At 71.7% G+C, this 55,595-nt stretch carries 60 protein-coding genes, 1 tRNA gene and 1 pseudogene (1 of these 62 only partly in view); 34 read left to right on the top strand and 28 right to left on the bottom strand.

Features of this window, described 5'->3' with window-relative positions; genetic code table 11:
* Positions 1-142: 142 nt before the first annotated feature.
* The 5 genes from DEI91_RS08715 to DEI91_RS08695 are packed head-to-tail and all read right to left on the bottom strand — an operon-like array spanning position 143 to position 2,928.
* Entirely contained in the window at positions 143-544 is a 402-nt protein-coding gene (locus tag DEI91_RS08715; RefSeq protein ID WP_111051898.1) for a cupin domain-containing protein, read from the bottom strand.
* Entirely contained in the window at positions 541-738 is a 198-nt protein-coding gene (locus DEI91_RS08710) for a carboxymuconolactone decarboxylase family protein (RefSeq protein WP_111051897.1), read from the bottom strand. The genes DEI91_RS08715 and DEI91_RS08710 overlap by 4 nt, the downstream gene beginning before the upstream one ends.
* Entirely contained in the window at positions 735-1,586 is an 852-nt protein-coding gene (locus DEI91_RS08705; protein ID WP_111051896.1) for an SDR family oxidoreductase, read from the bottom strand. The genes DEI91_RS08710 and DEI91_RS08705 overlap by 4 nt, the downstream gene beginning before the upstream one ends.
* Positions 1,587-1,646: 60 nt before the next feature.
* Positions 1,647-2,162 (bottom strand): cyclophilin-like fold protein, encoded by a 516-nt coding sequence (locus tag DEI91_RS08700; RefSeq protein WP_111051895.1) that lies wholly within the window; start codon positions 2,160-2,162, stop codon positions 1,647-1,649.
* The gene (locus DEI91_RS08695; RefSeq protein ID WP_258374362.1) at positions 2,155-2,928 is read right to left on the bottom strand and encodes an SDR family oxidoreductase; all 774 of its coding nucleotides are present in this window, start codon (positions 2,926-2,928) and stop codon (positions 2,155-2,157) included. Before DEI91_RS08695 ends, DEI91_RS08700 begins: the two co-directional genes overlap by 8 nt.
* A gap of 156 nt (positions 2,929-3,084) precedes the next feature.
* On the opposite strand from DEI91_RS08695, the gene DEI91_RS16670 reads away from it, so the two are divergent.
* From DEI91_RS16670 to DEI91_RS08680, 4 genes and pseudogenes are all read left to right on the top strand, one after another.
* A complete protein-coding gene (locus tag DEI91_RS16670; RefSeq protein ID WP_258374361.1) occupies positions 3,085-3,288 on the top strand; it encodes a hypothetical protein in 204 nt (67 codons plus the stop codon).
* Positions 3,289-3,400: 112 nt separating this feature from the next.
* Positions 3,401-4,288, top strand: a pseudogene (locus DEI91_RS08690) (helix-turn-helix transcriptional regulator); the annotation flags it as partial.
* 36 nt (positions 4,289-4,324) lie between these two features.
* Positions 4,325-5,587 carry an MFS transporter gene (locus tag DEI91_RS08685; RefSeq protein ID WP_111051941.1) on the top strand — a complete coding sequence of 421 codons (1,263 nt, stop codon included), beginning with the start codon at positions 4,325-4,327 and terminating at the stop codon, positions 5,585-5,587.
* 577 nt (positions 5,588-6,164) lie between these two features.
* Entirely contained in the window at positions 6,165-6,407 is a 243-nt protein-coding gene (locus DEI91_RS08680) for a hypothetical protein (RefSeq protein WP_146244239.1), read from the top strand.
* 587 nt (positions 6,408-6,994) lie between these two features.
* Here the strand turns inward: DEI91_RS08680 and DEI91_RS08670 are convergent.
* Positions 6,995-8,020, bottom strand: coding sequence for an LLM class flavin-dependent oxidoreductase (locus DEI91_RS08670; protein ID WP_111051892.1), 1,026 nt, complete (start codon positions 8,018-8,020; stop codon positions 6,995-6,997).
* 108 nt (positions 8,021-8,128) lie between these two features.
* Positions 8,129-9,511 carry a serine hydrolase gene (locus tag DEI91_RS08665; protein WP_111051891.1) on the bottom strand — a complete coding sequence of 461 codons (1,383 nt, stop codon included), beginning with the start codon at positions 9,509-9,511 and terminating at the stop codon, positions 8,129-8,131.
* Positions 9,512-9,634: 123 nt separating this feature from the next.
* On the opposite strand from DEI91_RS08665, the gene DEI91_RS08660 reads away from it, so the two are divergent.
* Positions 9,635-9,706: transfer RNA gene (locus tag DEI91_RS08660), tRNA-Gly, on the top strand.
* A gap of 46 nt (positions 9,707-9,752) precedes the next feature.
* Here the strand turns inward: DEI91_RS08660 and DEI91_RS08655 are convergent.
* From DEI91_RS08655 to DEI91_RS08630, 6 genes are all read right to left on the bottom strand, one after another.
* Positions 9,753-10,004 carry a DUF6510 family protein gene (locus DEI91_RS08655; RefSeq protein WP_111051890.1) on the bottom strand — a complete coding sequence of 84 codons (252 nt, stop codon included), beginning with the start codon at positions 10,002-10,004 and terminating at the stop codon, positions 9,753-9,755.
* On the bottom strand, positions 10,004-10,819 hold the full coding sequence (locus DEI91_RS08650) for a ferredoxin reductase (RefSeq protein ID WP_258374360.1): 816 nt from the start codon (positions 10,817-10,819) through the stop codon (positions 10,004-10,006). Before DEI91_RS08650 ends, DEI91_RS08655 begins: the two co-directional genes overlap by 1 nt.
* Positions 10,816-11,409 (bottom strand): molybdopterin-dependent oxidoreductase, encoded by a 594-nt coding sequence (locus DEI91_RS08645; RefSeq protein WP_111051939.1) that lies wholly within the window; start codon positions 11,407-11,409, stop codon positions 10,816-10,818. Before DEI91_RS08645 ends, DEI91_RS08650 begins: the two co-directional genes overlap by 4 nt.
* Positions 11,410-11,525: 116 nt before the next feature.
* A complete protein-coding gene (locus tag DEI91_RS08640; RefSeq protein WP_258374359.1) occupies positions 11,526-12,386 on the bottom strand; it encodes a glycosyltransferase family 2 protein in 861 nt (286 codons plus the stop codon).
* Between the two features lie 53 nt (positions 12,387-12,439).
* Entirely contained in the window at positions 12,440-14,026 is a 1,587-nt protein-coding gene (rfaE2, locus tag DEI91_RS08635; RefSeq protein ID WP_111051888.1) for a D-glycero-beta-D-manno-heptose 1-phosphate adenylyltransferase, read from the bottom strand.
* Positions 14,023-15,534 carry an aldehyde dehydrogenase gene (locus DEI91_RS08630; protein ID WP_111051887.1) on the bottom strand — a complete coding sequence of 504 codons (1,512 nt, stop codon included), beginning with the start codon at positions 15,532-15,534 and terminating at the stop codon, positions 14,023-14,025. Before DEI91_RS08630 ends, rfaE2 begins: the two co-directional genes overlap by 4 nt.
* Before the next feature lie 215 nt (positions 15,535-15,749).
* Here DEI91_RS08630 and DEI91_RS08625 point away from each other — a divergent pair, with 215 nt between their 5' ends.
* Positions 15,750-16,850: a glycosyltransferase family 9 protein gene (locus tag DEI91_RS08625; protein ID WP_111051886.1), complete on the top strand. Its 1,101-nt coding sequence runs from the start codon at positions 15,750-15,752 to the stop codon at positions 16,848-16,850.
* Positions 16,851-16,941: 91 nt separating this feature from the next.
* Here the strand turns inward: DEI91_RS08625 and DEI91_RS08620 are convergent, their stop codons facing one another.
* The 7 genes from DEI91_RS08620 to DEI91_RS08590 all read right to left on the bottom strand — a co-directional run bounded on the left by DEI91_RS08620 (position 16,942) and on the right by DEI91_RS08590 (position 23,753).
* Positions 16,942-17,646, bottom strand: coding sequence for an SDR family oxidoreductase (locus tag DEI91_RS08620; protein WP_111051885.1), 705 nt, complete (start codon positions 17,644-17,646; stop codon positions 16,942-16,944).
* Positions 17,647-17,694: 48 nt separating this feature from the next.
* Positions 17,695-19,086, bottom strand: a complete 1,392-nt coding sequence (locus tag DEI91_RS08615) for a PfkB family carbohydrate kinase (protein WP_111051884.1) — start codon at positions 19,084-19,086, stop codon at positions 17,695-17,697.
* The gene (locus DEI91_RS08610; RefSeq protein WP_111051883.1) at positions 19,083-19,724 is read right to left on the bottom strand and encodes an SIS domain-containing protein; all 642 of its coding nucleotides are present in this window, start codon (positions 19,722-19,724) and stop codon (positions 19,083-19,085) included. Before DEI91_RS08610 ends, DEI91_RS08615 begins: the two co-directional genes overlap by 4 nt.
* The gene (locus tag DEI91_RS08605) at positions 19,721-20,989 is read right to left on the bottom strand and encodes a glycosyltransferase (protein WP_111051882.1); all 1,269 of its coding nucleotides are present in this window, start codon (positions 20,987-20,989) and stop codon (positions 19,721-19,723) included. Before DEI91_RS08605 ends, DEI91_RS08610 begins: the two co-directional genes overlap by 4 nt.
* On the bottom strand, positions 20,989-22,026 hold the full coding sequence (locus DEI91_RS08600; protein ID WP_111051881.1) for a glycosyltransferase: 1,038 nt from the start codon (positions 22,024-22,026) through the stop codon (positions 20,989-20,991). Before DEI91_RS08600 ends, DEI91_RS08605 begins: the two co-directional genes overlap by 1 nt.
* A 66-nt stretch (positions 22,027-22,092) precedes the next feature.
* Complete coding sequence (locus DEI91_RS08595) at positions 22,093-23,208, bottom strand: glycosyltransferase family 9 protein (protein ID WP_111051880.1); 1,116 nt, start codon at positions 23,206-23,208, stop codon at positions 22,093-22,095.
* Positions 23,205-23,753: an HAD-IIIA family hydrolase gene (locus tag DEI91_RS08590; protein ID WP_111051879.1), complete on the bottom strand. Its 549-nt coding sequence runs from the start codon at positions 23,751-23,753 to the stop codon at positions 23,205-23,207. Before DEI91_RS08590 ends, DEI91_RS08595 begins: the two co-directional genes overlap by 4 nt.
* A gap of 119 nt (positions 23,754-23,872) precedes the next feature.
* Here DEI91_RS08590 and DEI91_RS08585 point away from each other — a divergent pair, with 119 nt between their 5' ends.
* From DEI91_RS08585 to DEI91_RS08575, 3 genes are all read left to right on the top strand, one after another.
* A complete protein-coding gene (locus DEI91_RS08585) occupies positions 23,873-24,856 on the top strand; it encodes a glycosyltransferase family 9 protein (RefSeq protein ID WP_111051878.1) in 984 nt (327 codons plus the stop codon).
* A gap of 46 nt (positions 24,857-24,902) precedes the next feature.
* Positions 24,903-25,256 carry a PRC-barrel domain-containing protein gene (locus DEI91_RS08580; protein WP_111051877.1) on the top strand — a complete coding sequence of 118 codons (354 nt, stop codon included), beginning with the start codon at positions 24,903-24,905 and terminating at the stop codon, positions 25,254-25,256.
* Positions 25,257-25,385: 129 nt separating this feature from the next.
* Positions 25,386-26,432, top strand: coding sequence for an SGNH/GDSL hydrolase family protein (locus DEI91_RS08575; RefSeq protein WP_111051876.1), 1,047 nt, complete (start codon positions 25,386-25,388; stop codon positions 26,430-26,432).
* 68 nt (positions 26,433-26,500) lie between these two features.
* Here the strand turns inward: DEI91_RS08575 and DEI91_RS08570 are convergent, their stop codons facing one another.
* Entirely contained in the window at positions 26,501-27,319 is an 819-nt protein-coding gene (locus tag DEI91_RS08570) for an alpha/beta fold hydrolase (protein WP_111051875.1), read from the bottom strand.
* 23 nt (positions 27,320-27,342) lie between these two features.
* Between DEI91_RS08570 and DEI91_RS08565 the strand changes: the two genes are divergently transcribed.
* Positions 27,343-27,801 (top strand): NUDIX domain-containing protein, encoded by a 459-nt coding sequence (locus DEI91_RS08565; RefSeq protein WP_111051874.1) that lies wholly within the window; start codon positions 27,343-27,345, stop codon positions 27,799-27,801.
* A 45-nt stretch (positions 27,802-27,846) separates the two neighbouring features.
* Here DEI91_RS08565 and DEI91_RS08560 read toward each other — a convergent pair whose 3' ends face one another.
* On the bottom strand, positions 27,847-29,259 hold the full coding sequence (locus tag DEI91_RS08560; RefSeq protein WP_111051873.1) for an MFS transporter: 1,413 nt from the start codon (positions 29,257-29,259) through the stop codon (positions 27,847-27,849).
* Between the two features lie 206 nt (positions 29,260-29,465).
* Complete coding sequence (locus DEI91_RS08555; RefSeq protein WP_111051872.1) at positions 29,466-30,548, bottom strand: hypothetical protein; 1,083 nt, start codon at positions 30,546-30,548, stop codon at positions 29,466-29,468.
* 87 nt (positions 30,549-30,635) lie between these two features.
* Here DEI91_RS08555 and DEI91_RS08550 point away from each other — a divergent pair, with 87 nt between their 5' ends.
* Positions 30,636-30,896 (top strand): hypothetical protein, encoded by a 261-nt coding sequence (locus DEI91_RS08550; RefSeq protein ID WP_111051871.1) that lies wholly within the window; start codon positions 30,636-30,638, stop codon positions 30,894-30,896.
* A 31-nt stretch (positions 30,897-30,927) separates the two neighbouring features.
* Here the strand turns inward: DEI91_RS08550 and yidC are convergent, their stop codons facing one another.
* Positions 30,928-31,671: a membrane protein insertase YidC gene (gene yidC, locus DEI91_RS08545; protein WP_111051870.1), complete on the bottom strand. Its 744-nt coding sequence runs from the start codon at positions 31,669-31,671 to the stop codon at positions 30,928-30,930.
* A 57-nt stretch (positions 31,672-31,728) separates the two neighbouring features.
* Positions 31,729-32,064 (bottom strand): DUF6412 domain-containing protein, encoded by a 336-nt coding sequence (locus DEI91_RS08540; protein WP_220038063.1) that lies wholly within the window; start codon positions 32,062-32,064, stop codon positions 31,729-31,731.
* Between the two features lie 67 nt (positions 32,065-32,131).
* Between DEI91_RS08540 and ybaK the strand changes: the two genes are divergently transcribed.
* The 11 genes from ybaK to DEI91_RS08490 all read left to right on the top strand — a co-directional run bounded on the left by ybaK (position 32,132) and on the right by DEI91_RS08490 (position 43,305).
* Entirely contained in the window at positions 32,132-32,617 is a 486-nt protein-coding gene (gene ybaK / locus DEI91_RS08535; RefSeq protein ID WP_111051937.1) for a Cys-tRNA(Pro) deacylase, read from the top strand.
* Positions 32,618-32,713: 96 nt separating this feature from the next.
* On the top strand, positions 32,714-35,302 hold the full coding sequence (locus DEI91_RS08530; RefSeq protein WP_111051869.1) for an ATP-dependent Clp protease ATP-binding subunit: 2,589 nt from the start codon (positions 32,714-32,716) through the stop codon (positions 35,300-35,302).
* 576 nt (positions 35,303-35,878) lie between these two features.
* Positions 35,879-36,115: a hypothetical protein gene (locus DEI91_RS08525; protein ID WP_111051868.1), complete on the top strand. Its 237-nt coding sequence runs from the start codon at positions 35,879-35,881 to the stop codon at positions 36,113-36,115.
* A gap of 249 nt (positions 36,116-36,364) precedes the next feature.
* A complete protein-coding gene (locus DEI91_RS08520; RefSeq protein ID WP_111051867.1) occupies positions 36,365-36,907 on the top strand; it encodes an adenine phosphoribosyltransferase in 543 nt (180 codons plus the stop codon).
* Between the two features lie 101 nt (positions 36,908-37,008).
* Entirely contained in the window at positions 37,009-38,997 is a 1,989-nt protein-coding gene (gene thrS / locus DEI91_RS08515) for a threonine--tRNA ligase (RefSeq protein WP_111051936.1), read from the top strand.
* Complete coding sequence (locus tag DEI91_RS08510) at positions 38,997-39,578, top strand: HIT domain-containing protein (protein WP_111051866.1); 582 nt, start codon at positions 38,997-38,999, stop codon at positions 39,576-39,578. Before thrS ends, DEI91_RS08510 begins: the two co-directional genes overlap by 1 nt.
* A 29-nt stretch (positions 39,579-39,607) precedes the next feature.
* The gene (gene pdxS, locus DEI91_RS08505) at positions 39,608-40,525 is read left to right on the top strand and encodes a pyridoxal 5'-phosphate synthase lyase subunit PdxS (protein WP_111051865.1); all 918 of its coding nucleotides are present in this window, start codon (positions 39,608-39,610) and stop codon (positions 40,523-40,525) included.
* On the top strand, positions 40,522-41,115 hold the full coding sequence (pdxT, locus tag DEI91_RS08500) for a pyridoxal 5'-phosphate synthase glutaminase subunit PdxT (RefSeq protein WP_111051864.1): 594 nt from the start codon (positions 40,522-40,524) through the stop codon (positions 41,113-41,115). The genes pdxS and pdxT overlap by 4 nt, the downstream gene beginning before the upstream one ends.
* A 258-nt stretch (positions 41,116-41,373) precedes the next feature.
* On the top strand, positions 41,374-41,829 hold the full coding sequence (locus DEI91_RS08495) for a hypothetical protein (RefSeq protein ID WP_146244238.1): 456 nt from the start codon (positions 41,374-41,376) through the stop codon (positions 41,827-41,829).
* A 247-nt stretch (positions 41,830-42,076) separates the two neighbouring features.
* On the top strand, positions 42,077-42,679 hold the full coding sequence (locus tag DEI91_RS15955; RefSeq protein WP_146244237.1) for an N-acetyltransferase: 603 nt from the start codon (positions 42,077-42,079) through the stop codon (positions 42,677-42,679).
* A gap of 50 nt (positions 42,680-42,729) precedes the next feature.
* Complete coding sequence (locus tag DEI91_RS08490; protein ID WP_111051862.1) at positions 42,730-43,305, top strand: uridine kinase; 576 nt, start codon at positions 42,730-42,732, stop codon at positions 43,303-43,305.
* A gap of 46 nt (positions 43,306-43,351) precedes the next feature.
* Here the strand turns inward: DEI91_RS08490 and DEI91_RS08485 are convergent, their stop codons facing one another.
* A complete protein-coding gene (locus DEI91_RS08485) occupies positions 43,352-44,038 on the bottom strand; it encodes a chloramphenicol acetyltransferase (protein ID WP_258374358.1) in 687 nt (228 codons plus the stop codon).
* 87 nt (positions 44,039-44,125) lie between these two features.
* On the opposite strand from DEI91_RS08485, the gene DEI91_RS08480 reads away from it, so the two are divergent.
* The 3 genes from DEI91_RS08480 to DEI91_RS16665 are packed head-to-tail and all read left to right on the top strand — an operon-like array spanning position 44,126 to position 45,351.
* Positions 44,126-44,677, top strand: coding sequence for a GNAT family N-acetyltransferase (locus tag DEI91_RS08480; protein WP_220038062.1), 552 nt, complete (start codon positions 44,126-44,128; stop codon positions 44,675-44,677).
* A 34-nt stretch (positions 44,678-44,711) separates the two neighbouring features.
* Positions 44,712-45,191 (top strand): hypothetical protein, encoded by a 480-nt coding sequence (locus DEI91_RS08475; RefSeq protein ID WP_146244236.1) that lies wholly within the window; start codon positions 44,712-44,714, stop codon positions 45,189-45,191.
* 37 nt (positions 45,192-45,228) lie between these two features.
* Positions 45,229-45,351 carry a hypothetical protein gene (locus DEI91_RS16665; RefSeq protein WP_258374357.1) on the top strand — a complete coding sequence of 41 codons (123 nt, stop codon included), beginning with the start codon at positions 45,229-45,231 and terminating at the stop codon, positions 45,349-45,351.
* A 139-nt stretch (positions 45,352-45,490) separates the two neighbouring features.
* Here DEI91_RS16665 and DEI91_RS08470 read toward each other — a convergent pair whose 3' ends face one another.
* Together DEI91_RS08470 and DEI91_RS16250 are read right to left on the bottom strand one after the other, a co-directional pair.
* Positions 45,491-45,928, bottom strand: a complete 438-nt coding sequence (locus DEI91_RS08470) for a GNAT family N-acetyltransferase (protein ID WP_111051860.1) — start codon at positions 45,926-45,928, stop codon at positions 45,491-45,493.
* 142 nt (positions 45,929-46,070) lie between these two features.
* Entirely contained in the window at positions 46,071-46,220 is a 150-nt protein-coding gene (locus DEI91_RS16250) for a hypothetical protein (RefSeq protein WP_181439536.1), read from the bottom strand.
* Positions 46,221-46,793: 573 nt separating this feature from the next.
* Here DEI91_RS16250 and DEI91_RS08465 point away from each other — a divergent pair.
* The 9 genes from DEI91_RS08465 to DEI91_RS08425 all read left to right on the top strand — a co-directional run.
* Positions 46,794-47,558 (top strand): YebC/PmpR family DNA-binding transcriptional regulator, encoded by a 765-nt coding sequence (locus tag DEI91_RS08465; protein WP_110824935.1) that lies wholly within the window; start codon positions 46,794-46,796, stop codon positions 47,556-47,558.
* A gap of 4 nt (positions 47,559-47,562) precedes the next feature.
* Positions 47,563-48,195 carry a crossover junction endodeoxyribonuclease RuvC gene (gene ruvC, locus DEI91_RS08460; RefSeq protein ID WP_111051859.1) on the top strand — a complete coding sequence of 211 codons (633 nt, stop codon included), beginning with the start codon at positions 47,563-47,565 and terminating at the stop codon, positions 48,193-48,195.
* The gene (gene ruvA, locus DEI91_RS08455; protein ID WP_111051858.1) at positions 48,192-48,812 is read left to right on the top strand and encodes a Holliday junction branch migration protein RuvA; all 621 of its coding nucleotides are present in this window, start codon (positions 48,192-48,194) and stop codon (positions 48,810-48,812) included. The genes ruvC and ruvA overlap by 4 nt, the downstream gene beginning before the upstream one ends.
* Complete coding sequence (gene ruvB / locus DEI91_RS08450; RefSeq protein ID WP_111051857.1) at positions 48,809-49,846, top strand: Holliday junction branch migration DNA helicase RuvB; 1,038 nt, start codon at positions 48,809-48,811, stop codon at positions 49,844-49,846. The genes ruvA and ruvB overlap by 4 nt, the downstream gene beginning before the upstream one ends.
* Before the next feature lie 67 nt (positions 49,847-49,913).
* A complete protein-coding gene (yajC, locus tag DEI91_RS08445; protein ID WP_111051856.1) occupies positions 49,914-50,300 on the top strand; it encodes a preprotein translocase subunit YajC in 387 nt (128 codons plus the stop codon).
* 93 nt (positions 50,301-50,393) lie between these two features.
* The gene (secD, locus tag DEI91_RS08440; protein ID WP_111051855.1) at positions 50,394-52,139 is read left to right on the top strand and encodes a protein translocase subunit SecD; all 1,746 of its coding nucleotides are present in this window, start codon (positions 50,394-50,396) and stop codon (positions 52,137-52,139) included.
* Positions 52,139-53,137, top strand: a complete 999-nt coding sequence (gene secF / locus DEI91_RS08435; protein WP_111051854.1) for a protein translocase subunit SecF — start codon at positions 52,139-52,141, stop codon at positions 53,135-53,137. The genes secD and secF overlap by 1 nt, the downstream gene beginning before the upstream one ends.
* On the top strand, positions 53,137-53,496 hold the full coding sequence (locus tag DEI91_RS08430) for a rhodanese-like domain-containing protein (RefSeq protein WP_111051853.1): 360 nt from the start codon (positions 53,137-53,139) through the stop codon (positions 53,494-53,496). The genes secF and DEI91_RS08430 overlap by 1 nt, the downstream gene beginning before the upstream one ends.
* A 45-nt stretch (positions 53,497-53,541) precedes the next feature.
* A protein-coding gene (locus DEI91_RS08425) for a bifunctional (p)ppGpp synthetase/guanosine-3',5'-bis(diphosphate) 3'-pyrophosphohydrolase (RefSeq protein WP_258374356.1) crosses the window boundary here: on the top strand, positions 53,542-55,595 show its 5' portion. 301 nt of this gene lie beyond the right edge of the window; only the first 2,054 of its 2,355 coding nucleotides appear in the window; its start codon is at positions 53,542-53,544; its stop codon lies beyond the right edge, outside the window.

Raw genomic sequence — 55,595 nt, 5'->3', positions numbered from 1 at the left:
CATCCCCTGGCTCGAGACGTGGAAGGTCACCCTGCATTGACCTCGGGCGCCTTCCGGCGCAGACGACCGGTCGCCGATCGTCGAATGAGACGAGCGAGACCTCTGTGTTGCGCAGAGGTCTCGCTCGTTGTGGTGGCGTGGGTCAGTGCCCGTTGAACTCGTCGTCGGTGATGTGTTCGAGCCACGTCGTGGTGGTGGCAGGATCGTCACCGTTCTCGAGCATCGCGATGTGTTCCATGAACACTCCGGGGGCTGCGGCGTGGAAGTGTTCCTGGCCGGGCGGGGTGTAGATCGTCTGGCCGGGGTGCACGTCGATGATCTGACCGTCGCGTGTTCCGAAGCGGCCGACACCGGCTGTGACGCGGAGGTACTGGCCCTTCTCGTGGGAGTGCCACGCTGTGCGGGCGCCGGGGGCGAAGCGAACGGTCGCGACGACCATGTGCTGTCCGTCTTCGTGAGGGAGCGCGATCGGGTCGAGCCAGACGTCTCCGTCGAACTGCTCCGGCGGGTTCTTCGAGGTCGGTGTTGCGGGCTCGATGTTCACTGTTCCTCCGGTGCGAAGAGTCGCTTCGCGACGCCCATCGCTGCCATGCCGTTCGGCCAGCCGGCGTAGAGCGTCACGTGGGTGATCGCTTCGATGAGTTCGTCCTGGGTGACGCCGTTCTCGACGGCGCGGCCGAGGTGGAAGCGGAGCTGTTCGGTGTTCCCGCCGCCGATCTGCTTCGGCTGATCAGTCATGCCGCTGCTCCTTCGTGGTTGAGGTCGTCGGAGAGCTCGGGGAACGCACGGGCCTGCTCGGCGAGCTGCGCACCCTTCTGCACGATCCCGTCGACACTGTCCTCGCCTGCCGGGAGTCGCAACGGCGGCTCGGGCATGGCGGCGAGCTTGATGATCGTCTGTGCGAGCTTCGCGGGGTCGCCGGTCTGCCGGCCTTCCATGCTGCGGAAGAACCCCTTGGCCTGGTCGGACAGGGGCGCGTAGTCATCGACGTGCACGTCGCCCCAGAACGTCGAGTTGCCCTCGGCGAGGAGGTCGGTGCGGAAGAAACCGGGCTCGACGACGGTGGTGTGGATCCCGAACGGCTCGACCTCGCCTCGGAGTGCTTCCATCCAACCTTCGAGCGCGAACTTGGAGGCGGAGTAGGCGCTGCCGCCAGCGTTGGCGACGATGCCCGCGGTCGAGCTGATGCTGATGATCCGGCCGGAACGCTGCTGTCGCATGAACGGCAGGACGGCTCGGGTCACGTTGAGGGCGCCGAAGAAGTTGGTGTCCATCTGCGTGCGGAACTGCTCCGCGCTGAGCTCCTCGAAGAAGCCGGCCTGGAAGCTGCCGGCGTTGTTCACGAGGACATCGATGCGTCCGAACTGCTCGGTCGCGGCGGCGACCGCGGTGGTGGCGGCGCTCTCGTCGGTGACGTCGAGCGCGACGGCGAGGAGGTTGTCGTGCTCGCCGACCGCGTCGCGGACTCGTTGTGCGTCGCGGCCGGTGGCGACGACGTGGTGGCCTGCGGTGAGGGCTGCGCGAGCGAACTCGGTGCCCATGCCGCGGCTTGCTCCGGTGACGAGCCAGACCTGGGTGTCGATCATGAGGTGACGCTTCCTGTTCTGCGAGGAGACGAGATCGTTCCCCGCGAGTGCGGCGCGATGTCAGTTCGCGCGTTGGATGGTGGCGGAGAAGTCGCCGTCGTGGCGTTGGATCGGGGTTGTCTGCTCGAGGGTGCCGATCCGGGCGATGCCGTCGTAGCGGCTGACGTCGCCGTAGTAGAAGACGACGTTGCCCCAGGGGGCGTAGTAACCGATGTCGCCGGGGATCGGGTCGTCGCCGGCCGGCATGCGGGTCATGGGCAGCTCCTGATCGAGGTGCCCGATCTTCTCTTCGCCGTTCAGGTCTCCGAAGTCCAGAGTGAGGGGCAGCCGGGACAGGAGCGCCCGTGCGGGAGCGGTGTCGTTCAGCGAGCCCTTGATCACGGTGTCGCCGATGCGGATCTGGATCGGAGTGTTCGCTGCGCTGCTCGCGGTGGCGGATGCCGTACCCGGTGCGGCCCCTGCGGTGACGGTGTCGGACGACGTGGCAGGGCCCTCACTGGAACAGCCCGTGGCGAGGACGCCGAGCAGGGTGACGATGGGGAGTGTGAGTGCTGCGTGGAGCCGGCGGTCACCCAACGGTCCGCCCGCCGTCGACGATGAGCGTGTGGCCGACGGTGAAGGCACCACCTTCGGAGCACGTCCACAGCACTGCCGACGCGATCTCTTCCGGTCGACCCATCCGTCCGATGGGTTCCTGCGCGGTCATCGTCTGCCGGCCTTCGTCGGTGCCGCCGGTGACGCGGCCCATCATCACGGTGTCGATGACGCCGGGCGCGACGGCGTTGATCCGGACGCACTGGTCGATGTACTCCAGCGCCGCGGACTTCGTCAGGCCGATCAGCCCGTGCTCGGCGGCAGCGTGAGCGGCTTGCCCGGCGATCCCGATGACGCCTGCCCCGGAGGAGGTGTTGACGATGGAGCCGCCCCCCGCGGCGATGATCGCGGGGATCTCCTGCTGGATGCAGAGGAACACTCCTCGCAGGTCGGTCGCGACGATCCGGTCCCACTCCTCGACCGGGAGGTCCGCGGTCGGCGTCTGCTCCTGCTCGATGCCGGCGTTGTCGAACGCGATGTCGAGGCGACCGAACGTGCTGACGGTGTCCGCGACCGCTGCGTGCACGTCGTCGGCATTGGTGACGTCGACGGGGAGGGTGAGAGCTCCTCCACCGTCGTCGCGGATGAGCTGCGCTGTCTCGTCGAGGCTGTCAGCGGACGTGTCGGCGAGGGCGACTCGGGCGCCCTCCGCGGCGAACGCCTGCGCGGTGGCGCGGCCGATGCCGCTGCCGGCGCCGGTGATGAACGCGACCTTGCCGGTGAACAGGTCGGGGCTGGTGCTGGTCATGCTGTCCTCCTGATGGTGGTCAGTTGTCGAGGTCCGCGGCGTAGGTGCGGAAGTCGCCGCGTTCGGTGTGGATGCGCCAGATCGTGTCTGCGAGCACGGTGGGCTCGTGGGAGGGCTCTCCGCCGCCGATGCCGCGCGGGATGAGCCGACGTACTCGTGACCCATCGGGACGGGCTCATCGACCGCGTCGTCACCGCGGTACGGCCAGAGGTCGGATCCGCAGACGCAGGCCGCGACGAGCTTGGTGATCGCGTCGGTGGGCTGCTGGATGGTCGGCTCGTCACGCTCGTCGACGCGGACCTCGCGGGCGGCATGCATGATCGTGGCGAGCATCAGATGCGGATCCGATCGTTCGGGTGATTCGTGGTCATCACCATCGAACGGCTGTCATCGCACGGGTAGTGAGGTTCTGCCTAAACGGGGTCTTGCAGACCCTCTCTGACCCGGAGGATCACCGCCTACCGTGGTGGGTATGGACAACCGAGCTGAAGTGCGTGACTTCCTGGCGTCGCGCCGGGCGCGCATCACGCCGGAGCAGGCCGGCGTCGAGCAGTTCGGCACCCGACGCCGTGTCCCCGGGCTGCGCCGTGAGGAGGTTGCTCGCCTCGCCGGCGTCAGCGTCGACTACTACACCCGCCTCGAACGCGGGAACCTGTCCGGCGCCTCCGACAGCGTCCTCGACGCGATCGCGTCGGCGCTGAGCCTGGACCGTGCCGAGCATGACCACCTGTTCGACCTCGCACGCGACGCGAACGCCACGACGACCCGCGCACGAGCGAAGACCACATCGGCCGCGGCGCAACTGCCCGCAACGGTGCAGTACATGCTCGACGCCATCACCGACGCGCCTGCCATCGTCGGTAACAACCGGATGGACGTCATCGCCGCGAACACCCTCGGGTTCGCGCTGTACTCCGACATGTACCGCGGGACGGCCCGGCCCGCGAACCACTCCCGGTTCATCTTCCTCGACCCCCGCGCGTACGACTTCTACCCCGACTGGGATCGCGCAGCGAACGTCAACGTCGCGATCCTCCGCCGCGACGCCGGCCGGAACCCCCACGACCCAGGTATCGCCGCGCTCGTCGGGGAACTCTCCGTCCGCAGCGACGAGTTCCGCTCCAGGTGGGCGGCGCACGACGTCCGGCGCCACTACTCCGGCGCGAAGAGCTTGAACCACTCCGTCGTCGGCCTGCTCGAGCTGCCCTTCCAAGGCATGGAGCTCGAAGACGTTCCCGGCCACACCCTCACCGTCTACCCCGCTGTGCCCGGCAGCCCCACCGCTGACGCGCTGAGACTGCTCGCGTCGTGGGCGGCCACCGAACAGATCGCCGAGAAGGCGCGAGCCGTCACCCACAGCTGGCAGCGCCCTGCACGAACCCCGTCCGCTCCTGGCGTGCGGGGTTCTCCACCATGCCTTCGGCCGTCCCACAGCCGATCCTGCAACGAAAGCCTCGCCGTGACCACGACAACGTCCAGCCAGCCGACGATCCCCGACACCGGGCGTGACCGCCTGCCCTGGTTCCCGCTCGCCCTCCTCGCTGCGATCGGATTCGTCCTCGTCGCCATGGAGACCATGCCAGCCGGGCTGCTGCCCGTCATCGCGGACAGCATGCACACCAGCGAAGGCACCGTCGGCTTGTTCGTCAGTGCCTACGCCATCGGCACCGTCATCGCCACCGTCCCGGCGATCGCCCTCACCAGAGGGCTTCGCCGGAAGCCGCTGATCATGACCGCGATCGCGGTCCTGATCCTCGCGAACACCCTCACCGCCTTCGCGCCGAACGTCGCCGTGGCCCTCATCACCCGGTTCATCGCCGGTGCGATGTCCGGAACGATCTGGGGCATGTTCGCGACCTACGCCCGCCGCATCAGCCCCGCTCGCTTCGCCGGCATCTCCCTCGCGATCGTCTCCACCGGCGCGCCCGTCGGCTTCGCGCTCGGAACGCCCCTCGGGTCCTTCATCGGCAACGCGTTGAGCTGGCGGTGGTCGTTCACGGGCCTCAGCCTCATCGGCGTCGTGATCCTCGCCCTCATCGCCGTGTTCGTCCCCGACGCCCCCGGCCAGACCAGCGCCGCGAAGCTCTCCGTCGCGAAGGTGTTCCGCATCCGCGGCATCGCGATCATCCTGGCCGTCATCGCCACGTGGATGCTCGCTCACAACACCATCTACACGTACATCTCCCCGTACCTGCGCGCCACCGACACCGGCGTCAGCGCGGGACTGATGCTGCTGGTCTACGGCATCGCCGCGATCGCCGGTGTCGTCATCACCGGCGCACTCCTGGATCGGCACCCGAGGCCCCTGCTGCATGCCAGCGCAGGACTGTTCGTGGTCACCGGCGTGATCCTCCTCGTCGGCCACACCTCAACCGTCGCGATCCTGATCGCAGCGGTGCTGTGGGGCGTCAGCTTCGGTGGAGCGTCCACGCAGCTGCAAGCAGCCCTCACCACAGCAGGCGGCGAGAACGCCGACGTTGCCAGCGCGTTCCTGCCAGTCGCGTTCAACATCGCCATCTTCGCCGCCGGGATCTTCGGTGCCGCACTCCTCACCGTCTTCGACGGCCTCGTCCTCGCCGTGGTGATGGTCGCCTTCGGGGCAGTCGCGGTCTTGCTCACCGTGATCGGACGCCGCTCCGCGTTTCCCGCGAAGCTCTGACGGGCGAGCGATACGTCCGGAGCGCCATCCTCCACCGCGATGGTGCACTCGTGGAATCGGTGCGACGCCAGCGGTTCTGCAACGCCGTCGAAGGTGAACCGACTCGCCTCCGCGCGGATCTCGTCGTGTGGCGGCAGAGGGGTGTCGTCGACGTCCTCGATCTGAAGGTCGGGAACGCTGACGCGCCGGACTGAGTGCTGCAGAAGGACCGGAAGCAACTCGCGCGCTCCGTTCACCTTCGAGCGCCTTCGCCGCATCGTTCAGCTCTTCGAGAGCAGCAGCACGCGGCGGAGGACCTCCGGAGGTCGAGCACACGGTCGATGACGTCGGCATCGGGTCGTGGCAGTGGTACCCGGTCGTCGTCGACCCACACCTGCACCCAGTCCACGTCCACGTGGCGAACGGGAGGCGCGGCGACGTTCGGCACCGCACCTCTGACTCACACCTGGTGCTGTATCCGCGGGTCGAGCCCCGCGGGGGGCAACCGGAAGGACCTCGCCGCGTTCCACCGTTGCGAGCAATGCCTCCTCGGTGCGTGTCCGAACGGCGCGGCGTCCTCGCCGCCTACGCTGTCGCCATGACTGGTCTTCGCACTCTCACCCTCGTCGGAGGCATCATCGCCGCTGTCTCCGGCCTCGTCGCCGTCGCCGGCACGGTGCTGGTCTTCGCCGGTGGCTTCGACGGCGGCGCGAACATCGGCGCGGGCTTCTTGCTCCTGCTGAGCATGCTGGGCGCAGTCGTCGGTGGGGTGGTCCTCGCCGTCGCCGGCGTCCTTCGCCTCGTGACCAGCCGCCGGCCGGGCACGACCACAGTACGATGAGTCCCACACCGGTCGAGGGCGAGACGTATCGGCGGCCTCCTTCGTGATCGGGTCGGGGAGCGCATCAGCGCTCGCGTGGCTGGGGAGGGACGGACCCGTTTCGTCCGTGCGTCCCATCGAAACGGTGGCGTCCATCCGAGCGTCGCGACGGCGAAGCGGTACCTCGGATCGCGCATGAGTGGGTTTCACGCAGTCGGTCACCGGCGCGGACCCGTCGGGCCCGCCTGACGTCCACGCGTCGGACCGGGGTCGACTCCAGCCGCCGGGTCACCGGTCATCGCGCCGCCCACCACGGCGGCGGTGTGGACCGACGCACCGGGGCTTCGGCCGCCGGGGATCGTTGTCCGTGGGACGGTGGAACGGCCCGCTGAGCCACGGCGGACGCGCCGCGCCGGAGAGCGCGCCGTGTGGTTCGGATCCCGTCCCCACCTCCAGTCCGCTCCGGCGGAACCCATCTGGGCGATCGGCACAGCGGTAGCGCGCTTCCTGGACCACAGAGACCGGCCGGGGCGTTCGTCGCTCCCGGAGGCTCGCGCCGTCGGGCGCTCGGCAGGCACGTGACGATCCGGGCCGGGAGCGGCCTCGCGTCAGACCCTGGTGGTCGGTGTCCATCCGAGTTCCGACCCGAGTCGCTCGGCGATGTCCGAGATGATCTGCGCGTACTCGTCGGGCTCGAACGAGAACGGCAGGGCGAACGCGACCTCGGTGGCGACGTGGTACCCCGCGTCCGCACGGAGCCGGTCCGCGATCTCGACCGACGAGCCGACGAGGTCCGCGGCGAACAACAGTCCCGCCGGACCCGTCGGGACGCCGACACGGTCGGCGCGGCGCTCGGCGTAGGCCCGGTACCGCGCCTCCTGTTCCCGGGTCGCGGTGTCCGTCGGGATCACCACGAGTCCCTGGGAGACCCGGGCGGAGGCGGGGTCGGGGTGTGCGTCGAGGTATGCGTCGACCTGGGCGCGCTGGTTCGTGGCGAAGTCCATCCCGATCTCGCTCCGGGTGACGCTCGAGGTGAGCAGGTGGAAGCCGTTGCGGGCCGCCCAGACGGCCGACGCCGTACTGCCCGTCCCGTACCAGAGCCGGTCGACGAGCCCCGGGCTGTGCGGCTGGACTGTGGTGTCGAACTCCTCGGACCCGCGCCGCGCGGCGACGGGCACGACCGCGTCACCGCGCACGAGGTCGCGGAAGCGGAGGAGCCGGGCGGTGCCGAGGTCCTCGTGCTCGGCGGTGTCCGGGTAGATCGCCTCGCGGTAGAGGTCGAAGTGCATCGGGGTCCCGACGGAGAAGCCCGGGTTGAGGCGGCCACCGAGGAGCACGTCCACGGTCGCGAGGTCCTCGGCGAGACGGAACGGGTTCTCGGCGCCGATCGGCGTGACGGCCGTGCCGAGGGCGATGCGCCGGGTGCGCTGCGATGCGGCCGCCATCACGGCGACAGGGGAGGAGACACCGTGCTGCAGGTGCCGGTGGCGGAGCCACGCACTGTCGAGGCCGAGGGCCTCGGCGCGTTCGATGACGCGGAGCGTGTCCTCGTGACCGGCTCCGGGGCGAGCCGGGTCGAAGGTCCCGATGGTCAGGAAGCCGAGGCGCTCGAGGGGTCGTCCGTCGGTGGGCATGGTCCGATCGTCCCAGACGGGCGCTGTCCGCTCCGTCGCGTGCCCCAGCGCACCAGCAGAGCGATGAGGGCCCAGCCACGCTCCGACCGTACCCCGGTGGACGGCCGATCAGTCCGGCCGACGCAGCGTCGCGACGCCGTCGTGCAACGGCTGCGTCTCCCAGACGGCCGTGATCGCTCCGTCGGCCAGGTCGACGCGCACGTGCAGCAGGTGCGGCGTCTCGACGAACCGCACGTCCACCGTCACGACGTCCTCGGTGCGCGCCCCGCTCGTGGCGGTCGCACCCGAGACGAGCCACTCGCCCTCACCGACAGGTGCGGTCACCTCGCCGGACGCATCGACCAGGGTGACCACCCAGCGGCCGGACGGGTCCTGGGTCAGGTGCACGGCCTCCAGTCCGGAGTCGCCGTCCACCGGCGACGGCGAGGACGGCGGGGTGGCGGGCAGGATGCCGAGCGGCTCGCCGACGAGCGGAGGCAGCGCGAGCCCGGCGAGTCGGGCCTGCAGGCTCTCGTTTGCGTCCGCTGCGCCCGCGCGGTCGACGGCGGGCAGCAGGTGCTCCCACACCGCGTCCAGCACGGCCTGCATGTCGGTGCTCTGCCCGGTCATCGCGACGACCACGTCCTGCTCCGGCAGCACGACGCAGAACTGGCCGTAGGCACCGTCGCCACGGAACCCGTGCCGGGCCATCCAGAACTGGAAGCCGTACCCCTGCGACCAGTCGGGATTCCCCTCGTCCGGGTTCGCGACCTGTGCGCTGGTCGCCTGATCGACCCAGTCCTCGTCGAGGATGCGTTCGCCCTCCCACACGCCACGCTGCAGGTACAGCTGGCCGAGCGCACCGATCGCGTCCGTCGTCGTGTACCCGCCGCTGTAGCCGAGTTCCGCGTCGGTGTCGTCGCGGCGCCACGAGAAGTCGTCGATGCCGAGGGGGGCGAAGAGCCGCGGCCGCAGGTACTCGAGCAGGGACGTCCCACTGGCCCGCCGGACGACCTCGGCGAGCGTGTACGTGCACGGCTGGTTGTAGGCGAAGACGCTGCCCGGTTCCTCGTCGGGCGGCAGGAGCAGGAACCCGCGGACGGTGTTCGTCGGGTCGATCGCCTCGGCGCGGTCGATCGTCTCGCTCCGGTGGCCGCTCGCCATCGCGAGCAGGTGCCGCACGCGCATCCGCCGGGTCCGGTCGTCGGTGATCTCTGCGTCGAGCTCCGGGAAGTGGCTGATCACGGTCGCGTCCAGGTCGATGAGCCCGGCGCGGACGGCGATGCCGACGGCGGCCGCCGTGAAGCTCTTGCTGAGCGAGTACAGCAAGTGCGGCCGATCCGGTGCGAAGGGTGCCCACCAGCCCGCCGCCGCGACCGCGCCGTGGCGGAGGACCACGAGGCTGTGCGGCTCCACGCCGGGCGCGGCCTCGAGCGCGGAGACGAGCTGGTCGATGCCCGCGGCGTCGATGCCGAGCGCGGACGGGGAACTGCGTCGGAACGTCGTCGTCACCCGTCCGACCCTAGCCCGACCGGCCGTTCCGAGGTCCGGCACGCCCGACACGCGGACGGGAGGCCAGGTTCACCGCTCGGGTCGGGTACAGTTGTCGACGTTGGTCACCCTGGTGGGCAGCGTGCGGATGTGGCGCAGTGGTAGCGCATCACCTTGCCAAGGTGAGGGTCGCGAGTTCGAATCTCGTCATCCGCTCGGAACAGCAGGACACCTGAACCCCTCGGCCGGTCGGCCGGGGGGTTCAGTCGTTCGCGACGGCTCGCGCGCCGGGGAGGGCGACCCAGTGCTGCGCTCCCGCGTCGACCACCGTCACGAGCACCGTGTCGCAGCCGCGGCAGCGGGCGACGCTGCCCATCGCGGTCCGGTACACCCGGGTCACCGCGAGGAGTCCGGTCGTGTCGCAGCCCGAGCAGCGGAGCCGGGCCGAGGTCGCGTCGACCCCGAGCACCCCGCCGAGGTCCCCGGCCAGGGCATTGCCGTCGACGATCGTCATCAGGCGCCTCCGAACCGTTCCGCACGCACCCCGGTGGTGTCGTGCCCGAGTTCCCCGAGCCAGCGCAGGACCTGCTCGACGAACGGCGTCGACCCGCAGACGTAGACCTGTGCGCCGGCGTCCGGCGGCAGGACGGCAGCCCCGAGCCGGTCGCGCGTGAGACGTCCGACGGGTGCCGACGACCCCTCGGGAGCGCGGCGGCTGTACACGACGTCGAGGTCGAAGGGCGCGCGGTCCGCGGTGCGCAGGGCGGCCTCGAGCTCGCCGCGGAAGAAGACGTCCTCCGGGGTGCGGACGGCGTAGAGCAGCCGGAAGGGCGTCGGGTCCTCGGCACCGGCGTGCGCGGCGACCATCGGCAGGAGCGGCACGACGCCCGACCCACCGGCGATGAGCTGCACCGGGCGGGACGCCGGGTCGGCGCCCGGACGCCAGACGAACCAGCCGCCGAGCGGGCCGTGCACCTCGAGCGCGTCGCCGACCTCGACCGCGTCGACGAGGAACGGGGACACCTCGCCGTCCTCCACCCGGTCGACGGCGAGCGTCACGCGCGTGCCGTCCCCGGAGGACGCGATCGAGTACGAGCGGGTCGCCTGGTAGCCGTCCTCCGCCGTCAGCCGCAGGTCCAGGTGCTGGCCCGGGTCGTTGCCGGGCCAGGTCGGCACGTCGAGCACCAGTCGTCGGGCGTTCGGGGTCTCGGGGGAGACCGCGGCGACGGTGGCCGGGTGCCAGGCCGGGCGGCGGAGCGGGCGGGCCGGCGTCACGGGACCGGTTCGCGCCTCCAGGCCGGGGGCGCCGTCGGTGCTGGACAGGGTCACCAGTACCGCTCTTCCTTCCACGGGTCGCCGTGCATGTTGTAGCCGGCGTTCTCCCAGAAGCCGGGTTCGTCCTCGGCGTGCATGGTGATGCCGCGCACCCACTTCGCGCTCTTCCAGAAGTACAGGTGCGGTACGAGCAGCCGGGCCGGACCGCCGTGCTCCGGGGTCAGGGGTTCGCCGTCGGCCTCGAACGCGATCCACGCCTGGCCCTCGAGGAGTTCGTCGAGGGGGACGTTCGTCGTGTAGCCGCCGAAGCTGTGCACCATGCAGAAGTCGAGCGAGGTCTCGACGTCCGCGAAGAGCTTGTCGAGGGGGACCCCGCGCCAGGCCATGCCGAGCTTCGTCCAGTGCGTGACGCAGTGGATGTCGACGGTGATGTCCTCGAGCCCGAGCGCCCGGACCTCGTCCCACGTCCACGTGTGCAGCCCGGACTCGGTGCGGATCGAGAAGTTCCACTCGGAGGGCTCGATCTCGGGCGTCGCGCCGGCCGACAGCACCGGCCAGTCCTGCACCAGCGTCTGTCCGGGCGGGATGCGGCTGTCGTCGGCGTCCCGGCGGCGTCCGCCGAACCCGCGTGTGAAGGTGGCCATCGCGTCCTCGTTCCCATGGTCGTCGCCGGCCTCGTCCGTGCCGCTGCGTCGATCCTGCCGCACGGTCGACCGCTTGTCAGCAGCCGCGCGGCGCTGGGCGTGGCGTGCCCGATCGGTCAGGTGCCCGGGTGCTGATCCGCGTGCTGCTGGTGCGCTTCGTGCGCGAAGACCACGTCCGGCGCGTCGACGGAGCGGTCCGTCACCGTGGTCGGGGCCTCGAGGTGCACGGCCCCGGACGGCACGATGCCGGCGCCGCCGAAGCGCTCCATCACCCGCCACTGGACGACCACGTCCTCGCCCGCGTGCCCGATCGGCAGGGTCTCCCAGAACCCGAAGCCGCCGACCGCCTCGAGCGCGGCCCGGTCGTACATCGCACAGGCGCCGACCCACGCGACGCGGTACGGCAACCAGCCGCCCGGTTCGACGTCGAGCTCGGCGGCGACGTGGACCAGGTTCGCGGCGTTGTGCAGGGACCAGCGGTCGAACCCGGGCGTGCCGCGGCGCACCACCTCGGGGACGACCGGGCCGTCCCAGAGCGCGAACGGTGCCGTCTCGTGCGGACGGCGGTCCTCGAGGTACGACAGCCCCTGGACCGCGCTCCCGACGAAGCCGGTGCCGAGCGAGCGCAGGGCGTCGAGCATCCGGTGCACGGACCCGGGTTCCAGCCAGACGTCGTCGTCGAGGAACAGGACGGCGTCCGCGGTGGCGTGCGCGAGCAGGAAGTGCCGGTGCTCGGCGAGTCCGCGCCGCTCCGGGTGGGTGAGCAGCGTGACGGGCCGGCCCTGGGCCTCCAGGACGCGGACCATGGCGGCGATCGCCGGCTGCGCCGCGGCGTCCCCCGTCGCGGACTGGTCGCTGAGCACGAGACGGAACGCGACGTCGGTCTGGGCCGCCAGGCCGGCGAGGGTGGCGGCGAGCTCCGCCGTGCGCCCGACGGTCGGGACGAGGACGTCGACGTCGACCGGGGTGCTTCCCACCGCCGGGTCCGCGGTCGGGCGACCCCACTCGCCGGACCACCGTGCGCCGCGCGTCATGCGTCCCCGGACACGGCGGTCGGGTCTCCCGTCGGCGCGCCGGTGCCGGCGCCGGTGCCGGCGGCGGTCTCGCGGATGCGACGGACGACGGCGCTCGTCGAGTGCTCGGCGACGTAGTCGACCATGACGACCTCGCCGCCGTGGGCCCGCACGACCTCGGTCTCGCTGAGCATCTCGGGGGAGTAGTCGCCGCCCTTGACGTAGACGTCCGGTCGGATGCGCTCGATGAGCGGGATCGGGGTGTCGGTCGCGAACACCGTCACCAGGTCGACGCAGGCCAGCGCGGCGAGGACGCCGGCGCGGTCCTCGGCGGTGTTGATCGGCCGCTCCGGACCCTTCAGCCGACGGACCGAGTCGTCGTCGTTCAGTGCGACGACGAGCAGGTCGCCGAGCTCGCTCGCCTGGCGGAGGTACGTGGTGTGCCCGCGGTGGACGACGTCGAAGCAGCCGTTCGTGAACACGATGCGGCGCCCGGCGCGACGGGCCTCCTCGACGGCGGCGGCGAGCTCGTCGTGGTCGACGACGGTCTCGGCCGGGGCGGACACCGAGGCCACGAGCGCATCGGCCGTACAGACCGAGGTCCCGGCCTCGCGCACCACGACGTCGGCGGCCGCCTGGGCGAAGGAGACGGCCTCGCGGACCGGGGTCCCGACGGCGAGGGCGACCGAGGCCGCGGCGCAGAACGTGTCGCCGGCGCCGGACGCCTGCTGCTCGGACGCCGGCGTGGCACGGGTGCGGTGCACGTCCGACGGCGTGTGCCCCGTGCCGGCGGCCTCGAGCAGCACGGTGCCGTTGCGGTCGAGCGTCACGACCACGTTCCGCGCGCCGGTGACGGCGAGGACCTCGTCGCGTGCGGCGATCACGGTCGCGGCCCGGTCGGCACCCTGTCCGAGGTCGCGGCCGAGCAGCCCGGCGGCCTCGCCGGCGTTCGGCGTGACGAGGTCCGGACGGAGGGCGTGCCAGCGGCTGAGGTCGTGGGCGTCCACGACGACGGTCGTGGGGCGGTCGCGCTCGAGGACCGGCACGATCGCGGTCGCGTCGACGCCGAGGTCGTAGTCGCAGACGACGACGGCGTCTGCACGGGCGTCCGTCGGCGTGCCCGGAGCGTCCCCGGGAGCGGTTCCGCGCACGGCTGCCGCCGCCGCCTCGGCGAGGAGCGCCGTGTCCGCTGCGCTCGGCGGTCCGGCCAGGTCGTCGACCCGGACGACCACGCGGTCGCCCCCGACGATGCGGTCCTTGCAGGTGGTCGTCGCTCCCGGGACCGCGACGAGCCAGCGTGTGTCGACACCGGCTGCGTCGAGCCGGTCGCGCAGGACCCGCCCGGTCTCGTCGTCGCCGATCAGGGCGACCATGCGGACGCGCGCACCCAGGGCGCGGGCGTTGACCGCGGTGTTCGCCGCGCCTCCCGGGACGGCGATGGTCTCGGTGACCCGGACGACGGGCGCGGGGGCCTCGCGCGAGACCCGTTCGGCGGCACCGACCGTCCAGCGGTCGAGGATGACGTCCCCGACCACCACGACGACCGGCTGCTCCGCCGCGACCGCGTCCACGACGCGGCGGACGGACCGGACGTCGGCGCTCATCGGACGTCCTCGGCGGTGGCGGTGTCGGTGTCGTGGCTGCCCGCGGTCGCCGGGTCGACGGCGTCGGCGGTGCCGGCGGTGGGGGCGCTCGTCCGACGCGGGGCGGCCTCGAGGTGCACGACCGTGGTGGTCGTCATCTCGTCGAGCAGGTGCGGGCCGTAGCCGAAGCCGGAGCCGGAGGCGCCGCGGGGCTCGGCGCTGCCGCCCGGTGCGCCGCCGAACACCGCGTTGATCTTCACGGTGCCGACGGGCAGCTCTGCGGCGGCACGGAGCGCGGTCGCGGTGTCGCCGGTCAGGACGGTCGCGGCCAGGCCGTACCGGTCCTCCGCGGCCAGGCGGAGCCCCTCGGCCATGTCGTCCACGACGCGGAGCGGGGCGATCGGACCGAAGGTCTCCTCGGTGAGCACGAGCATGTCGTCGGTGCAGTCCGTGAGGACCGTCGCGGGGTAGAACGTGCCGGCACCCTCCGGCACCGTGCCACCCACCAGGACGCGGGCGCCGGCGTCGACGGCCTGGTCGACGTGCTCCTGGACGGTCGTGCGCAGGCGCTCGTCGACGAGGGGACCGAAGTCGGTGGCGGACGAGGCGGTCTTCCGCTCCGCGGCGCGTACCAGGGCGGCGGTGAACTCCTCGGCGATGTCGCGGTGGACGTAGACGCGCTCCACGCTCGTGCAGATCTGTCCGGTGTTCGCGAAGGCGCCGAGGGCGACCTGTTCCGCCGCCCACACCGGGTCGACGTCGGCGTCCACGACCGCGGCGTCGTTGCCGCCGTTCTCGCGGATGACATGGGCGCGGGTGCGGAGTGCGGCCTCGGCCAGGCGGTCACCGGTCGCCGTCGACCCGACGTGGGCGTACACCGCGATGCCGTCCTCGGCGAGGAGCTGCTCGCCCGTCGTCGCGTCACCGTCGACCCCCACGAGCACGCCCTCGGGGAGCTCGGCGGCGAGCAGGCGGTTCAGGAGCGCGATCGTGCCCGGGCTCCGTTCGCTGCCCTTGTGCACGACCGTGTTGCCGGCGACGATCGCGGCGCCGAGGATCCCGCAGGCGACGGCGACCGGGTCGTTCCACGGGGTCAGCGCGAGCACGACGCCGCGCGGGTGCGGGACGGCGAAGTCGGCCGCGCCGTGGTTCCCGCGGAGCGCCTCGCCCCGGTGCAGCGGACCGAGCTCGGCGTACTGGATGAGCGTGTTGATGCCGGCCTCGACGCCGCCGAGGGCGTCGCCCGGGACCTTGCCGGTCTCGCGGGTGTTCATCGCCGCGAGTTCGTCGGCGTGCTCGCGGAGCCGTTCGGCAGCCGCGCGGAGCACCGCGCCGCGCTCACCCGGAGCGGTGCGGGCCCAGCCGGTGGCCGCTGCCCGCGCACGTGCGACCGCGTCGCGCACCTCGTCCGCCGTGCTCCGGCGGGTCACCGAAGCCACCTCGCCGGTCACGGGGTCGAGCACCGTGATGGTGTCCGTGGACGGGTCGTCCGTCGCCGGGGCGGTCAGGGTGGGGGCATCGAGCGTCATGTGCGTCCTTCGGTCGTGGTCCGGTGTCACGGCACCGGCCCCTCCACGCTCCTCCTCTTCCGCTGGACACGCCCGGGGGATCCGTCCCGGTGTCCACGGGACGCAGCTCCTGCGGCCGTGCGCTGCTGCTGCGCACCGACCGCATCGTGGCCGGGTAGGAACGAAGGGATGCGGTCGGACGACCCACCGCGTCGGACACGAGGAGGACGACGGGCGTGGTGCAGATCGGACGTGGCGGCGAACGGTTCGAGGGGGTCCGCGAGATCGCGGTGCTCCGCGGTGGGGGACTCGGCGACCTGATGTTCGCGATGCCCGCCATCGAAGCCCTGGCGGCCGCGTACCCGGAGGCCCGGCTGACGCTGCTCGGCACGCCGATGGCGGCGGCGCTCCTGCCGGGGCGCACGGACGCCGTGCACGCCGTCGAGGAACTGCCCGTCTCGCCCGGTGTGCGGGACGGCGGTGACGGGGCACCGGACCTCGAGGACTTCTTCGCCCGGCTCACCGGCCGGTTCGACCTCGCCGTCCAACTGCACGGCGGCGGGCGCAACTCGAACCCGTTCCTGCTCCGCCTCGGCGCCGCGCACTCGGTCGGCACCGCGACCGAGGACGCCACCCCGACCGAGCGCTGGGTGCGCTACGTCTACTACCAGCACGAGGTGCTGCGCGCGCTCGAGGTCGTCGGGCTGGCCGGTGCCGAACCCGTCACCCTGGACCCGAGGATCATCGTCGGGGCCGACGAGCGCGCCGCGGTCCGGGAACGACTCGGGGTGCGGGGCCGCCTGGTCGCGATGCACCCGGGCGCGACCGACCCGCGCCGCCGGTGGAGCCCCGAGCGCTTCGCCGCCGTGGCGATCGCCCGGCTCGAGGCCGGCGACGACGTCGTGCTCGTGGGCGACGACTCCGACCGACCGGCCGCGACGAGCATCCGGGCGTCCGTCTCCGAGGCGGTCGAGCCGGAGGTCGCCGCACGGCTGCACGACCTGACCGCCGCGCTGCCCCTCCAGGAACTCCCCGCCGTGCTCGCGGCCGCCGACGTCATGGTCGGGGACGACTCCGGCCCCCGGCACCTGGCGGTCGCCGTCGGCACGCCGACCGTGGGCGTCTTCTGGTTCGGCAACGTCATCAACGCCGGTCCGCTCGACCGGGGACGGCACCGCGTGCTCATGAGCTTCGTCACCCGCTGCCCGGTGTGTGACGTCGACGTCACGCAGGTGGGGTGGAGCGCGGAGCGCTGCGAGCACGACCCGTCCTTCGTCGACGAGGTCACGCCGGACCGGGTGCTCGCCGACGTCGAGGACCTGCTGGCCACCGCCTGAGCGGCTTCGCCCGCGCGGCGCCACCGCAGGCGGACGGGAGGCCCGGTACCAGCTGGTACCGGGCCTCCCGTCCGTCAGGCGTGTGCGCCGGTCAGGGCCAGCTGGGCTCGGTCGCCGGCATGATCGACAGCTCGCGGATCTCGCAACCGGCCGGCTGCGAGAGGGCGAAGATGATCGAGTTCGCGACGTACTCCGGCTCGATGAGCTGCGCGTCCGGGCCCGGCTTGTACTGCTCGGTGCGGTCGGCGAAGAAGTTCGTGCGCATGCCCGCCGGGATCACGTTCGTGACACCGATGCGGCCCGCGGTCTCGGCGGCGAGGGCCTGCGAGAACCCGCGGACGCCGAACTTCGACGCGGAGTAGGCGGTGCCGTGGCCGACGCCGCGCAGGGCGAGCGACGACGAGATCGTCACGACGCGGCCGTGCGAGGCCTCGAGCGCCGGCAGTGCTGCACGGACGGTCGACGCGGTGCCGATGAGGTTGACGCCGACGATCTTCTCCCAGTTGCCGGACGAGATCGCGTCGATCGGCGCCGGGGTGTCGATGCCCGCGGCGGTCACGACGGCGTCGAGGCCACCGTGACGCTCGACGGCCTCGCGGACGGCGCGCTCGACGGCGTCGGTGTCCGAGACGTCCACGGCGACGGCGTCGACGCCCTCGGGGACCGCGTCGATGCGCAGGTCGAGGACGATCGGGGTGCCGCCGGCCTCGGTGACGGCGGCCACGACGGCTGCGCCGAGTCCGGAGGCGCCGCCGGTGACGAGGACGCGGCCGATGGGGGTGGTGGGGACGGGCATGGATGTCCTTCGGTTCTGGTGCTGTGGTCGTGAGGGGGAGAGCGGGGCTCAGCCGACGCGTTCGATCGCGGCGGCCAGGCGGGTGGTGGAACGGCCCGGGTGGAACGGGACGGTGACGACGCGGCCGCCCCACTCCGCCAGGGTGACGGACTCGGGCAGCTCGTCGGCGGTGTAGTCGCCGCCCTTCGCCCAGACGTCCGGCTTGAAGCGACGGAGCGCCTCGTCGGGGGTCGACTCGTCGAACACGACGACGGCGTCGACGCAGTCCAGGGCGAGGAGGAGCTCCACGCGGTCGTCCTGCCCCATGATCGGGCGGTCCGGACCTTTCAGTCCGCGGACCGACTCGTCGGAGTTCAGGCAGACGACCAGGCAGTCACCGAGGGCGCGGGCAGCGGACAGGGTGCGGGCGTGCCCGGCGTGCAGCAGGTCGAAGCAGCCGCCGGTCGCGACGACGACGCCGCCGGCGGCCCGCACGTCGTGCACGACCCGGAGGGCGTCCCGGTCGGCGCCCGGCACCGCGATCGGTGCGGGTGGTGCGCCCTCGACGAGCGAGGCGACGCCGCCGGCTGCGAGGTAGGCAGAGGCGTCGCCGACCCCAGCGGTCACCGCATCGGCGACCTCCGCACCCGAGGCGAGGGCCACGGCGACACCGGCGGCGAGTCGGTCGCCGGCACCGCACGGGTCGCCGGCGGTGACGGAGGGCGCCGGTACGAAGCGCGAGTCGAGCCCGCGCTCGGTGCGGCGGCCGACGAGGGCACCGCGTTCGCCCATGGTCACAGCGACGGCGTGTGCCTCCCACCGCGTCACGAGCTCCGCCGCGGCGTCGGTGGCGAACGCGACCCCGGTGCTGCCGAGCCCGGTGAAGCGCTGCGCTTCGCTCGCGTTGGGGGTGACGACGGTGACGCCGGCGACCGGCGCCTCGCCCTTCGGGTGCGGGTCCCACACGACCGGGGTGTGCGCCGCGACGGCGGTGAGCGCCGAGCGCATCTCCTCGGCGGCGGTCAGGCCGCGGCCGTAGTCGGCGACGATGACGGCGTCGGCGTCCTCGAGCGCGGCACGCATCTGAGCGGTGACCGCGGGGACGGGCGGGGTGTCGCACCCCTCGTCGATGCGGACGAGGGCGTGGTCCCCGACGCGCACCCGGGTCTTCACCGGAGTCGGTGCGCCGGAGGGGCCCTCGACGATCGTGACGCCCGGCAGGAGCGACCGCAGCCGCTCCGCGGGGGCGTCGTCGCCCAGCACGGTCACGAGCCGGACGTCGTGGCCGTCCTTCGCGAGCATGGTCGCGACGAGACCGGCACCACCGGCCCGGCGCTGTTCCGAGCGGACGTCGAGCACGGGCACCGGGGCGTCCGGGCTGAGCCGTTCGCTCGTGCCGCTGACGTCCACGTCGAGCAGGGTGTCGCCGACGACGACGATGCGGAGCTGACGGTCGGTCATCGGGTGCCTCCCCGGCGGAGCGCGGGCTCCATGGCGCGGCAGAGGGCGTGGACGAGGACGAGCTGCGCCTCCTGCACGTTGGCGGACGGGCCGTCGATGGCGATGACGTCGTCGACCGCGCTCGCGAGCGGGTTCGGTAGGGCGCCGGTCATGGCGACGGACCGGGCCCCGACGTCACGCGCGGCAGCGGCGGCGGCGAGGAGGTTCGGGCTCTTGCCGCTGGTGCTGAGGAGGACGACGACGTCACCGGCGCGGGCGTGTGCTCGGACCTGGCGGGCGAACACCTGCTCGAAGCCGTAGTCGTTCCCGATGGCGGTCACGGCGGAGGTCTCGGCGTGCAGCGCGATCGCCGAGTACGCCGGGCGGTCCCCGTCGAACCGGCCGGTGAGCTCCGAGGTGAGGTGCTGCGCCTCGGCCGCCGAGCCGCCGTTGCCCGCCGCGAGGAGCCGACGGCCGGCGACCAGGCGGGCCGCGATGTCGTCCGCCCAGGCGGCGATGTGCTCGCCGTGGTCGACGAGCGACGCGATGACGGGCACCGACGCGGCGATGTGGTCGAGCACGACGCGCGTGCTCGTGCCGTCGGCAGGGCCGGCTGTGCCGGTCTCGGTCGTGCCGATCCCGGTCTGCTCGATGGTCATCGGGCGTTCCTCTCGGTGATGGGGGAGGTGGCGGCGACGCGGTCGGCGGCGACCAGGCGCTCGTACACGCGCTGGGTGTCGGTGGCGACCTTCCGCCAGGTGTACTTCGACTCTGCACGTCGGCGACCGGCGCGGCCGTAGGCGGCTCGGCGCTCCGGGTCGTCGAGCAGCCCGCCGAGCGCGACCGCGAGGCCGTCCTCGTCGCGGGGTTCGACGTGCAGGCCGGTCGCGTCCTCGACGACGGTGTCGATGAGGCCGCCGACCCGGGATGCGACGACGGGGACGCCGCACGCCATCGCCTCGAGCGGGACGATGCCGAACGGCTCGTACCAGGGCGCGCAGACGACGACGTCGGCGCTGCGGTACACCGCGCCCATCGCCTCCTGCGCGAGCTGACCGCGGAAGGACACGTGGTCACGGATGCCGAGCTCACGGGCCAGGGCGTCGAGGCGCTGGTACTCGGGGTCGTCGGGCAGGTCGGCCCCGGCGACGCCGGCTCCGCCGACGACGACGAGCTCGACGTCGCGGCCCTCGGCGACCAGGCGGGCGACGGCGGCGATGGTCGTGCCGACGCCCTTGCGCTGCACGAGGCGCGAGGCCGTCAGCACACGGTGGGTCCGGCCGCGCTCCTCGACGGGGCCGTCCGGACGGAACAGCTCGACGTCGACGCCGCACGGCACCACGGAGATGGAGCGGAGGGGCACTCCGAGGGTCTTGAGCTCGAACGCCTCGTCCGAGCACGTCGCGACGACCTGGTCGGCTCCGCGGCCGACGGCCGGTTCGAGCCACTCGCGCTCCGCCGGGCTGGTGTCCGCCGAGCCCTGGTGGCGGCGCTTGACGACGCCGAGGGCGTGGAAGGTCTGGACGACGGGGATGCGCGGTCCGCCGGTACGCAGTTGCACCTGGTTGACGGCGTCCAGCGTGGCGTGCCCGGACATCCAGAAGTGCCCGTGCACCACGTCGGGCCGGTCGGTCGCCCACTCGGACGCGAGGACCTGCGCGAACGTGCCCATGTACGGGAGCAGGTCGTCCTTCGGCACGTGCGTGGCGGGGCCGGCGTCGACGTGCACGACGTCCACACCGGGCCGGAGCGGGACGCGCACCGGCAGGGTCGGGTCGTCCCGCCGGGTGTACACGGTGACCGAGTGGCCGCGGTCGGCCAGGGCGGCGGACAGCGCGGCGACGTGGACGTTCTGGCCGCCGGCGTCGACGCCGCCGAGCGTCGCGAGCGGGCTCGCGTGCTCCGAGACCATGGCGATCTGCATCAGCTGCTCCTCCCACCGGTCGGCAGCGCTGCGGCTCCGGCCGTCTCCGTCTCCCGCTCGGGACGCGGCGCGCGCGTCCGCGCGTGGTGCTCAGTGTGCACGTCATCGAGCAGGGCGTCCCAGTCCGCGGTGAAGCGCGACAGCGCGTGCCGCGCGAGCACGGCCTCCCGCGCGACGAGGCCGCGTCGGCGCGCCTCGTCCGGGTCGTCGAGGAGCGTCCGGGAGGCCCGCACCAGCTCCTCCACGTCGGTCGCGATCGCGCCGGCCTCGGCGGGCACCGTGCGGGACGCGTCGGTCGTCGCGAGGACGAGGACCGGCATCGCCATGTGCATCGACTCGATGAGCGAGAGCCCGAGGGACGTCCAGCGGTTCGCGTGGACGTACGCGCGACGCTGGGCGAGGGCGGCGTGCATCGGGTCCGGCTTGACGTCGCCGAGCCCGACGAGCAGGTCGCCGTGGCCGAGCCCGGCGAGCTCCTCGGTGCCCATGCCGAAGACGTCGACGGGGGCGACCGCGCCGAAGCGGGGGAGCAGGTCGGTGCCGACGACACGGTTCCGACGCACCGGTTCGTTGATGACGGCGCCGAAGCGTTCGAGCTCGCCGGTGTACAGGGCGCCCGGGTCGACGACGCCGTGTTCGACGACGGTCGTCCGGGTGGAGCCGCAGTCCCACATGAGGGCGTTCCAGTGCGTCACGTGCGCGATCGTCACGTCGGCCCGGTCGCGGAAGGGGTGCAGGCTGTTCGGCACGTCCACGCGCGGCGCGTTGTGCTCGACGAAGACGGTGGGGAACTCGGTGCGCCCGAGCAGGCGCTGCGCGACCTCGAGTTCCTCCGGCCGCTGCAGGACCACCAGGTCCACGTCCGCGTCGGCGACGTCCTCGGGTGCGATCTCGACGGCGTTCGTCCCCCAGTCCCGGCCGCCGCGGCCGAGGCCCCAACCGTCTCGCTCCGGGGTGGTCGGGATGAGGTACTCGTGCGGGCCGCGGACGAAGGCGTCCATCCAGCCGCCGTGCACGTGCCACACGAGGATCCGCATGCACTGCCTTTCGGTCGCTGTCGATCAGGAGGGGAGGAGAAGGAGGAGGAGCAGCAGTGCCGCACGCTACCGATCAGCGTCTGGCGGTGTTCGCAGGGACGCCTGCTTCGTCCGGAGAGCGCACCCGATGAGCCGTTCGTGGGCCGCGAGCACGTCGTCGACGCCGACACCGGCCAGACACGGGTGGCCGGTGACGGGGCAGTCCCGCGCCCGGCTGAGGCGACACGGTGCCTCCTGGTCGCCGAGCAGCTCGACGTGCGCCGCGTACGGCGCCCACTTGACGGCGGGTACGACGGGGGAGAACAGGCTGATGATCCGTGCGCCGACGGCCGCGGCGAGGTGGGCCGGTCCGGTGTTCCCGACGACGACGACCTCGGCACCGGCGAGGACGGCCGCCAGCTCGGCCAGGCTGGTCCGACCACCGAGGTCGATGCCGGTGCTGCCGGCGACCGCCGCGGTGAGGTCGCGCTCGCCCGGGGAGCCGGTGACGACCACCGGGACGCCGAGGCGTGCGTACGCGTCGACGAGTGCCCGGTGGGACGACGGCGGCCAGGAGCGTGCCTCCACGCTGGCTCCGGGGTGGACCACGACGTACCGGTCCAGCGCGGCGACCGCCTCGGGCACCACGACCCCCTCGCCGAGGCGCACGCGGAGCAGGCCGTCGTCGTCCTCGGGCAGGGTCCAGCCCGCGGCGGCCGCGATGCGGAGCGCACGCTCGGGTTCGGGGATGTCCTCGGGCAGGTCCTCGCCGGGGCGGAGGCGCACGTCGAGCAGCGAGCCCGGGTGGTCGACGGACGCGCCGGAGACCCGCGGGACACCGGCGAGCCGGAGCAGCATCGCCAGCGGCAGCGGCGACTGGTGGAAGGACGTCAGCACGACGGCCTCGTCCGGACGCTCCTCGGCGATCAGGGCCCGGAACTCGGCGAGGACGTCGTCGTCGAGCGGGCGGACGGTCTCCGTGACCCACGGCGCCGCCCACACCCGGAGCGAATCGACCCCGGGCAGCAGCGCACCGGCGGGGGCGCCCTGCGGGCCGCACAGCAGCGTGACGTGGTCGGCCCGGGCGGCGACGGCGCGGACGGCCGGACCGGCGACCAGGACGTCGCCGAACGAGTCGAGGCGCGCGACGAGCACCCGGCGTCCGCGGGCGTGCCCGGCGCCCGGGACGCCACCGACGGTCACGGTGCCACCGGCACGGCGCGGGCGACGACGAGGGCGACGGCGTCCTCGATCGTGCGGGCGACCGTGGTCGCGGCACCGACCTCCGCCGACAGCGTGCGCGCGGTGGGCACGAGGACGCCCTGCGCTCCTGCCGCGGCGGCCGCACCGACGTCGGCGCCGATGTCCCCGATGACGACGAGGTCCGCCGGGTCGAGCCCGAGCCGGTCCGCGGCGGCGAGCACCATGCCGGGGCGCGGCTTGCGGCAGGCGCAGTCGTCGCCGCGGTCGTGCGGACAGACCTCCCAGACGTCGAACGGCCCGACGAGCTCGTCCACCCGGGCGTTCGTCGCGTCGACCTGCTCGCGGGTGGCCATGCCCTTCGCGATGACGGACTGGTTGGTCACGACACCCACCGCGAGTCCCGCCGCCCGCGCCGCTGCGACCGCGCGGGCGGCGCCCGGCACCGGCACGACCCGGGCCGGATCGGCGTTGTAGGGGACGTCGACCACCAGGGTGTCGTCACGGTCGAAGAGCACGCCGCGCAGCGGTCGGTCGGAGAGGGCCACACCCCTCTCTACCGGGCGGACGCGGGGCTCGCCCAACCGGGTGGCCTCCGGTGGCGCGCCGCGGACAACGCCCCGGGCGTGGCGGACGGGGCGTCCGGAGGCCGGTAGCGTCGGGCCTCGTGACCGCCGTTCCCACCCTGCCCCCGTCCGACGGCCGCCCGGAGCTCGTCGTGCTCCGGGCGATCAAACTCGGCGACCTGCTCGTTGCCGTCCCCGCGCTGCACGCCCTCCGACGGGCGTTCCCCGGACACCGGATCACCCTCGCGACGACGGCCTGGCTCGCGCCGGTCGTCGAACTCGTCACCGACGTCGACGTGCACCTGGCCCAGCACGGGCTCGACCACCCGATCGCGGTACCGACCGGCGTCGTGGACGTCGCGGTGAACCTGCACGGTGCCGGACCGGAGTCCGGGCAGCTCATCGACGCGCTGCAGGCACGGCGCGTCGTCGGGCACGGTGCACCGGACGGCCCGGAGTGGCAGGACGACGTCCACGAACGCGAGCGCTGGGCAGGGCTCATGACCGCGCACGGCATGCCCGCCGACCCCGACGACGTCTCGATCGCGGTCCCGGCCGTCCCCGCCGTCGTGCAGGGTGCGGCCGTCGTGCACGTCGGCGCCTTCCACGGTGCGCGGCACTGGCCGGTCGACCGCTTCGCCGCCGTGGTGCGGGGGCTCGTCGAGCGCGGTCACCGCGTGGTGCTGACGGGAGGCGCGGACGACGTCGAGCGCGCGCTGGCCGTCGCGGAGTCGGCCGGTCTGGACGACGAGGCGGTGCTCGCAGGTCGACTCGACCTGCAGCCGTTCGCCGCGGTCGTGGCGGCGGCGAGCCTCCTCGTCACGGTGGACACGGGGGCCGCGCACCTCGCCTCGGCCTACGGCATCCCGTCCGTGGTGCTGTTCGGCCCCGCTCCGCCCGAGGCCTGGGGCCCGCCCGCGTCGGGCCCGCACGTCGTCCTCACCGACGCGACGGTCCGGCGCGGCGACGTGTTCGCCGAGGACCCCGACCCCGCGATCCTGGCGGTCACGGCCGAGGACGTGCTCGCGGCCGTCGACGGTCTCGGGGTCGCACCGGCCGTCAGCGCACCCAGCGCCGATCGGTAGCGTCGATCCGACGGCGCGGAAGGTCCGGCCGTCGGAGGGAGTCGTCGTGTTCGAAGCAGCCAACATCCGGGACTGGATCGGTCTGCCGGTCGTCGACGACCAGGACGACAAGGTCGGGACCCTGGAGAGCATCTACTACGACACGGCGACGTCGGAGCCGGCGTTCGGCTCGGTCACGACCGGCGTCGTCGGGAAGAAGCTCGTCTTCGTCCCGCTCGTCGGTGCGACCGTGACGCCGAAGCACCTCGTCGTGACCTTCGACAAGAAGGCGGTCAAGGACGCGCCGTCCATCGCGACCGACGGCGAGCTGGACGCCGCGCTCGAGCCCGAGCTGTTCGCCCACTACGGCCTGCCGTACCAGCCCGGCGCCGGCGGCGAGCGTCGCCTCGGTCGTCGCTGAGGTCCTGTCGGCGGAGGTCGAGCCGGACCGGCTAGCCTGGTCCGCTCGACCCCGTCCGCCGGGTCCACGCGACCCGAACACGCCCCGGAGCCCACCCTGCGTCGCTCGTCCGTCCCCCGCGTCCTCGCCGTGTTCGTCGCGGCCGTCGTGCTGGCCGCGACGATGACGGTCGGGGGTCGACCGGGGACGACGACCGGTCCCCAGGCCGCGGTCGCGGCACCGCAGTGGCCGGTCCCGCAGCCGTTCCCGGCCACCGACGACCCGCCGGAGACGCTCGCCGGCCTGCCGCCGGGCAGTGAGTACGTCGCGCTCGGGGACTCGTACTCCGCCGGCTACGGACTCGGGCACCCCACGGGCCTCCCGGTCCGGGCGTGCGCGCAGTCCGGCGAGGACTACCCGCACCGCATCGCCGCGCGCTTCGGCCTCGACCTGACCGACGTCACCTGCGCGGGGGCGACGAGCGAGGACGTCCGCGACCGCGTGCAGTTCCGCGGGACCCGGCCCCAGCTCGAGGCGCTGTCCGCCGACACCCGGCTGGTCACCCTGACCATCGGCGGCAACGACGCCGACCTGTTCGGCACCGCCGGCTCGTGCCTGGCGCTGTCCGCCACCGGCCCGGTGTTCTCGGGCCGGAACGCCCCCTCCTGCCGGTCGACGCTCGCGGACGACGGCGTCGACACCCTCGGTGCGAAGATCCAGGGCCGCGTCGCCCTCGGGGTCGCCGAGACCCTCGCCGACGTCCGCGCAGCGGCACCGAACGCCACCGTCGTCGTGCTCGGGTACCCGGCGATCTTCCCCGACGCGGCACACACCCCGTCGTCGGGGTGTTTCCGTCCCGCGGTCGACCTCGGGACCCTCGCCGGCCGGTTCCCGCGGGACACCTACCCGTTCACCGACACGGACGTCCGGTGGCTGCACGGGGTGCAGGAGCAGCTCGACGACGTGACCCGTACCGCTGCGCAGGCCGCCGGGGCCACCTTCGTCGAGGTGTTCGCCGACACACAGGCCCACTCGGCGTGCGCACGGAAGGGCGCCTACGTCGAGGGGATCTCGCTCGAGTCCCTCGGCGGGCTGAGCCGGATCGACCTCCGCCCCGGGGCGCTCCACCCGAACCGCTCGGGCGTGCGGTTCCTCACCGCCCGGACCGCGGACGTGCTCCGGAGCGCGTTCGGCTGAACCGCGGTCGGTACCGACGCGGCAGGAGCTGCAGTCAGCGCAGTCCCGCCGTCAGCGCAGTGCCGCCGTCAACGCAGTGCCGCTGCGAGCCGGTCCAGGAGCACCGGCACGGCAGCCAGTACCGCGATGTGTCCGTCCTCGGCCCGCTCCTCGTACACGGCTCCGGGGAGCGCCGTCGCGAGCAGCCGCCCGTGCGCGACCGGGACGACCCGGTCCCGTGCTCCGTGCACGACGGTCGTCGGGACGGCGACGGCGGACAGCGGGAAGCCCCAGTCGGTGACGAACGCCACGTCGTCGTCGGCCGCGCCCTGGAGGCCCGACGCACCCGCCGCCGTCGCGTCCCGTCCCAGCGCGGCCCAGTCGCCCTCCAGCGCTGCCCAGTCGACGTCGATGAACTGGGCCGGGTCGAAGGTGGCGGTCGCTGCCCAGGCGAGCCGGGCCTCCCGTCCCGCCGTCGCCGCCCGCAGACCGCCGTCCGCGGCCATGCCGGCCCACCAGCCGGTCGTGTCGTCGAACGGGGCGGGCGAGGCGACGACGGCGGCAGCCGCGACCCGGTCGGGCAGCAGCGCCGCCGCGGCGAGCGCGTGCGGGCCACCGCCGGACCCGCCGAGGACCGCGACCCGGCGGAGCCCCAGCACGTCGAGGACCTGCTCCAGGTCCCGAGCACCGTCCGCAACGCGTCGTCCGGGGAACGGGTCCGCTCCGCCGTGGCCCGGTCGCGTCAGGGCGACGAGACGGAGCCCGCGGGCCGCCGCGGCGCTCACGAGCGGTTCGAAGAGCGCGCCCGTGTGCGGGGACTCGTGGTGCCAGACGACGGTCGGCCGGTCGTCGGGGCCGGTCGCGTCGACGAGGACCGTCCGGCCGTCGCGGAGTCCGATGCTGCGCATGCGCGCGAGGGTAGTCTTCGTCCGTGCCCCTCCGTTCCGCCGGCCTCCTGGTGTACCGGGGCAGCGGCCCCGCGCTCGAGGTGTTCATCGCGCACATGGGCGGGCCGTTCTGGCGCCGGCGTCCGCGCGCGTGGACGATCCCGAAGGGCGGCGCCGCTCCGGGCGAGGACTCCCTGGCGACGGCGCTGCGGGAGTTCGCCGAGGAGATCGGCACCCCCGCCCCGGCGGGCCCGCCGGAGCTGCTCGGTGACTTCCGGCAGTCCGCCGGGAAGGTCGTCACGGTGTGGGCCGTGCACGCGCCCGACTTCTCGGTCGACGTCGTCCGGAGCAACACGGTGTCGCTCGAGCTGCCGCCCGGGTCCGGCCGGTTCGTCGAGGTGCCCGAGGTGGACGACGCGCGCTGGACGCCGGTCGACACGGCGCGGGACCTCGTCGTGGCCGGGCAGGTCGCTGCGCTCGACGCCCTCGCGGCGCGGGCCTGACGCAGTCCCGACACCCGTGGACCGTTCCTGGGGCGGGAGGCGGTGCTACCGCTCCCCGACGGTCCGGACGGAACCGGTCGCGGTGCGGATCGAACCGGTCGCGGTCCGGATCGAGCCGGTCGCCGCGCGGGAGACCGTGGTGACGGAGCCCGTGATCGTCTGGATCGCACGGCTGACCGTCGGGATCGAGGTCGTGACGACGGCGAGCGACGAGGTCAGGACCTCGATCGACGACGTGCTGAGGTGCGGTTGCGCGGTCGCGTGCACCGGGAACCCGCGGCGGGCGAGCACGACGACGGAGAGCCCCCCGACGAGCATGACCGCTCCGGCGAACGGCAGCGTCTGCAGCCCGGAGAGCCCGAGCACCTGACCCCCGAGCGCGGCACCACCCGCGATGCCGATGTTCGACGCCCCGTTCACCAGGGCGCCCGCGATCTCCGGGCTGACACCGCCGGTGCGGATCGCCGCGGCCATGAAGAGCGTCCCGGTCGTGCCGTTCGCCGCCATCCAGACCCCGGCGACGACCATGGTGCCCGCCAGGGACCCGTGTGCGAAGGGCATGGCGACGAAGGCGACGGCCATCGCGGCGATCGACACGATCAGCGTCTGCCGGGGTGCCCTGTCGACGAACAGCCCGGCGAGCCAGAGCCCGATCACGCCGGTGCCGCCGAGCACGAGGAGCGCGCCGGAGACCATGCCGGCGTCGAGTCCGGCGTCGACGACGTAGGGGCCGACGTACGTGTAGACGACGTAGTGCCCGGCGAACAGCAGCAGGTCCGCGACGACGACGGACAGCAGGCCCGTCCGCGCCCAGGCCCGGGGTGACCCGACGTGCGGGGAGACGGCACCCCGCACCGAGGGCAGGGACGTCGCCGCGACCACGGCGAGGACGGCGGCACACGCGGCGACCGCGCCGACGGCGGGTCGCCATCCGACGGACTGGCCGACGCCGGTCGCGAGCGGCACACCGATGACGAAGCCGAGTGAGCTCCCGGAGTACACGAACGCGATGGCGCGTCCGGCCAGCCGTGGCGGCACGATCCGGGTGGCGTACGCCGACGCGACGGAGAAGAACAGCGCGTGGGCGATGCCACCGACGACCCGGCCGGCGCAGACGACGGCGAACGAGGGTGCCAGGGCGACGAGCGCGTTCGACAGCGTGTAGCCGACCAGGGTGGCGACGAGCACGGTCTTGCGCGGCATCCTGGCGGTGAGGGACGTCAGCGGCAGGGCGAGCAGTGCGACGGCCGCGGCGTACACGGTGATGACGATCCCCATCGTGGACTCGGTCACGCCGAGGTCGCGGCTCATGGTGCGGAGCAGGCCGACCGGCATGAGCTCGGTCGTGATGGCGAAGAACGTGGCGAGCCCGAGCACGGCGATGCCGACCACCGACGACGTCGTGACGGTGATCGGCGTCGTGGACGGGTGGACGGTCGGGTTGCTGGTGGTGGACACGGCGGCTGACCTCCTCGAGGACGTGGAGGAGCGCGCGCGGACGACGGGTCGGCCGGGGGAGAGCGCGCTCGGGTGGACGGGATGTGGAGACGGAGTTCTTGCCACTCCACGGCGAGTGCGCCCATCCAGTCTTGCACGCTGGATCCGGATCGTGCGAGCGCACCCGGGAGGCTCTCAGGAGCGCTCCAACGCACGTGGGCGCCCGGTCAGTACATCCGACTCGTGGCGGTGCTCGTGACGGTGCCGCGTACCGCACCGCCGACCAGGCGCACCCACACCGTCCCGCTGGCCGACGTCGCGGAGAGTGAGACCGTCCCGTGCAGGGCGTCCTCGCGGGGGTAGCAGGCGCTCGTCCCCTCGATCCGGTCCGCCGTGGCGACGAGGCAGATGGTCGACGGGTCCCGGCCGACCGCCGCCCACACGTTCCACGGCGTTCCCGCGGCGTCGCCGGAGAGGGAGCGGTTCGTGAACACCAGCCGCGTGGACCGCAGCGCCACCGGGGCCTCGATCGACCCGGGCAGCTGGTCGGCGAAGGTCTGCGGCATGTCGAGCATCTGCTCGACGGTGACCGTCCCCGCCGCCGGTGTCACGGTGGTCCGCGCCGGCTCCGCCGTCCTCGCGCCGACCGAGAGCCCGACGCCGGCCCCGAGCACGAGTCCGACCACGACGGCCGCGCCGCCCGAGGCCCAGAGCACGGTCCGGTCGGTCCGGCGCACACGGTCGGTGAGCCGTCGCGCTCCGGCGAGGAGGCCCGCCCCACCCCGTCCCGTCCCGCGCCACCCCGCTCCGTCGCGGCCCGCTCCGTCGCGATCCGTTCCGTCGCGCCCCGTGCCGCCATCGGCGGTCGCAGGCCGGACGGCCCGGTGCTCATCGGGCCGGTGCTCATCGGCCCGGTGCTCGACGGCCCGGTGCGCGTCGCGCCCGACGGCCTCGTGCTCGTCGGTCTGGTGCGCACCAGGGCCGGCATCCCCGGAGTCGACCGCGTGTCCACCGGCACCCCGGGCGTCCGGGGACGACGTCCCGCTGACCGCAGCGGGCTCGTCCGGCGGGACGGCCGACGGACGGCGACCCGACGCCGGACCGGCCGGTCGGCGGCGCCCCTCCGCGCCGGACGGTGTGCCGGGGGGCGTGCCGGGGGCGACGTCGGAGCGGGACCGCCTCCGGGCCTCCCGGTCGAGGTCCGCAAGCGCGATCCGGGCGCGAACCGCCTCGGTGGGTGTCGACCCGGCGCCCCAGGCGACGCGTTCGAGACGGGCGCGTGCTGCCGCGTCGTCGTCGGTCTGGCTCATGCGCGCTCCTCGTCGTCACGCCTGTTGCAAGACTGCCACCGCCGGGATGTCGGCGCGCACCCAGACCTGGGGGAGTACGCCCGAGGGATGACCGATGCGCAGAACGACCAGTCGACCGACCCGGCCGTGCCCGCCGACGCCACCGGTTCCACGCCGGCGGACGTCGACGAGGAGACCCTCGAACCGCTCAGCCACGACACGCAGTCCGGCGAGGCCGACTACGTCGCGACGAGCCCGGGGGGCAGCGGCACCGAGCGACACGTCCCGGTGCCTGAGGAGGAGCAGGGCCGCGACAGCGAGTACGACCCGGTCGACCAGGGACCGCAGCAGGAGGGCCAGGGCGGCTGACCCCGGCCGCCGACGGCCCGCTCCCGGCTCGTCACCGCACGATCCGGCGGAGGACGGCGCGCTCCGCGAGCGTCCACACGGCGCTCGTGACGAGGTACAGCGCTGCGGCGAGCGGCGCCAGCGCGGCGAACACGACCGAGACGAACGGCGCCCACCGCGCGATCCCGGCCGTGAGGGCCGCGCCCGGCGCGGTCGCGTCCGAAGCGGCCGCCGGTGCCGCGTTCCAGTGCAGTTGCGCCCGACGCGTGTGCTCGACCGCGGCGACGAGCACCGCGAGGAGTACGAGCACGACCCAGCCGTGCACCCACAGCGGGGACGTCAGGACCGCGACCGCCGACTGCGCGAGCGGGATGCCGGCGAGGGTTGCACGGAGCAGGGTGTTGACCGTCCCGTCGATGCTCGCGTGCGTGAAGACCGTGTAGAGCAGTGAGACCACGGGTGCCTGCGCGAGGACCGGCAGGCAGCCCGCCCACGGCGCGACCCCTTCCGCGGTGTACAGCTCCTGGAGCGACCGCTGGAACCGTGCGGTGTCGCGACCGGCACGCCGGCGGAGTTCCGCGATCCGCGGGGCGAGGCGGCGCCGGTCCCGCTCCGCCCGGACCTGCAGGACGGACAACGGGACGAGCAGGACGCGGACCGCGACGGTCAGCACGACGACGGCGAGGGCTGCTGCTGCCGGTCCTGCGACCGGGGTGAGTGCGTCGGTGAGGACGGCGACGAGGTCAGCCGCGGCGTGCAGCACGGCTCGGAGGCCGGGCAGGGTGGTGATGTCCATGAGGGGGTCCTTCGATCGGAGGGGTCGGGCGCGAGCGCGGTCCGACACCGACCGGTGTCAGACCACCGGGACGACCCCCGGAGCCCGCGACCGGACGTGCCCGTCCGCATCCGGGTCGCTCCACGCGATCCGGGTGACGAGGTCCGGTGCCGTGGAGGGCACCCGGAGACGGGCCGCACCGGCCGCACCGAGGAGCAGCGCGACGAGTCGCAGCACGAGCGCGACCGCGGCGAGCGCGGCGATCCCTGCCACGGTGGCGCCCATGACGCCGAACCCGAGCACGGAGACCGCGAGGGCCGGCGCTGCACCCGAGCCGACTGCGTGGCCGAGCACGGCAGGGTCGAGCGTGTGCAGCGCGGAGAGCACGCGGACCAGCACCTCGACGACGGCCATGATGCGGCTCAGCGTAGCGTCCGCGAGCCTGCGGCGGCGTGCCGGTCGGACCGGGCAGGATCGGGGCATGAGCGCAGCTTCCCCGAGCACCCCGGCGACGGTCGCGCTGGAACGGGCCGGCATCCCGTTCACGCCGCACGTCTACGAGCACCACGAGACCGCGACGAACTTCGGCGAGGAGGCCGCCGCCGCGCTCGGGCTCCGCGAGGACCAGGTCTTCAAGACCCTCGTCGTGTCGGTCGACGGAGCGCTGGCCGTGGCGATCGTGCCGGTCGCGGACCGACTCGACCTCAAGGCCGTCGCGGCGGCCGTCGGCGGCAAGAAGGCGTCGCTCGCGGACCCGGCACTCGCCGAACGCCGGACCGGGTACGTCGTCGGCGGCATCAGCCCGATCGGGCAGCGGACACGCCTCCGCACCGTGCTCGACGCTTCGGCCGCCGAACACCCGACGATCTTCGTGTCCGGCGGGCGTCGCGGGTTCGACATCGAAGTGGTCCCGGCCGACCTGGTGCGGGCCACGGACGCGAGCACCGCCGCCATCACCCGGACCTGAGTCGACCCGGCGCAACTTCTTCCTCCGAACGGGAATGACCCCGCCCCTCCTGCGTTGCATTGAGCCGAAGGCACTCAAGTTCCCCAGGAGGTCCCTTTGCCACAGACGTTCGGCCCGACCGGCGGCAACGACTCGTTCGACGAGTTCCTCGCACGACTGCTCGCGGCTTCCCAGAACCCCGGCCAGCCGCAGCGGTCCATGCCGTTCGGACGACCGGTCGACATCACCCGGCTCCTGAGCCGTCGGACCCACGAGCTGCTCCAGCAGACCGCCGGGTACGCGGTCGAGCAGGGCCAGCACGAGATCGACGCCCTGCACGTGCTGCACGTGCTCGTCGGCACCGAGCCCTTCGCGGCCGTCCTCCGCTCGGCGGGCGCCGACCCCGAGCGTTTCGCGGCCGAGGTCGAGCAGCGGCTGCCGATGCCCTCGGGCGAGCGCGTCGAGGGCCGGCCCGCCCTGACCCCGTCCGCACAGCGGATCCTGCTCGAGGCGACGCAGGCCGCACGCGGGTTCGGCAGCACGTACACGGACCCCGAGCACGTCTTCTTCGCGCTCGTCACCGACCAGGACACGGTCGCGGGCCAGTTGCTCGCGAGCGCCGGTGTCACCCCGCAGGTGATGCAGTCCTACGCACAGGAAGCGGCCGAGGCCGCACGAGAGGGGCGTCCCATGCCCGGCACCACCGCCCAGCAGGCCCAGCAGTCGGAGACCCCGACGCTGGACCAGTACGGCACCGACCTCACCGCCCGCGCACGGCAGGGCGGCATCGACCCGGTGATCGGTCGCGCCGACGAGATCGAACAGACCGTCGAGATCCTGCTCCGTCGCACCAAGAACAACCCCGTCCTCATCGGCGAGCCCGGCGTCGGCAAGACCGCCATCGTCGAGGGACTCGCCCAGCGCATCGTCGAGGGCGACGTCCCGGCGTTGCTGCAGGGCAAGCGGGTCGTCGCCCTCGACCTGCCGGGCATGCTCGCCGGCACCCGCTACCGCGGCGACTTCGAGGAGCGTCTGACGAAGGCCATGGACGAGGTCGCCGCGCACGCGGACGAGCTCATCGTGTTCGTCGACGAGCTCCACACCGTCGTCGGGGCCGGTGGCGGCGGCGAGAGCGGTTCGATGGACGCCGGCAACATCCTCAAGCCACGCCTCGCGCGCGGTGACCTGCACCTCGTCGGCGCGACCACGCTGAACGAGTACCGCCGGATCGAGAAGGACGCCGCGCTCGAGCGTCGCTTCCAGCCGGTCACGGTCGGGGAGCCGGACGTCGAGGACGCCGTCGCGATCCTCACCGGTCTCGCACCCCGCTACGCCGAGCACCACGGCGTGACCTACACGGCCGAGGCGCTCCGTGCCGCGGTCGAGCTGTCGCACCGCTACGTCACGGACCGCCACCTGCCGGACAAGGCCATCGACCTGATCGACCAGGCCGGCGCGCGTCGTCGCCTCGCCCTGTCGGGTGACGTCGACACCGAGGCGCTGCGTGCGCAGATCGCGACGCTGAGCGCGTCGAAGGACGCGGCGGTTTCCGAGGAGCACTACGAGGAGGCGTCGCGTCTGCGCGACGAGATCGACGGACTGGAGGCGCGGATCACCGCCGCCGCGCAGGGTGACGCCGGTCGCGCCTCCCGTCAGGAGCAGGTGGGCACGTCGATCACCGGAGCGGACATCGCGGAGGTGGTGGCGCGCGCCACCGGCATCCCGGCGACCCGCCTGACGGCGGGGGACCGTACCCGGCTCGCGTCCCTCGAGGACGAGCTCCACGAGCGCGTCGTCGGCCAGGACGATGCCGTGCGCGCGATCGCGACGGCCGTCCGGCGCAGCCGGACCGGCATGGGCGACCCGCGTCGCCCGGTCGGCAGCTTCCTGTTCCTCGGTCCGACCGGCGTCGGCAAGACCGAACTCGCCAAGGCGCTGGCCTCGTCGTTGTTCGGCGACGAGTCGGCGATGCTCCGCTTCGACATGAGCGAGTTCGGCGAACGCCACACGGTGTCGCGGCTCGTCGGTGCCCCTCCGGGGTACGTCGGCTACGACGAGGCCGGGCAGCTCACCGAGCGCGTCCGTCGGAACCCGTACTCGGTGATCCTGCTCGACGAGGTCGAGAAGGCTCACCCGGACGTGTTCAACCTGCTGCTGCAGGTGCTCGACGACGGACGCCTGACCGACGGACAGGGCCGGACGGTCGACTTCCGGAACACGGTCGTCATCATGACGTCGAACATCGGCTCCGAGTTCCTCGCGTCGCGCTCCGGTGCGCTCGGCTTCTCGGCCACGGCGGACGGCGGCTACGCGGAGGCGGATCTCCGCCAGCGGGTGATGGGCAAGCTCCGTGAGGCGATGCGGCCCGAGTTCATCAACCGCATCGACGACATCGTGCTGTTCCGCAAGCTCGAGCGCTCGCAGCTGGCGTCCATCGTCGACCTGCTGCTGCAGGACACCGCGCTCCGGCTGCTGGCGCAGGACATGACCCTGTCGGTGTCCGAGGCGGCGACCGCCTGGCTCGCCGAGCACGGGTACGAGCCGGAGTACGGCGCACGGCCGCTCCGCCGGCTGATCCAGCGCGAGGTCGACGACCGCATCGCGACCCTCGTGGTCGAGGAACGGGTGCACGGCGGTGACACCGTCCGGATCGACGTCGTCGACGACGCGCTCGTCGCCCGCGTCGAGGAGCCCGCGGCGGTCTAGTCCCGCGGTGGAAGCGCCCCGGTACCGATTCGGTACCGGGGCGCTTCTGTGTGCAGTGCATCGTGTTCCGGAATGCAATCCGGACGAATTCCGAGAAATGGGTTGCGGCTCCGCTGGGAATGTGGATAGTGTTCACGAGCACACCAGTCAGCACGAGACCGAGAGAGGGGGCTGACCATGTTCATGACCACGACGACTCCGTTCCGTGGGATCCGTGGGACAAGCTGGACCTCCCTCCTGGTCCGCTGACCTCGGGCGTTCCGCACCGGTCGACACCTGCCGTCCCCGCCTCGTCGGGGTTCGCTGCACCCGCTCGCGCTCCGCGTCCGATCCCCGCTCAGCGGGTCTGATCGGCCCGCGGAGAATGCGCTGACGGTCGCACCGGAAACGGCTGACCCTGCGGCGCCTGCGTCCTCGGATCGTCATTCTCCGTTCCGTTCCGGAACCGTTGCGGAATGCACCGCATTGCATTCCTGCATTCTCCGTGCGCCCGTTCCCGGGCGTCTTCGCCGCGCCCGCATCCCGGGTCGGTCCGTCGCGCCCACTCCCGGGCGTCCTGCTCGAAAGCGAACCACCGTGTCATCGAAGACCACGTCCATCCGTCCGCCCGACACCGTCGACCAGCAGCGTCGCGTGTCCCTGGCCGACCGCATCGCGCTGCGGGTCGGCATGTCCCTCATCATCTGGAGTCGTCGGACCCACCGCGTGCGGCCGTCGGTCGACTTCGCGACGCGGCAGCGGCTCGAGCGTGAGCTGCGCGAGCGCGAGGTCGCCCTGCTGGTGCAGGGCGCCGCGATGCGCATGTGGCGCTGACCCGCCCCGTGCCTCGGTCCTCCGGACGCACGACGCGCCGCCCTCGGTCCTCCGGACGCACGACGCCGTCCGGGTCCCGGTCCAGCGGCGCGTCGTGCGACGAGCGCGACCGCACGCGGCGCGTCGTGTGACGAGGAGCAGCGTCCGCCCGCCCGCGCCGCCCGCACGGTCCGGCGCCGTACCGGCCGACCGCACGCGGGCCGCAGCCCGCGCGCGCGACGCACCCCGCGCCTCCCGTACCGTTGTCCGGTGACCGAAACCGCAGCTGCACTCGTCGAACGCCTCACCGCCATCGTCCCGGACTTCCCGAAGCCGGGCATCCTGTTCCGCGACGTCACGCCGGTGTTCGCCGACCCGGTCGCGTTCGGACGCATCTGCGAGGCCCTCGCCGCGCCCTTCGCCGTCGGAGCCGGTTTCGCGGCGGTCGCCGGCATCGAGGCGCGCGGGTTCGCCCTCGCCGGCGGCATCGCCGCGCAGCACCAGGTCGGTGTGCTGACCGTCCGCAAGGCGGGGAAGCTCCCCGGCGAGGTGCTCAGTGAGCAGTACGCGCTCGAGTACGGCGAGGCCGAGCTGGAACTGCGCCCCGGGCAGCTCGAACCGGGTACCCGGGTGCTCGTCGTCGACGACGTCCTCGCGACCGGCGGCACCGCGGCGGCGACCGTGACGCTGCTCGAGCGCGCCGGGTACGAGGCCGTCGGGTTCGCCGCACTGCTCGAGCTCGACGGGCTCGCCGGTCGCGAGCGCCTCGAACAGCGCCTGCCCGTGACCACGCTCGGTCGCGTCCCCGCCTGACCGGCGGTCCACTCGCCACTACCATCGACGTACCACCAGACCGAGGGAGCCCCACCATCGTGACCGAGTCAGTCGCCGCAGAACCCGCAGAGCCCGCAGACCTGCCCCAGGCACCCGAGCCCCGCACCGCGACGACGACCACGACGGGCACGGAGCTGTTCGACGGTGTCCGTGGTGTCGTCGCGATCCGCGTCGGCGGCGTCCTCAAGGACCTCGCCGCCGACGTGCAGGCGGGCGAGACCGCCGAGGCCGTGACCCTGCAGGAGCAGGACGGGCTCGACATCCTGCGGCACTCCGCCGCGCACGTGCTCGCGCAGGCGGTGCAGCAGATCAACCCGGACGCGAAGCTCGGCATCGGCCCGCCCGTCACCGACGGCTTCTACTACGACTTCGACGTCGCCGAGCCCTTCACGCCGGAGGACCTCAAGGCGATCGAGAAGGGCATGGACCGCATCGTCAAGCAGGCCCAGCGCTTCCGGCGCACGGTCGTGACCGACGACGAGGCCCGCGAGCGGATGGCGGGGGAGCCCTACAAGCAGGAGCTCATCGGCCTCAAGGGCGCCGCGGCCGAGGGTGACTCCGGCGAGAGCGTCGAGGTCGGTGCCGGCGAGCTGACGGTCTACGAGAACGTCGACCCGAAGTCGGGCGAGGTCGTCTGGCAGGACCTCTGCCGTGGCCCGCACGTCCCGCACACGCGCTGGATCGGCAACGCAGCGAAGCTCATGCGCGTCGCGGCGGCGTACTGGCGCGGCTCCGAGAAGAACCCGCAGCTGCAGCGCATCTACGGCACCGCGTGGCCGGACAAGGACCAGCTCAAGGCGTACCTCGTCCGTCTCGAAGAGGCAGCGAAGCGCGACCACCGCAAGCTCGGCGCCGAACTCGACCTGTTCTCGTTCCCGGACGAGATCGGCTCGGGCCTGGCGATCTTCCACCCGAAGGGCGGCATCATCCGCCGCGAGATGGAGGACTACTCGCGTCGTCGGCACGAGCAGGAGGGCTACTCGTTCGTCTACACGCCGCACATCACCAAGGGCGACCTGTTCGAGCAGTCCGGGCACCTCGGCTGGTACAAGGACGGCATGTTCCCGGCCATGCACATGGACGAGGCCCGCGACGAGGACGGCAACGTCACCCGGCAGGGGGCGGACTACTACCTCAAGCCGATGAACTGCCCGATGCACATCCTGGCGTACCGGTCGCAGGCACGCTCGTACCGCGACCTGCCGCTGCGCATGTTCGAGTTCGGCACGGTCTACCGCAACGAGAAGTCAGGCGTCATCCACGGCCTCACCCGGGTCCGCGGTCTGACGCAGGACGACGCCCACATCTTCACCACGAAGGAGAAGATGAAGGAGGAGCTGACGACGACGCTCCAGTTCGTGCTCTCGCTGCTCCGCGACTACGGCCTCGACGACTTCTACCTCGAGCTCTCCACGAAGGACCCGGACAAGTACGTCGGTGACGACGACGTCTGGGAAGAGGCGACGAACACGCTGCGCGAGGTGGCGGAAGAGACCGGTCTCGAACTCGTGCCGGACCCTGCGGGCGCGGCGTTCTACGGCCCGAAGATCTCCGTGCAGGCGCGCGATGCCATCGGCCGGACCTGGCAGATGTCGACCGTCCAGCTCGACTTCAACCTGCCCGAGCGGTTCGAACTCGAGTACGCGGCGGCCGACGGCACCCGCCAGCGCCCGGTGATGATCCACCGCGCCCTGTTCGGGTCGATCGAGCGGTTCTTCGGCGTCCTCACCGAGCACTACGCCGGAGCCTTCCCGGCCTGGCTGTCCCCGGTGCAGGTCGTCGCGATCCCGGTCGCGGAGGAGTACGGCGACTACCTCGACGAGGTCGTCGCGAAGCTCCGCGCGAAGGGCGTGCGCGCCGAGGTCGACCACTCGGACGACCGGATGCAGAAGAAGATCCGCACGCACACCAAGGCGAAGGTGCCGTTCCAGCTCATCGCGGGCGGCGACGACCGCGACGCGGGCGCGGTGAGCTTCCGCTTCCGCGACGGTCGGCAGGACAACGGCGTGCCCGTGGACGAAGCGGTCGAGCGCATCACCACCGCCATCCGCGACCGCGTGCAGGTCTGATGTCCGGTCCGCTCGACGACGAGGGCGACCCGCTGGTGATCCGGGACGCCGCCACCCAGGCGGCGGTCCCGGACGCCTTCCAGCGGCTGTGGAACCCGCACCGGATGGCGTACATCGACGCCGGCCGAGCAGGCGAGGGCCGTGGACACCGGGACGACTGCCCGTTCTGCGAGGCGCCGCGGAAGTCCGATGAGGACGCCCTCATCGTCGCGCGCGGTGCGCACGCGTACGTGCTGCTCAACCTGTACCCGTACAACAACGGCCACCTGCTCGTGTGCCCGTTCCGGCACGTCCCGCTCTACGACGAGGCGACGCCGGAGGAACTCCAGGAGATCGGCGAGCTGACCCAGACCGCGATGCGGGTCCTCCGGCAGGTATCGCACTGCGACGGCTTCAACATCGGGATGAACCAGGGCGAGGTCGCCGGTGCCGGGGTCGCCGCCCACCTGCACCAGCACGTGGTCCCGCGGTGGGAGTCGGACTCGAACTTCTTCCCGATCATCGCCCGGACCAAGTCGATGTCGCAGATGCTCGGAGACACCCGGGTGCTCATCGCGGACGCTTGGGGCGAACAGCGCTGACGCCTGCTCCGCACTAAGATGGGGGGATCATGAGCGACAGCACCCCCAGTACCGTCACCGCCACTTCGACCACCGGGTCCTCGCGCGTCAAGCGCGGCCTCGCGGAGATGCTCAAGGGCGGCGTCATCATGGACGTGATCGACGCCGACCAGGCCCGTATCGCCGAGGAAGCCGGCGCCACGGCCGTCATGGCCCTCGAGCGTGTCCCGGCCGACATCCGCGCCCAGGGTGGCGTCGCGCGCATGTCCGACCCGTCGATGATCGAGGAGATCATCGCCGCTGTGTCGATCCCGGTCATGGCGAAGGCCCGCATCGGTCACTTCGTCGAGGCCCAGGTGCTCCAGGAGCTCGGCGTCGACTACATCGACGAGTCCGAGGTCCTCTCGCCCGCCGACTACGTCAACCACATCGACAAGTGGGGCTTCACGACGCCCTTCGTCTGTGGCGCGACGAACCTCGGGGAAGCGCTCCGCCGCATCACCGAGGGCGCGGCCATGATCCGCTCCAAGGGTGAGGCCGGCACCGGTGACGTGTCCGAGGCGACCCGGCACATCCGCACCATCTCGAAGGAGATCGCGGCGCTGCGCAACCTCAAGGAAGACGAGCTCTACGTCGCCGCGAAGGAGCTCCAGGCGCCGTACGACGTCGTCAAGGAGGTCGCGCAGACCGGCAAGCTCCCCGTCGTGCTGTTCACCGCCGGTGGTGTCGCCACCCCGGCAGACGCCGCGATGATGATGCAGCTCGGTGCGGACGGGGTGTTCGTCGGCTCCGGCATCTTCAAGTCGGGCGACCCGGCGAAGCGCGCCGCGGCGATCGTCAAGGCCGTGACCTTCTCCGACGACCCGAAGGTGATCGCCGAGGTGTCCCGAGGCCTGGGCGAGGCCATGGTCGGCATCAACGTCGCCGACGTCCCCGCGCCGCACCGTCTCGCCGAGCGCGGCTGGTGAGCGCCCGACCCCGCATCGGGGTCCTCGCTCTGCAGGGCGACTTCCGCGAGCACATCGCGTCGCTGACGGAGCTCGGGGCCGACGTCGTGCCGCTCCGCCGGCCGGAGGAACTCCCGGCGCTCGACGGCGTCGTCATCCCCGGCGGAGAGTCGAGCGTGATGGACAAGCTGTCCCGGACGTTCGGCCTCGCGGAACCCCTCGCGGACGCGATCCGGAGCGGCCTGCCGGCGTACGGCACGTGTGCGGGCATGATCATGCTCAGCCAGCGGATCACCGACGGCATCGCCGGGCAGCACACGCTGGGGGTCCTCGACACGACGGTCCGACGCAACGCCTTCGGCAACCAGAACGACTCCTTCGAGACCGACATCCCGATGCCGGAACTCGGTGCGGAACCCGTGCACGCGGTGTTCATCCGGGCCCCCGTCGTCGAGGAGCACGGCGCGGACGTGCGCGTGCTCGGCGCGCTGGCGGACGGCCAGGTCGTCGCGGTGCAGCAGGGCAACGTCCTCGCGAGTGCCTTCCACCCGGAGGTCGCAGGGGAGGACCGCTTCCACCGGCGCTTCCTCGAGATGGTCCGGTCCGCCTGATCCGCCCCGCACCACGCAGCGTCGGCGGTTCGTCGCAGCGAACATGTTGTGGCCGTTTCGACGGCGCTAGGACGGTCTCGTCAGCCGATCCGCTCCCGGACTCGTCACGGGAGTCATGCACAACGTCCTCATCTACGCTGAGCTGGGGCATGAGGGGGCGGAATGCGTTTCAGGCGAACTGTGGTGCTGTCCGGTTTGATGAGTGCGAGCGCGATCGCGCTTGCTGGGTGCGCAGCATTCCCCGCAGCTCCGAGCGCGGTGGGCTCGGATTGGCCGAGCACCGTCGTGCCGAGCGCGGTGCGGTGGCCGTCGGACTGGGTCGACGGCATGGCGGGTGAGTCCGAGGCCGTCGGCGGTCCGATCGTCGGGCTCCGCCTCGAGTACGTGTCGGAGCACTGGATGTGGCGGATCCGCAGCACCGACCAGGGGAAGACGGACCTGCTCGGAGAGGCCGATGCAGGACCGGCAAGCGGCGTCGAGGCGCTCATCGACGCCGCGGACCTCAGCCTCGTCCGAAGGCACGGAGTCACTTTGTCCGAGGCTGAGACCATGGAGACGGCCACCAACTACCACGACGCCGTGCAGGCTTCGAGCGAGGAGTGGCCCGGCCCGCGGCTGGTCGAGCTGCAGCGTGTGCTCGACGATCGCCAATCGACGTGGAGGGTCACGACCTACGACACCGAGGACGGCACCCTTTCCTCTCGGACGCTCTGAGCACACGCCCCGGGCGGATGCGGCATGCAGCTCGGAGCGCTCTTCCGGCCAGCATGCGAAGCTGAGGACCAGGGGGCGGCAACGACGGGTGGCGTGGGCTCCGGGCACGGTGGGTCTCGCCCTCGTCACGGGTCGGGTCGCAGCGACGGTCGCTGTCTTCGCCCACGCGGCTCCAGTGCACCTCGGATGGCAGGCCGCGTCGACTGCGGCGACGAATCCCGACCCACTAGCTGATCCGCCTCCAGACATGGCTGTCGTCGATCTGCAGATCGCGATCATGCTCGCCACAGCGCTTCCCGTCGCGCTGACCGTCCTGCTGCTCGGACTCGTTGCTGTTCTGCTCCGTCGAGGCCGCGGATGGGCTCTCGCGCCATCATGGACAGCGACCGCTGTCGGAGCGTTCGGACTGATCCCCGCACTTCTAGCCACGCTCGCAGGTCTCGCGGGCGGCGTGTCCAACGGTTTCATCCTCTCTTCGGATGAACGACAACCGACCGTCCCGATGGCCGATCCTCGAACGGTCGCCGCAGAGCAGCTATGTCAGCAGCGCGGTCAGCTTGTCGCTCAACCCGTCGAACGTGGCTCGCCTGCTGAGCTGCTGAGCCTCTACGTCGACCCTGACCGGTTCGGTTCGAGCATCGGCAGTGCGCTTCACAACCGGTTCGTCGGGGTGGTTCCACCTGGCACCGCCGAGCTTGAGGTGTGGGACGGGAACGACCGGGCCGAGAGCTTCTACTCGCACCGAGGCTGGCGACCGACTACACGGAGCAGGCCAGGCGTCGCGGGAAAGCCCTTCGTCATCTGGACCCTCGACCTCCGCCCCAGCGCGCGACCGAACACCGTCCGGTAGCCGATCGCCGAGACGACTCAGGCACCGAGGGGTGCTTGTACCCTCGCCAGATGAACCAGGACGACGTTCTCGAGCACATCGTCGAGCGGGAGCGAGCTTCGGACCGGCCGTTGGTCGTCGGCATCTCCGGCTTCTGTGGGTCCGGCAAGTCGACGTTTGCGCGAGGCCTGGTCGCAGCGCTTCACGATGCAGCGCGTGTGCGCGGTGACGACTTCCTGGATCCCGCACGTTCACACCGCCGCTCCTTCGACTGGGACGGCGTGGATCGGAAGCGGCTGGTATCGACAGTGCTGCAACCGTTCCGAGAAGGACGCTCAAGCCACTTCCAGCGATACGACTGGGCGCGGCGAGCCCTCGGCCCTGAAGAGCCCCTGCCGCAGGCGAGAACTCTCGTCGTGGACCTCATCGGACTCTTCCACCCCGAGGCGCTGCCGACTCTCGACGTGACCATCTGGTGCGACGTCGACCTTGATACTGCCGCCCACCGTGGTGTCGCCCGAGACCGGAAGCTCGGCCGGAGTCACGAGGCTCTCTGGCGCGACATCTGGCTACCGAACGAACGAGACTTCGAGCAGCGCTTCACGCCCCGCGTCACCGCCGACCTGCTCCACACACCGTCTCGCTAGCCGGTCACCGCCTCGGGCCCTCGTAGTCGCTCCGATAGGGGGTCCGCTACTGAGACAGTGTCTGTTCCTTCTTCTGGTCGAGCCAGCTCAGATCGGCCGCGAGACCGGTCACCTCCGCGATGAGTCGGGAGATGTGGAAGCCGTCGACGGTCGCGTGGTTGCCTTGCACTGCCAGCGGCATGAGTGTCCTGCCGTCGCGCTGTTCGTACTTGCCGATGGTGAAGATCGGTGCCAGGTAGGTCCACGCGTCCTTGAGTTGCAGCTCGAGGCTGGTGAACGAGGTCCAGGGCAGGCTCGACACGTCGAACGTGTTCTCGGGGACTTCGCGTTGCGGGACGTACGAGGTCGAGTTCCGGTACTCGGTCAGGAGCGGCAGCGCGGTTTCGTGGAACACCGCGAAGTCAGGGTGGTACGCGGCCCAGACCGTGGAGAACGTCTCCGCCGTCGGGTTGAAGACCGTGAAGAACGGGTGGGTGACGTCCCAGACGGCGAGGTCGCCGGCAGCGTCTATCGTCATCCGGAATTCGTCGTGACGGTTGACGACCGTTGCGAGCATCCAGAGCTGTGCGATGTAGGTCTTCCGGTCGGAGGAGCGGAGGCGAGCGGCTAGCTCCGAGACGTCGACGTGCGCGGTCATCGACCAGAGGCAGGGGCCCTTCCGGGAGAAGTGTTCGAAGTGCTCGCGGCGGGGCCAGCGATCCATGTCGACCTTCGTCAGTCCCGCACTGTCCACCCTGCAACCGTAGGGGCGCCACGCCGGTCACGGCGCCTCCCGTACAACGATCGGCCACCGGACGCCGAGTGCTGGAACGATGAGCGCGTGACGTTTCACACCGTGACCGAGCATGACGTCGACCCCCTTCGTGCTTTCCTACGCGACGCCGACCTCACCCTTGCCGGTCTTGACGAGCCGACCGTTCACCTCTGGATCGAACAGGACGAAGCCGGGACAGTGATCGGCAGCACCGGCTTCGAGTTGAGCCGGGACGGCACCCACGCGCTGATCCGGAGCGTCGCCGTCGCGCCCGACCTTCGTGCGGCCGGTGCCGGCTCGCGCCTCGCCATGTTCGCACTCGTACAAGCGGCACAGGCGGGGGCATCGTGCGCTTGGCTGTTCTCGCGACGGTCGGGGCCGTTCTGGCAGAAGCTCGGCTTCACCAATGCCGACCGAGAACGCCTGGCCGCCCTGCTACCCGAGACGCAACAGGTACGCCTGTTCGTCGGAACCGGCCAGCTCGGCACCGAAGTCGCATGGTCACGCACCCTCACCGACCTGTCCCGATGGACGATGGACCAGCAGTTGCCGCGGAAACCAGGATCCGCCCTCCGCGACGAGAGGTCGGGCGACCTCGATTCCCGAGACTCGCGGTAGACGGATCGGGTTCGGCTCGGTTCCACTCGTGGGGATGAGGCAGCGAACGCGCATCGTGTTGGTTGCATCGATCGCGCTGCTAGCGATCGTCGGAGCCGCTGTAGGGGTGCGTGTCTGGTACGACACAAATCAGCGTGAGAAGACAGACGCAGCCTTCACCGCGATGCGCGTCGTTGATCAGCGCATCGATCTACGGAGCGTCATTCCGGAAGCGAGACGCACCGAGACCGGTGTCGCGGTCAGGCCCCTGGGCGCGGGGCCGGGTCCATCCATCGACTACGCATTCGAAGCAGCGGCGACGCCAGACTGGAAGGCGCGGGTCGGCAAGCGAATGGAGACGGCCGGATTCGGCGAAAACGGGGAGCCCTGGTTCACGCAGGTGGGCGACGAGCCCGTGTCCGTGACGATGTCCGGTGCGACCGCCGGAAGCGGCGGGTCAGTCTACTTGGTGATGTCCACTTCGAGAGATGGAGCGCTCACCCCCGACCGAGTTCGGGCACACGTCGGCCCGTAGCGGATGCGTCACCGGAGAACTTGCAAGACTCGCCGGCATGTCGCGCACCGGATTCGCGGAGCGGTTCCGCACGGTCTCTGGCGGCACGCCGCTGTCCTACCTGACGCACTGGCGATGGTCCTCGCTCAGCGCTCACTCTGCGACCCCGAAGTCCGCGTGAAGGCTCTCGCCACCGACCTCGGCTACGGCTCGGAAAGCGCATCCAGCAATGCATTCAAGCGCGAAGTCGGCCGATCGCCTCTCCTACCGCCGCCAGATAACGGCGTCTCCATAGCCGATCCCTCAGCGGGACGTCGGCATCACGCGTGTCGAAGCAGGTGGTGAGTCTCTGTGTCCTCAAAGCGGACGAAGCCGAGCCGCTCGTACAAGCGGCGGGCCGATGTGTTCATCTTGTGCACCTGCAGCAACGTCCCGCGGTGCGCCTTCGCAGCCTCTCCCAGAACCCATCTGAGACCGGCCGATCCGATGCCCTCGTTCTGATACTCAGGGCGCACCTCGATGAGTTCAAGCCAAAGGTCGTTTCCGCGGGCACCGAGATACAGGCCTCCGACTGGTTTCGCATCCTGCTCGATGACGTGCACGTCGTGGTCACCGACCAACGGAGCGAAGAAGCGCCCCTGTTGCTCTGGGTCCCAAGGGCCGTAAGCGGCTTCGACCAGCTCTTTGTGCGCGTCCTCGTGCAGTAGGAAGAGCCAGTCGTGATCGGCTTCGGTGGCTGGTCGAACGGTGATCCCCATCCGACGAGATCAGCGAAGGCTTCAGCCGGGGCTTGAGCCCGAACGGGTTGTCGTACCGATGACCGATCCTTCCTAGGGCAGGCGGTACTGAGGCCAGCAACAGCCGATCCCCTGGTGGAACGTGTATCAACGCCGACGAGGGTCAACCTCGTGAGCGCCGCACGATCCCCGATACGACGCAGGCGAGGCCGGCGATGAGCGCGATGAGCAGCACCACGAAGGCCGCCCCATGGATCGTCGGGTTGATGATCCACACAAGCAGCGCGAACGCGATCACGACGACGCCGATCACGACGAGACTTCAAGCAGACATGGGGCGAGTCAGTCATGACGGATGCCGTTCCGATAGCCGGTCGTCCACCGGATCACGGCTGGCGGCGACAACCGCGACAACTTGCCCGTGTCCTGCTTGACCTGGGGATTCCCGTATGACTGTCCCGCGAAGATGCCCGGTGAAGGGGCGCTGAACGCAACATCCTCACGAACCCGAGCAAGGGTGCGGCACTTCCAGTCGGGTGACGCCAGCGCGGGGACCAGATCGCTACGCGTCCCGCTCGAGCACGTTCCTGCCGAACGCCGTGTTCACCCCGCCAGCGACCGAGCGCGCACGGCACGCTGCTCCTGACTCGCCGGGAGACGACCCCTGACGAAGGCAGCACCGAGGAACGCGCTCCGGCGACGAGTCGTGTGCGAAGGAGACGAGTCACTCGCGCGGCGACAGGTACTCCGCTGCGCGGAACGGCCCGCATCGCGTCTCGCGGACCCGGAAGGCGAGCGCTCGCGCGACGCGGCGCGAGGCGGCGGTGATCCGTGCCTCTCGGATCGGTAGACTGGACCGGATTTTCGGCTAGACGCAAGGAGAACCGTGTCCGGGCATTCCAAGTGGGCAACGACCAAGCACAAGAAGGCGGTCATCGACCAGCGCCGTGCCAAGTCGTTCGCCAAGCTCATCAAGAACATCGAGGTCGCCGCGAAGATGGGCGGCGCCGACATGTCGGGCAACCCGACGCTGGTCGACGCGGTCCAGAAGGCCAAGAAGACCTCGGTGCCGAACGACAACATCGACCGCGCCGTCAAGCGTGGTGCCGGTCTCACCGGTGAGTCGATCGAGTACACGACGATCATGTACGAGGGCTACGGCCCGAACGGCGTCGCGCTGCTCATCGAGTGCCTCACCGACAACAAGAACCGCGCTGCGGCCGAGGTCCGGACCGCGATGTCCCGCAACGGTGGCACCATGGCCGACCCGGGCAGCGTCGCCTACAACTTCAACCGCAAGGGCGTCATCTCGGTCACGAAGACCGACGGGCTCTCGGAGGACGACGTCATGACGGCCGTGCTCGACGCGGGTGTCGAGGACGTCATCGACCAGGGCGGCGGCTTCGAGGTCATCACCGAGGCCTCCGACCTCGTCCAGGCGCGCACGGCCCTGCAGGACGCCGGGATCGACTACGACTCGGCCGACGCCGAGTTCGTCCCGAACCTCAAGGTCGAGGTCGACGCCGACACCGCTCGCAAGGTGTTCAAGCTCATCGACGCGCTCGAGGACTCCGACGACGTGCAGAACGTCTACGCGAACTTCGACGTGCCCGCGGACGTCCAGGCCGAGCTCGACGAGGACGAGGAATAAGCCAGTGCTCCGCGTGCTCGGGGTGGACCCCGGGCTCACCCGGTGCGGTGTCGGCGTGGTCGAGGTCACGCCCGACCGCCGTGCCCGCCTCGTGCACGTCACGGTCGTCCGCACCCCGGCGGACATGGCCCTGGAACTGCGGTTGCTCGCGATCGCGGAAGGCATCGCCGAGCAGATCGACGCGCACCGTCCTGATGCGGTCGCGGTCGAGCGTGTCTTCGCGCAGGCGAACGTACGGACCGTGATGGGCACCGCGCAGGCGTCCGGCCTCGCGCTGCACGCCGCCGCGGCGCGCGGCCTGCCCGTCGGGCTGCACACGCCGTCCGAGGTGAAGGCCGCCATCACCGGGTACGGCAACGCGGACAAACGGCAGGTGCAGGCGATGGTCGCGCGGGTCCTCGGTCTGGCCGAGGCGCCGAAGCCCGCTGACGCCGCCGACGCGCTCGCGCTGGCGGTGTGCCATGCCTGGAGGCTCGGCGCACCCGACGCGCCCAGCACCGGTACGCAGACGCTCACCCCGGCACAGCGCGCGTGGCGGGACGCGCAGGCGGGTGCGGCCGGCCGGAGCGCGGCGTCGCCGCTCGTGCGGAGCGGCGGTCCGAGGACGTCCGCGGTCCGCCCTAGGCTCGGGGCATGATCGCGAGTCTCCGTGGCACCTGCATCGACGTGGCCGGATCGACCGCGGTGGTCGAGGTCGGGGGAGTCGGGTACGCGGTGACCGTCACGCCGGCCCATGCCCTGACCATGCGACACGGCGCAGAGGTCTTCGTGCGCACGGCGCTCATCGTCCGCGACGACGCGTTCGAGCTGTTCGGCTTCGACTCGGTCGAGGCACTCCGCGTGTTCGACCTGCTCCGCAGCGTCTCCGGCGTCGGCCCGAAGTCCGCGCTCGGTGTCCTCGGGCAGATGACCGCGGCCCAGGTGGCGAACGCCGTGGCGAACGACGACGACGCCGCGTTCCGCAAGGTCTCCGGGATCGGACCGAAGACCGCCAAGCTCATCATCGTGGCACTCGCCGGCAAGCTCGCCGCGTTCGAGGCGCCGTCCGCCACGAGTGCGGCCGGCGCGGCCGCCGCCCACCCCGCGTCCGAGGACGTCGTCATCGCGCTCGTCGGGCTCGGCTGGCGCGAGGAGGCCGCGCGCTCGGCCGTCGACGACGCCGTCGCGAACGAGCCCGGCGTCGCCCAGATGGGGACGCAGGCGCTGCTCCGTGCCGCGCTCGGCACGCTCCGCCCCGCGGGGGCCGGCCGATGAGCGGCGGCATCACCGCCGCGGACGCCCAGTCGCCCGAGGAACTCGCGTTCGAGGGCGCGCTCCGCCCGAAGTCCCTCGACGAGTTCGTGGGGCAGCGCAAGGTCCGCGGACAGCTCGACCTGCTCCTCAAGGCCGCGGCGATGCAGGAGCGCACGCCCGACCACATCCTGATGGCCGGACCGCCCGGGCTCGGCAAGACGACGCTCGCGATGATCGTCGCGCACGAGTCGAACCGGCCGCTGCGCATGTCGAGCGGGCCGGCGATCCAGCACGCCGGCGACCTCGCCGCCGTCCTGTCGTCACTCATGCCCGGCGAGGTCCTGTTCATCGACGAGATCCACCGGATGGCCCGGTCGGCCGAGGAGATGCTCTACCTCGCGATGGAGGACTTCCGGATCGACGTCATGGTCGGGAAGGGCGCCGGCGCCACGAGCATCCCGCTCGACCTCGCGCCGTTCACCCTGGTCGGTGCGACCACCCGTGCCGGCCTCCTGCCGAACCCCTTGCGTGACCGGTTCGGCTTCACGGCGCACCTCGAGTTCTACGAGCGCGACGAGCTCGAGCAGGTCCTCATCCGTGCCGCCCACCTGCTCGAACTCGACTTCGACCGGTACGCCCTGCGGGAGATCGCCGGGCGCTCCCGTGGCACCCCGCGCATCGCGAACCGCCTGCTCCGGCGGGTGCGTGACTTCGCACTCGTGCACGGCACCCGGGACGGCATGGCCGCGGTGCAGGGCGCGCTCGACCTGTACGACGTCGACGAGTACGGTCTCGACCGGCTCGACCGCGCCGTGCTCGAGACGATGCTCACCCGGTTCGACGGCGGTCCGGTCGGCCTCAACACGCTCGCGGTGTCCGTCGGCGAGGAGTCCGAGACGATCGAGTCGGTCGTCGAACCGTTCCTCGTCCGGATCGGCCTCGTCACCCGGACCCCGCGCGGTCGCATCGCCAGCCCGCAGGCATGGCGCCACTTCGGACTCACGCCGGGCCAGGCCGCCGCACAACCCGGGTTGTTCGACGCCGACGGGGCGTGAAGTACCGTACATCTGCGTGCTCTAGACTGCTCGCGCCCGAGACCGCTCGACCGACCGGAGGGTCCCCATGGACCAGTACTTCCTCATCATCATCATCGTGGCGTTCGCGGCCTTCATGTTCTACAGCAGCCGCAAGCGCAAGAAGCAGCAGTCGGAGACCGCCAGCCAGATGGTCCCCGGTGCCCGCGTCATGCTCTCCTTCGGCCTCTACGGCACGCTCGTGTCCGTCGACGACGAGAAGGTCACCGCAGACGTCGAGATCGCACCGGGCACCGTCATCACGGTGCACCGCCAGACCCTGTCCCGCGTCGTGCCGGAGGAGACCGCCGAGCCCGTCGAGACGACCACCACGACCGAGCCGGCAGCCGACCACGTCACCGAGCTGAACGGCGAGCCGATCTACGGCGAGCGGGTCGAGGACGTCGACACCACGAAGCGCAAGACCGAAGACTGACAGACGACGCCGTCGGGACCGACCGACGGTGCGACACCATGGGCCCCGCGCGTTCCGACGCGCGGGGCTCACGACAGAAAGACGAGACGACCGGTGGCACGATCGACACCCGTCAAGAAGGCGCTCCGCTCGCTCACCTGGTTGGTGATCATCCTCGCGATCCTCGCCGGGCTGAACACCGCAGCGTCGATCCTCGCGAGCACGTCGAAGGACGCCTCCGACAAGTGGTACGACGGGGCCAGTTGGGTCCCGGAGCTGGCGCTCGACCTGCAGGGCGGCACCCAGATCACCCTCGCGGCCCAGAGCACCGAGGGATCCGCGGTCACCTCGGAGCAGCTGCAGCAGGCGGTGAACATCATCCGCCAGCGCATCGACGCGACCGGTGTCTCGGAGTCCGAGATCAACACGCAGGGCGCGAACAACATCGTCGTCTCGATCCCGGGCAAGCCCGACCAGGAGACCATCCAGCGGATCGAGGCAGCGGCGAAGCTGACGTTCCGCCCGGTCCTCTACACCGAGGCCGCGTCGGACAGCGCGGTCGGCGACGACGGCTCGGCGTCGGCGTCCCCGACGCCGTACTCGCCGCCCGCGTCGCTCCAGGCGACCCCCAGCGCGGAGCCGACCAACGGCAGCGACCTGGCCTGGGTGACGCCCAAGCTGCAGGACCTGTACACGAACTACAAGTGCTCCGCTCCGGACGACGTCACCGCCGCGCCGGACGACGAGCCGCTCGTGACGTGTGACGCCGACGGCACCGCGAAGTACATCCTCGGTCCGGTCGAGGTCTCCGGTGCGGACATCAGCAACGCCACCTCCGGCCTCGCCTCGAACTCGCAGGGCACGACGACCGGCGAATGGGCCGTCAACCTGACCTTCAACGGGGCCGGCACGAAGGACTTCGCCACCGTCACGAACCGCCTCGTCTCGCTCGCGCAGCCGCAGAACCAGTTCGCCATCGTCCTCGACGGCACGGTCATCACGGCCCCGTCGACGAACGCGGCGATCACGAACGGCAAGGCGCAGATCACCGGAGCCTTCACCGCGGACTCCTCGAAGACCCTCGCCGACCAGCTGAAGTACGGCGCGCTGCCGATCAACTTCCAGGTGCAGTCGAACGAGGTCATCTCGGCGACGCTCGGCACCGCGCAGCTCATCGGCGGTCTCGTCGCCGGCCTGATCGGTCTCGGCCTCGTCATCGTCTACTCGGTGATCCAGTACCGCGCGCTGGCCTTCGTCACGGTGCTGTCGCTCGGCGTCGCGGCAGCCCTGACCTACCTGGTCATCGCGATCATGTCGTGGCGGGTCGACTACCGGCTCTCGCTGGCGGGCGTCGCCGGTCTGATCGTCGCGATCGGCATCACGGCCGACTCCTTCATCGTCTACTTCGAGCGCATCCGCGACGAACTCCGTGACGGTCGGGCACTCGAGAGCGCGGTCGAGTCCGGCTGGAAGCGTGCCCTCCGCACGATCCTCGCCTCCGACTCGGTCAACTTCCTCGCCGCCGTCACGCTGTACGTGCTCGCGGTGAGCGACGTGAAGGGCTTCGCGTTCACGCTCCTCCTCACGACCCTCATCGACGTCGTCGTCGTGGCGCTCTTCACGCACCCGATGATGCAGCTCATCGCCCGCAGCCGGTTCTTCGGCGAGGGCCACCGGTTCAGCGGTCTCGACCCGGCCGCCCTCGGCGCCGTGTACCGCGGCCGCGCGCAGTTCCGCGCACCCATCGTCGACGGCAAGCGGCAGCGCAGCGCACGGGAGGCCGCCCGCCGGCAGACCATCGCCGAGCGCAAGGCATCCGGCAGCACGGGCAACGACACCGGCAACGGGAAGGACAGCTGATGGCGAGCTTCAGCCAGTTCGGTAGTGACCTCTACACGGGCAAGCGGTCCTACGACTTCGTGGGGCGACGGAAGACCTGGTACCTCATCGCGGTCGCCTGCATCGTGATCTCCCTCGCGGTGCCGTGGCTCCGTGGCGGGTACCAGCTCGGCATCGAGTTCACCGGCGGGTCGGAGTTCACGGTCTCGGACGTGCGGTCCACGGACCAGAGCATCGCCACCGAGACGGTCGAGAAGGTCGTCTCGGACGAGGCGCCCCGTGTCTCGCAGCTCGGGACCCACGGGATCCGGGTCCAGACCGGTCAGCTGACGAACGCGCAGACCGACGAGATCGCAGCAGACCTCGCCGCCGCGTACGACGTCCCGGAGTCCCAGGTGGCCGCGACCTTCATCGGGGCAACCTGGGGCGCGGACGTCCTCGCACAGGCGATCCGCGGCCTCGTCATCTTCCTCGCCCTGGCCGCGGTGTTCATGGCGCTCTACTTCCGCACGTGGAAGATGTCGCTCGCCGCGATGACCGCGCTCGTCCACGACCTGCTCATCACGGCGGGCGTGTACGGCATCGTCGGTCTCGAGGTCACCCCCGCGGCCGTCATCGGCTTCCTGACGATCCTCGGGTACTCGCTGTACGACACCGTCGTCGTCTTCGACAAGGTGCGCGAGAACACGGCGATCGAGTCGCACCGGACGTTCAAGCAGTCCGTCAACCTCGCGATCAACCAGACGCTCGTCCGGTCGATCAACACCTCGGTCGTGGCGCTGCTGCCGGTCGCGGCGATCCTGTTCATCGGGTCGTACGTCCTCGGTGCCGGCACGCTGCGGGACATCTCCCTCGCGCTCTTCATCGGCATCATCGTCGGGACGTACTCGACGATCTTCCTGGCGGCGCCGATGTACGCGCACCTCCGGGAGGGCGAGCCGAAGGTCGTGGCGAGCGATGCGAAGAAGGCACAGGCGGCCGCGAAGCAGCGTCCCGTCGAAGCCGGAGCCGACGCCTGATGGCCGCCCACGAGGTCGACGTCGCCGAGGCGCTGCAGCGGATCGACGACGGGGCACCCCTGATCGACGTGCGCGAGCAGGCCGAGTGGGACGACGTCCACGCACCCCAGGCGACGCTGCTCCCGATGTCCGAGCTGCAGGCGCGGTGGTCCGAGGTGCCCGCCGATGACGAGCGCCCCGCGGTCGTCGTCTGCCACAGCGGCTACCGCTCGGCCCAGGTCGTCGCGGCGCTCGAGCGTGCCGGTGTGCCGGCGGTCAGCCTCGCCGGCGGGATGGTGGCGTGGGAGCAGTCCGGCGCCCCGGTCGTGCGTCCGGGAGCGGGCGCCGCCGCTGACGGCGAACGTGGTCACGAGCACTGACCCGACGCGCGTAGTGTTGTCGGATCGAGTCCCGGGAGGCGCAGCATGACCGACACGCGTGAGTCCTCGCAGCCGGATGCCGGCGCTGCCTCCCGGCCTTCCGACGGCGCCCGGCCCGGTTCCGCACCGCGGCCGTCCAGCCCGCCGCTCGGGTCCACCACCACCGGCAACATCGGGTCGCTCCGGTCCCTGCTGCCGCGGCTGTTCTCCCGTGCCCAGCCCGCCGGCGCGGTCGACACCCTCATCCGCACCGTCCGGTCGCATCACCCGAAGGCGGACACGACCCTCATCGAGCGGGCGTACTCCGTGGCGGAGCGGGCGCACGACGGGCAGAAGCGCAAGTCGGGTGAGCCGTACATCACGCACCCCGTCGCGGTCGCGCAGATCCTCGCCGACCTGGGCATCGGCACGATCACGATCGCGGCCGCGCTGCTGCACGACACCGTCGAGGACACCGACTACCAGCTCGACCAGCTGCGCGAGGACTTCGGCGACGAGATCGCGATGCTCGTCGACGGCGTCACGAAGCTCGACAAGGTCAAGTACGGCGACAGCGCGCAGGCCGAGACCGTCCGCAAGATGGTCATCGCCATGTCGAAGGACATCCGCGTCCTGGTCATCAAGCTCGCCGACCGCCTGCACAACGCCCGGACCTGGGGCTTCGTCGAGTCCGCCTCCGCCACGCGGAAGGCGAAGGAGACCCTGGAGATCTACGCGCCGCTCGCGCACCGGCTCGGGATCCAGATGATCAAGCTGGAGCTCGAGGACCTGTCGTTCGCGGTCCTGCACCCGAAGCTCTACGTCGAGATCGACAGCCTGGTCAAGGAACGGCAGCCGAAGCGCGAGCAGTTCGTGCAGAACGTCACGGCCACGCTGAAGAAGGACCTCAAGGCCGCGAAGGTCCGCGGCGACGTCATGGGCCGCCCCAAGCAGTACTACTCGATCTACCAGAAGATGATCGTGCGCGGGCGCGAGTTCGACGAGATCTACGACCTGGTCGGGATCCGCGTGCTCGTACCGACCGTGCGCGACTGCTACGCGATGCTCGGCGCCGTGCACGCCCGATGGACCCCGCTGCCCGGCCGGTTCAAGGACTACATCGCGACGCCGAAGTTCAACCTGTACCAGTCGCTGCACACCACGGTCCTCGGACCGCAGGGTCGAGCGGTGGAGATCCAGATCCGCACGCACGAGATGCACCAGCGGGCCGAGTTCGGTGTCGCCGCGCACTGGAAGTACAAGCAGCGCGTCACCGGTCGTGACGCCGAGACCACCTCGCAGTCCGACCAGGACATGGCGTGGCTCGCGCACATCACCGACTGGCAGGCCGAGACGAGCGACCCGGCGGAGTTCCTCGACTCCCTGCGGTACGAGATCGGCGCCAAGGAGACTTACGTCTTCACGCCGCAGGGGAAGGTCATCGGTCTGCCGGCGGGCGCGACCCCGGTCGACTTCGCCTACGCCGTGCACACCGAGATCGGGCACCGCACGATGGGCGCCAAGGTTAACGGCCGGCTCGTCCCGCTCGAGAGCCAGCTGTCCAGCGGTGACGTCGTGGAGATCTTCACCTCGAAGAACCCGGATTCCGGCCCCAGCCAGGACTGGCTCACCTTCGTCCGGAGCCCGCGGGCACGGAACAAGATCAAGCAGTGGTTCACCAAGGAGCGCCGGGAAGAGGCGGTCGAACAGGGCCGTGACGCCATCGCCCGGGCGATGCGCAAGCAGAACCTGCCGCTCCAGCGCATCATGAGCCAGGACACCATCTCCGAGGTGGCGTCGGCGATGCGGTACGACGACGTGTCGGCGCTGTACGCGGCGGTCGGCGAGGGGCACGTCTCGAGCCAGTCGGTGATCGAGAAGGCGCTCGGCAGCATCCAGAACGAGACCGAGACGGACGAGCCGGAGCTCGCGTTCCCGCGGCACGTCACCAGTCGCCAGCTGCGCAACAGCGACAGCGGGGTGCTCGTCCGCGGCGCGCCCGACATCCTGGTCAAGCTCGCGAAGTGCTGCACGCCGGTCCCGGGAGACCAGATCGTCGGGTTCATCACCCGGGGGCAGGGCGTCTCGGTGCACCAGGCATCGTGCACGAACGTCAAGTC

Source organism: Curtobacterium sp. MCBD17_032 (assembly GCF_003234855.1).
Classification (GTDB): Bacteria; Actinomycetota; Actinomycetes; order Actinomycetales; family Microbacteriaceae; genus Curtobacterium.
The sequence above is the reverse complement of the archived record's forward strand: the minus strand, read 5'-3'. Positions and strand labels throughout refer to the sequence as shown.

Coding starts and splice junctions, on each gene's coding strand:
- DEI91_RS08710 (WP_111051897.1), bottom strand. CDS start 738: ATGACTGATCAGCCGAAGCAGATCGGCGGCGGGAACACCGAACAGCTC.
- DEI91_RS08705 (WP_111051896.1), bottom strand. CDS start 1,586: ATGATCGACACCCAGGTCTGGCTCGTCACCGGAGCAAGCCGCGGCATG.
- DEI91_RS08695 (WP_258374362.1), bottom strand. CDS start 2,928: ATGACCAGCACCAGCCCCGACCTGTTCACCGGCAAGGTCGCGTTCATC.
- DEI91_RS08680 (WP_146244239.1), top strand. CDS start 6,165: ATGACTGGTCTTCGCACTCTCACCCTCGTCGGAGGCATCATCGCCGCT.
- DEI91_RS08670 (WP_111051892.1), bottom strand. CDS start 8,020: ATGCCCACCGACGGACGACCCCTCGAGCGCCTCGGCTTCCTGACCATC.
- DEI91_RS08655 (WP_111051890.1), bottom strand. CDS start 10,004: ATGACGATCGTCGACGGCAATGCCCTGGCCGGGGACCTCGGCGGGGTG.
- DEI91_RS08645 (WP_111051939.1), bottom strand. CDS start 11,409: ATGGCCACCTTCACACGCGGGTTCGGCGGACGCCGCCGGGACGCCGAC.
- rfaE2 (WP_111051888.1), bottom strand. CDS start 14,026: ATGAGCGCCGACGTCCGGTCCGTCCGCCGCGTCGTGGACGCGGTCGCG.
- DEI91_RS08630 (WP_111051887.1), bottom strand. CDS start 15,534: ATGACGCTCGATGCCCCCACCCTGACCGCCCCGGCGACGGACGACCCG.
- DEI91_RS08620 (WP_111051885.1), bottom strand. CDS start 17,646: ATGCCCGTCCCCACCACCCCCATCGGCCGCGTCCTCGTCACCGGCGGC.
- DEI91_RS08615 (WP_111051884.1), bottom strand. CDS start 19,086: ATGACCGACCGTCAGCTCCGCATCGTCGTCGTCGGCGACACCCTGCTC.
- DEI91_RS08610 (WP_111051883.1), bottom strand. CDS start 19,724: ATGACCATCGAGCAGACCGGGATCGGCACGACCGAGACCGGCACAGCC.
- DEI91_RS08605 (WP_111051882.1), bottom strand. CDS start 20,989: ATGCAGATCGCCATGGTCTCGGAGCACGCGAGCCCGCTCGCGACGCTC.
- DEI91_RS08600 (WP_111051881.1), bottom strand. CDS start 22,026: ATGCGGATCCTCGTGTGGCACGTGCACGGCGGCTGGATGGACGCCTTC.
- DEI91_RS08570 (WP_111051875.1), bottom strand. CDS start 27,319: ATGCGCAGCATCGGACTCCGCGACGGCCGGACGGTCCTCGTCGACGCG.
- DEI91_RS08555 (WP_111051872.1), bottom strand. CDS start 30,548: ATGAGCCAGACCGACGACGACGCGGCAGCACGCGCCCGTCTCGAACGC.
- DEI91_RS08550 (WP_111051871.1), top strand. CDS start 30,636: ATGACCGATGCGCAGAACGACCAGTCGACCGACCCGGCCGTGCCCGCC.
- yidC (WP_111051870.1), bottom strand. CDS start 31,671: ATGGACATCACCACCCTGCCCGGCCTCCGAGCCGTGCTGCACGCCGCG.
- DEI91_RS08540 (WP_220038063.1), bottom strand. CDS start 32,064: ATGGCCGTCGTCGAGGTGCTGGTCCGCGTGCTCTCCGCGCTGCACACG.
- ybaK (WP_111051937.1), top strand. CDS start 32,132: ATGAGCGCAGCTTCCCCGAGCACCCCGGCGACGGTCGCGCTGGAACGG.
- DEI91_RS08510 (WP_111051866.1), top strand. CDS start 38,997: ATGTCCGGTCCGCTCGACGACGAGGGCGACCCGCTGGTGATCCGGGAC.
- pdxS (WP_111051865.1), top strand. CDS start 39,608: ATGAGCGACAGCACCCCCAGTACCGTCACCGCCACTTCGACCACCGGG.
- DEI91_RS15955 (WP_146244237.1), top strand. CDS start 42,077: ATGGCTGTCGTCGATCTGCAGATCGCGATCATGCTCGCCACAGCGCTT.
- DEI91_RS08490 (WP_111051862.1), top strand. CDS start 42,730: ATGAACCAGGACGACGTTCTCGAGCACATCGTCGAGCGGGAGCGAGCT.
- DEI91_RS08475 (WP_146244236.1), top strand. CDS start 44,712: ATGAGGCAGCGAACGCGCATCGTGTTGGTTGCATCGATCGCGCTGCTA.
- DEI91_RS16665 (WP_258374357.1), top strand. CDS start 45,229: ATGTCGCGCACCGGATTCGCGGAGCGGTTCCGCACGGTCTCTGGCGGC.
- DEI91_RS08470 (WP_111051860.1), bottom strand. CDS start 45,928: ATGGGGATCACCGTTCGACCAGCCACCGAAGCCGATCACGACTGGCTC.
- ruvA (WP_111051858.1), top strand. CDS start 48,192: ATGATCGCGAGTCTCCGTGGCACCTGCATCGACGTGGCCGGATCGACC.
- ruvB (WP_111051857.1), top strand. CDS start 48,809: ATGAGCGGCGGCATCACCGCCGCGGACGCCCAGTCGCCCGAGGAACTC.
- yajC (WP_111051856.1), top strand. CDS start 49,914: ATGGACCAGTACTTCCTCATCATCATCATCGTGGCGTTCGCGGCCTTC.
- secF (WP_111051854.1), top strand. CDS start 52,139: ATGGCGAGCTTCAGCCAGTTCGGTAGTGACCTCTACACGGGCAAGCGG.
- DEI91_RS08430 (WP_111051853.1), top strand. CDS start 53,137: ATGGCCGCCCACGAGGTCGACGTCGCCGAGGCGCTGCAGCGGATCGAC.